The organism is Flavobacterium oncorhynchi, assembly GCF_002217355.1.
GTDB classification, from domain to species: domain Bacteria; phylum Bacteroidota; class Bacteroidia; order Flavobacteriales; family Flavobacteriaceae; genus Flavobacterium; species Flavobacterium oncorhynchi.
This window is the reverse complement of sequence record NZ_MUHA01000014.1, coordinates 1-57,671: the sequence shown is the minus strand read 5'-3', so window position 1 is coordinate 57,671 and position 57,671 is coordinate 1. Positions and strand designations below refer to the sequence as shown.

Here is a 57,671-nt window from a genome sequence, read left to right as displayed (position 1 = left end):
ATTGCCATTTGTGCCTCCAGGAGCATTAATAACTGTTTGTCCAAAATAACCAATGATAGTACTCTTATTTATGAAACGATACAACTGTCCGCTTGCCGGACGGTCAGTAATTGTATTTACAAAGACTTCTGAAGTTGCTGGATTTACACCTGAATTAGTGAGCCATAATTGAGCGGCCGTTTCACTGTATAAGTCTTCTTTACCAAAATAAATTCCAATAGCCGCACTACTACTAGGCATACTAATACCCTGATCATAGATGTACTCGACAGTGTTAGTCCCTTCATACATTTTTACTTGAAAACTTATCACATTGGCACCACTATTATAAGCCCACCTCCAGCTTTTCCATTCTGCCGTAAGAACTCGATTAGGTGCAACACCGCTCGTTTGATAGGAAAAAGTTCCTCCTACCCCGCTTAAATCTGCAGATAAGGGAGCCAAAACAAGAATGTTTCCTTTGGGCGCAACACTTAATCCCGCCATAATACCAGCCTTAAAAGTAATATGCCCATTTGAACTAGCATAAAAAGTAGTATGATCTTCGCGACCTGTGTTGAATGTAAAGCCTATAGGCAACGCAGTACTCACGGCTGAATCTGCAGATAAAGCTGTTACTTTTGTACCTCCTACTAAAGGTACAAATTCACTATTTTCAGCTTGAAATGTTAAATCACTTGTTATACGTGCTATCTGCTGTTCTTGAGCTTTAAGCTCAGCAGGAAACCATAGCAGCAAGGAAAAGAATATAAAAAAACAAAATCCAATTGTATTGCTTTTGTTAACATTTTGTATCATATAAAAAACTTTTAAATAATTCATACTTTGCTCATTATACCTAATCCTCTCTAGAATTATTTTATAATTCTCTAGCGTATTACGGATTAAAATATGGGCAAATTTACTGTGGCTGTGTTCTTTGAAACTGCCATCTAAAATCATAAAATCAATACATAAAGACACAACCCTTTATAAATTAAAGGCGTATCTAGATTTTTAATGCATTAAAAGTCAGCAGTATTTAATTATTACTGATGTATAAATATCCCGCTTTGTCTTTGTAGTCACCATTGTTGGTCTTGTATTTTAGAACATAAAAATAAGTTCCTGTTGGCAGCCCTTCATTTTTAGCTGTTGTAACTCTTCCATCAGATATTCCTCTAAACCAATTTCCATTGGCGCCATAATTTGTTGTCTCGAATACTTTTACTCCATAACGATTAAAGATCTGTACAGAGTTATCAGGGAAATTTTCCAGTCCTTCAATATTGAAATAATCATTTTTTCCGTCACCATTTGGCGAGATTGCGTTATAAACAATTACATCAGTTGTAGTAGAGGTTTTCACTTTTCCAAGTGTAAAAATTCCTGTTTTATTTATGGCTGCGGTAACCGTTTCATTTTGATTATCAACGGCAGATGCATAATGCACCCATTTTGATTGTGCAGCGTCCCAATTTACAATAGCCAGTGTATAATCAGAATCTTCTTTCGTTAATTCATCTGGCGTTGTATTGGTGTTCCATTTTAATGTTAAAGCCAAATCTATTACGGCTTGATTGCTTTCAACTTTCCAATATTCATTGGTGTTTATTAAGGTAATCAATTCCTCTTTTTGTGTATGAGGATGCAATTCGTTAGAATTTGCTAGAACATATTTACTTTTAAAGAAATCTTTAGATATGCTGTTTTGACTGAAGGCCGACGGTCTGAAATAACCTCCATCTCCTATAGGAAACTGAAATTCATTTTTCCCGACACACTCTACATATCCATCAACATAACTATCATCATTTGTATTTTTATGCGCTGCATTTGCTTCAAAAATGACTATTCCTCCGGAGTTGTTATTAGAAACTATTCCTTTGTAAAAATCAGAAACGCCATGAATACTAATTTCTGTCGACAATAAAAAAGCTGGCTGAACCATTCGATTTTCAAATCTTACATTATTGAATTCACTTAACTCGCTGCCTGAAATCGTCTGAGCTCCAGCCAAACCTTTAAAATTAGTTAACCCAGAAGCAGTTTTTGGACTAAAAGTTACCAATCCATCATTATTATAATTTGAATAAACAGTAAATTGTCCATCATTAATAAAATCTCCGGTAGACTTGTTATCAAAATCAGCTACTGTAGCAAAGTCTGTTCCTGACAAAATTGCTATTTCTCCTATATTTATGGTTTGTGCACTAAGTTTACCAATAGTAAAAAATAATGTTGCAGTAACTATTTTTAAAATAAATTTGGTCATACTTTTTAATTTAAAGTGTTAGTCTTAAACATGACAAATTATACTAAAAACGATATAAAACACCTCAGTTATTCTATTCATAAAAGAGGTGTTTTTTCTTTGTTTTAGTTTGTGCTCATAGGAGCTGCATTGCTTGAAGTTGTGTTTTCTTCGATTAGTTTTTCTAATCTTTCTAAACGTTCGTTCATTTTTGCAATCTCTTTGTCTTTTGCAATAATTGCATTGTTTTGCTCAATTATATGCAAGTAGATCTCTTCTGTTTTTTCCAATAATTGGATTGACAATTCAGACATGTTGAATGAATATCCTTCAGAAGTTCTTTCCAATTCGTTGATTGGAGTAATCCCTGGAAGGTGTTTATGCGTTTTAATATACTGCTCGATTTCAGCTAATCCCTTAAATTTATAATCTGCTTTAATGTCAGAGTATCCTTGGAAGTAATCTTCAAAAACGTAATCGGCATATGTACTATTAACTGTTGTAATAGAACCATTTATTCTCAGTTTTTCACCTGCCTTTCCAGATGGCGTATCAAACCCGATACCTACCCAGCCTTGTGTATAAATATTCTCCGTATTTGTAGTTGCTCCTGCTTTTGTCGTTGAACTAAACCAAGGCTCTTTTACGGCAGCACTCAAATTAATTGGCGTTACAGTCCCTTTCTCATCTTTGTAATCAAGTGTACCTGCTGCATTATTTACTACAAGTGACGTTAACGTTTGTGTATCACCAACTAAATCAACAAGTTTTATTACAGTAGCTTCACCCTTTTCTGCTTGATAGTTAAGTGTTTTCTCATCCTTATCGTAAGCAAGTGAAGTCAAAGTTTCGTTTCCTTTTACGATTTCATTGATGTTCACCACATGTGTTGCTCCTGAGGCATCTGTATAAGTAAACTCATTAGTCGTAGAATTGAACGATACTGTACCTTCTGACTTAGTAATAAAAGTTTTCAGAACATTTGTTACTTCAGGATTGTTTATAATTGTTTGGAAATTGTCTGCAACATCTCCTACCACATTAATAGTAATCGGTTCTGCATCTGTTTCATTTTTATAAGTATATATACCCTTGCCTTTGTTGACTATTTCTGTAATAGTTTCAGCGTCTCCAACTAAATCAACAAGATTAATTACGTTTGCGGCACCTTTTTCTGCCTGATAACTAAGTGTTTTCCCTGCGGCATCGTAAGTAAGTGAGGTCAGAGTTTCGTTTCCTTTTACGATTTCATTGATGTTCACCACATGTGTTGCTCCTGAGGCATCTGTATAAGTAAACTCATTAGTCGTAGAATTAAACGATACTGTACCCTCTGACTTAGTAATAAAAGTTTTCAGAACATTTGTTACTTCAGGATTGTTTATAATTGTTTGGAAATTGTCTGCAACATCTCCTACCACATTAATAGTAATCGGTTCTGCATCTGTTTCATTTTTATAAGTATATATACCCTTGCCTTTGTTGACTATTTCTGTAATAGTTTCAGCATCTCCTACTAAATCAACAAGATTAATTACGTTTGCGGCACCTTTTTCTGCCTGATAACTAAGTGTTTTCCCTGCGGCATCGTAAGTAAGTGAGGTCAGAGTTTCGTTTCCTTTTACGATTTCATTGATGTTCACCACATGTGTTGCTCCTGAGGCATCTGTATAAGTAAACTCATTAGTCGTAGAATTAAACGATACTGTACCCTCTGACTTAGTAATAAAAGTATTCAGAACATTTGTTACTTCAGGATTGTTTATAATTGTTTGGAAATTCTCTGCAACATCTCCTACTACATTAATAGTAATCGGTTCTGCATCTGTTTCATTTTTATAAGTATATACACCATTGCCTTTGTTGACTATTTCTGTAATAGTTTCAGCATCTCCAACTAAATCAACAAGTTTTATTACAGTAGCCTCACCCTTTTCTGCTTGATAGTTAAGTGTTTTCCCATCCTTATCGTAAGCAAGTGAAGTCAAAGTTTCGTTTCCTTTTACGATTTCATTGATATTCACTGTTTGTGTTGCACCAGATGCATCTGTATAAGTAAATTCGTTGGTCGTAGAATTGAACGATACTGTACCTTCTGACTTAGTAATAAAAGTATTCAGAACATTTGTTACTTCAGGATTGTTTATAATTGTTTGGAAATTCTCTGCAACATCTCCTACTACATTAATAGTAATCGGTTCTGCATTTGTTTCATTTTTATAAGTATATACACCATTGCCTTTGTTGACTATTTCTGTAATAGTTTCAGCATCTCCAACTAAATCAACAAGTTTTATTACAGTAGCCTCACCCTTTTCTGCTTGATAGTTAAGTGTTTTCCCATCCTTATCGTAAGCAAGTGAAGTCAAAGTTTCGTTTCCTTTTACGATTTCATTGATATTCACTGTTTGTGTTGCACCAGATGCATCTGTATAAGTAAATTCGTTGGTCGTAGAATTGAACGACACTGTACCTTCTGACTTAGTAATAAAAGTATTCAGAACATTTGTTACTTCAGGATTGTTTATAATTGTTTGGAAATTCTCTGCAACATCTCCTACTACATTAATAGTAATCGGTTCTGCATTTGTTTCATTTTTATAAGTATATACACCATTGCCTTTGTTGACTATTTCTGTAATTGTCTCAAAATTTTTTAAATCCAGCGGTTGATTAGCTCCTGAATCATCAACAAACACAAACTCTTTTGTTACTGCATTATAAATAACAGTTCCTTTGTTAGATTCTATTTCACCGGCAATAACAATTCTGTTCCATTTGTTATCATACCAATAGTAATATCCTGGTTTAATATCTGCAGCTGTAGCAGTATTAAATACTAATAAACTATTTACATTGCCATTTACAATTGTAGAAGCATCTGTAATGTTTTTTAATTGAATTCTAGGAATCAACACACCTTTATCATTAGCCACAACTTCTAATTGAGAAGAAGGATTTGGCATAGTAGTTCCTATACCAACCTGGGAGTAAGCTGAATAACTAGCTAAGACAAAAAATAATGGAAGTAATTTATTTTTCATAAGATTTAATAATTATGAGTTATCTTTTTATTTGCAATCTTTATTCTAAAATTTAAATCAGCTGACCTTTTCATGAACTGTTAAATTTTAAATTCTTGGCAAAATTATGTCCTAAGTATTGTTCAGAACTACCACATAAACTTTTAAAATCAATACAAAAAGTTACAAATCACGTAAACACATAAACAATTACACATCAATAAGTTAATCCAAAAAAAAGCTCCAAAAATCTAAAAACAAAACTGAAATATATCCAACAAAAAAGAGCTTGAACTTAATTAAAAGCCAAACTCTTTTTCTTACCAACTCTAAACTACCAAATCAAAATTTATCCGTTCTGTTCTTTTATTACAATAATAAATTCCGAACGTCTGTTAAGCTCGTGTTCCGTTTCTGAACATTGCACATCATTGCCGCACTTATTGATCAACTGCGATTCTCCATATCCATCTCCCCACACTCTATCTTGTGCAATTCCACCTTCCAAAACAATATAATCTACTGTTGTTTTTGCTCTGTTTTTAGAAAGTCTCATATTGTAATCATCCTTACCTCTGCTGTCTGTATGTGATTTTACCAGAATAGAAATACTCGGGCGGGTTTTTAATAAATTAATTACTTTGTCTAATTCTAATTTTGATGACTTTCGAAGCGTATATCCTCCATAATCAAAGTAAATAGGTTTTAGTTTTAGTTTCTCCGTAAGATTATCTCCTTCTTTAAGGGTTAATACCTTATTATCAACAACAACTTCGAGTTCATTAAATAGAACTGCCTGCATTTCTTTGGTTTCTCCTATTTTAATACCTTTTTCAACAATTTTTTCAGTTGTATAACCTTTCTTTTTAAACTCAAAAGTATAATTCTTTAGCGGCGCTAAATCCAATGAAAACTTTCCTGATTCGTCACTGTATATCGTTTTAACTTTTTCTTTCAAATCATTAAAAACGGTTACCTCAACTTCTTTCAATAGTTGACCAGATACACTATCTTTTACAGTTCCAGAATAAACTGGGTTTAATTTAAAAGGAAATGCTATCGGCTTTGTTTCTAAAAATGTATACAAATCGTCATCGCCGGTTCCACCTTTTCTATTAGAGGAGAAAAAACCTTTTTTAGAGTCAATGTCTATGCTATATGCAAAATCATCACTTGTAGAGTTTATCGGTTCGCCAACATTTGCTACTATATACTTACCTTCTTCATCTTTTACGGCCGCAAAAACATCTAAACCTCCTAAACCAGGATGCCCATCTGACGAGAAGTACAATACGCCGCTGTCATCTACAAAAGGAAAAGTTTCCCTGCCATAAGTATTTATTTCTTCTCCTAAAGAATCTGCTTTATTAGCAAAACCTCCGCCTTTTTTTCTGCTTATCACATATAAATCTGTATCGTTTGTTTTCTTTTTTCTGTTAGACACAAAGTATAACTCATCGTTATTAGCGCTCAAGGCAGGATGTGCAGAAGAAGTTCCTTCAACATTTACAGGAAATGGAAGTTCCTTAACATCTCCCCATTTATTGTTTATTTTTTGAGCTTGAAAGATTTTCAGGTTAGAAATTGCTTTTTTATTTTTTGCCTTATTTTTTATTTTGTCATAAACTACCAATCGAGTAAAGTACATTGTTAAGCCGTCTTTTGTAATTACTGGTGTACTTTGATGGTATTTTGAATTTACATCTCCTGGCATTTTTTTTGCATTATACAAACTTCCGTCTTCGTCAATTTGGGCTGTGTATAATTTAAGAAAAGCTTTTTCGCTCCAATTGTGTTTGCGTTTAAAAATACCTGAATCCTTAGCCGTAGCATAAATAACTTCTTTATACTTAGGCATTTTTCCTGAAGACAGGATCAGAAAATCATCATTTTTAAAATCAGCCTCTTTAGTGTTTACAATAAACTTTTCTTGATTTTTATCTTTCTTTTTCTCCTGAATTATAAACTCTCCTGTAGCTCCAAGTTTATTACCATCGTCACTTCGTCTTTTTTGAGCATTTTCTCTAATAATTCTGTCTTTATCCGACTTTTCTACCTGAACAATTTTAAGGTTTTGCTTGATTGCTTCTTCATTTGGAACTAACGCCGCTCCAAAGTCTGAAAATGGCGAATTTATCGATGCTTGTCTCAAATTATCGTATCGATCTGATTGTGCTGCAATGGCTTTTAAATAAGTAACTGGGTCCCATTTTTTTGCTTCCTCTTCTTTTCCTGCTTTCTTATAATAAGCACTCATTACTGCTAATCCATCTTCATGCTGATCATTTGCTCGAAGACATACAGAATATCTATAATAGTATTCTAGCGGAGCAGATGCAACATCTTCCATCATTTTGGTATACCATTGCAGTGCGCTGTAATAATCTGCATTAAAAAAATAAGTATCTCCTAAACGGGCATATATTTCTTTAGAATCATATCCTTTATTCACTAATTGCTCGTATAGCTTTCCTGCTTTTACAAATGAAAATTTTTCGTATTCTGCATTTGCTTTTGCCAGCTTTTTGTCTTGTGTTTGCTGCTTTTGCGAAAAACACACTGTATTACTCAAACAAAAAAGCAACACAAGTACTTTATGTATTTTTATTCTCATAATTAATTAAATTAGTTTTAGTTAGAAAAATCTCGGAGACATCATTCTCGATTTAGAACCGCCCAATACTTCAAATCTTAAAAAGATTTCATGCGATCCTGAATTGTAGTTTGCCAGTTTAGTTGTTTCGGCATCATAAGAATATCCAATAAACCAAGAATCTGAAACTTGGAATCCTGCAAGCGCACTTATTGATGCACTCCAGCGATAAGCAAGCCCTGCTGTAAATTTTTCATTGAATAGAAAATTTGCCGAAATATCTGTTTGTAATGGAGCTCCTTGTACTGCTTTGGTTAATACAGACGGCTTAAATTTTAGATTATAATCTAAATCAAAAACGTATCCTGCCATTAGGTAGTAATGCATACGCTCTTTTACGACAAAACTCTGCGATTCGTTTTTAGCAGATTTATCGTAATGACTGTTTTCTAACATATTCGGAATTGAAAGTCCAATATATGATCTATCAGAATGGAAATATACTCCTACTCCTATATTGGGAGAGAATTTGTTATCGACGTTATTTTGGAATCTTGGATCTGAAGGATCATAGATATTCAATTTTGTAAAATCAACATCTAACAAGTTTGCTGTTCCTTTTAATCCAAATGATAATTTATAAAAAGGAGAAGTATCTATAGAATAGGAAAGATCTACCGAAACATTATTTTCTGTCATTGGCCCAATTTTATCATTGATTACCGATAATCCTATTCCCATATTATGATTAATAGGTGAATTAACAGATAGTGTATTGGTAATTGGAGCACCTTCCAACCCTGCCCATTGTGTTCTATGTAATCCGAAAACACTTATTGTACCTCTAGAACCTGCATAAGCAGGATTGATGTTTATGGTGTTGTACATGTATTGGGTATATTGGGCGTCTTGCTGCCCAAACATAATGCTCGAATAACAACATAATATAGTTACTATAAATAAATTTATTTTTTTCATTTTACTCTTATTTTTAGAAATATGGGCAAAATTATAGCAACATCCTTTTTTGGTACTGCCACATAAATTCATAAAATCATCACAAAAAGGTTTACCATATAAACAACTACAAACCAGTTACATAAAAACATATTAAAAGTTTTTCTTTGTTTCTTTTTTAGTTTAAAACCTAAGTGACGCCTTATTAATTCTAAAATAAAAAACCCGACCACTTTACGCAATCGGGAAATCTAAAAAAAAAGCAATTAAATACATTACAACGTTTTACTTTTAAAAACGGAGCTGGGTATATCTCCATGATGTTTTCTATAAAGCGATGAAAAGTATGCTGTTTTATGATAGCCAAGTTCAAAAGCAATATCACTAATCGTTTTAAATTCGCCGCTTTTTAATAATTTCTTTGCGAGTACAAACTTTTCCTTCTTAAAAAAGGATACAGCACTCACACCAAATACATTTTCGTATAAGATTCTGTATTTTGAAATAGACATATTAGCAATTTCAGATAAAACCTTTACGCCTGGGAAAGGCGCCAAAAGATTAGACATTAAATATTCCTGTGTTTTCATTATTGCCTTTAAATCTTTCTCCAAAAACAATCCAGTGTTAGACATATCAATTTTTAATCGCTCTAAAAAGTAACCAAAAAGCTTAAAAGCTGTACTTTTTAGTAAAAATTCATAATTTGAATCGCTCATGCTTTGCTGCTTTAAATTATGAAGTTCTACTTTGCTTCTGCTGTCGATATGTCCATAGTAAAACATTTCTCTTTTTTTATTATCAAAAATGTTCTTGAAATCTTTTTCTAAAACTGCTCCGTGAAAATAATTTTTAATATATGTTTTTCGAATATACAATCGCAAAGAATAGGCTCTTTCTCCAACTTCTGAGACATAAGAACTTTGAAGACGGCTGTCTATAATAGCAAAACCTAATTTTGATTTATACCCTGTTTTATGTTTAATATTATCAATAAAATGTTTATTCAAATTGTCGCTCATATCATAATAAACAATCCAAAAATCTTCTTCAGAAGGCATTCTCGTTAAACGCATTGGCTCATTTAACGTTAAATCAACAATAAGCACAGAAACATCCGAAGAAAGCTCAATAAAGTACCCAGAACCCTTTACCTTTTTCTTCGGGAAATGAATTATTTTATTGTCGATTATTGTACAGCCTAAACCGTCAATAAAATCTTGCTTACCTTTTAATGTTAACGATGCGGTATGTTTAAATTCAGGTATTGTTAAATCCATAACTTCTATTACAGTAAACTTTGATATTCTTTTGGAAAAACCCCATACATCTGATGAAATCGTTTTGACAAATAAGAAACATTAGCATAATTTAATTTATGTGATACTTCATTAACTGTAAATTTTCCTGTTTCTAATAATTCTTTAGCTTTATTTAATTTATTATTATAAAAATAGGTTCCCGGATTTACACCCGAAATTTTCACAAACAGCTTTTTATATTTTGAAGGCGACATTCCAATTTGCTCTGCGAGAAAACTAATGCCGGGAAAAGGTCCGTCGATATTATTTTGCAGCATTGCTTTAGATGCGATGATGTTCTTTATGTCAACATTAAATGTTTTTTCAATAATGCTCTCTTTAGTTTCCAGCTGTTTTAAATAACTAGCTGTTAAACCATACACAAGTCCTTTAAAATATATTTCATACAAAGAATTGTCGTAGGCAATTTTTCTAAAATCATTAATTAAAATTAAACTCTCAATATTCATTCGATCCAAACGAAATGTTGCATTTCTTTTGTTGTCAAGAATATTGTCAATTGCCGTCGACGCAGTTTTGTTTATTTTAAAAAAATATTCCTTTATACTATCTTTATCGAATAAAATACAGATCACATATATTCGGGTTCCTTTTTTCACTATATAATCCATATCAACTCTAGAGTCAACAATAGATAAATTATGTTTTAATTTTCCTATCGAAGCTGCTTCTTCATTGAGCATAAAATCAACATCTAAATTGGTAAGGTAAAAATACAGTCCTATAAAATTGGTGTTTTTATTACGGTATTTTAATCGTGTCGTTTCTTTATAAGTGGTATCAATCAACATCGCTTTAATACCATCTTCAATAGGCAGAATAAAATGTGTTCCTTGATAAATTTCGTTATTTCCCTTAATAAAATTCCCTTCAATAGAACCTCCCATTGCTTTTGCAAGAACTTCTATCCAATTGTGCGATGTATTATAGTGATGTGTAATTGTTTTCAAAATAAAAACGAGACTTTAAATGTTTTACAAATACTGCTATTCGTTAATTCTTTTATATTTAAAAGTAAATTCCAGATTCGAGTATATAACTTCTGTTTTTCTTTAAAATAGAATCCTCTATAACCAGCTTTTCATAATTAGCAAAAGTTTCATGTTCTGCTGCAAACAAATCATATTGAAAAATCCTGTTTTCAAATACATTTTTGTAGAACAAATGTCTATTTACAATGTCTTGTTTATGTTCTGTAAGTGGTATTATTTTTACGCTCATCTTTTAGATTTAAAAAGCAGCACTGCCTTTATCATAACTCGTGACAAAATCAACACTTTCTTAAAATTATTAAACTACAGTTCTACTGAAAGTTGACTGCAAAAATAATAGGACCTCATCTTTTTGAACTACCACACATAACTATAAAATCAACATTATAAGCTACATATCGTATATTTTTTGTTGTTTTTAAAGCAAAAAAAAATCCCGATTTACAAGTTGTAATCGGGAAAATGATAGATTAAAATATTTAGTTTTGCTATTCTATTTACGAACTGTATTAGGCAAAACACCAAAATAATTTTTATAAATAGATGAGAAATAAGTGGTTTTATTATACCCTAACTCATAAGCAACATCGCTGATTAATTTAAAACTGCCGCTTTCTAATAGTTCTTTTGCGAGCAGCAGTTTTTCAATTTTAAAAAATAACGGCGGGCTCATTCCGAATATACTGCTGTATAAGGCTCTATATTTTGTAGGCGACATATTAGCAATATTAGCTAAGAATTCAATCCCTGGAAACGGAATTAAAAGATTGGATAATAAATGCTGCTGACTCAGCATAACTGCTTCAATATCTTTCTCTAAATGAGTTCCCATACTAGGCATCTTTGTATTCAATCTTTCTATTAAATATCCTAGTAAATTAAATGCTGCACCTTTTAATAAAAACTCATAATTAGGATTACCTATTTTTTGTTGTTTCAAGTCATTCAATACTACTTTACTTCTGCTGTCGATGTGACCGTAAAAGAACATTTTGTTTTTTTTATCATCAAAAACATCTTTAAAATCCTTTTCAAATTCAGTATCTTTAAAAAACGTTTTTAAATAAGATTTTCGAATAAACAATCTTAAGGTATAAAATCGTTCTCCCACTGTTGAGAGATAAGTACTTTTGATTTTATTATCTACAATTGCGAAACTTAATTTGGATTTATATCCTATTTTATGATTTACATCGTCGATTACATGCTTACTAACACTGTCGCTCAAATCATAATATACAATCCAGAAATCATCCTCAGAAGGAATACGTGTAAATCGAAGAGGTACATTCATAATTGAATCGACAATAACCACTGAAAAATCCGAGTTAATTTCTAAAAAACAGCTTGAACCGCTTGCGACTTCTTCTGGAAAATACATATTTTCATTAACAATTGTACATCCTAAATCATCAACAAATTTTTGCCGCCATTCAGGTGTTAAGTAATAAGTATGTGTAAATTCTGGAAGTACTTCGTTCATAACTATTTTTTATAATTGACTTTGATACTCTTTTGGAAAAATTCCATATTTACTGCTAAATCGTTTCGCAAAATAAGAAATATTGGCATAATTCAATTTATCAGAAACTTCACTAACCGTATATTGTCCCGTTTCTAATAATTCTTTAGCATGTTCTAACTTACTGTCTGAAAAAAAAGTTCCCGGACTAAATCCAGTAATTTTTGTAAATAGCTTTTTGTATTTAGATGGAGACATATGTACTTGTTCAGCCAAAAATTCTATACCCGGAAAAATTCCTTCAATAGACTTTAGCAATAAAGCTTTTGAAGCTATAATACTCTTTACATCATCTCCAATTACTTTACCGATAATGATTTTTTTCTCTAATAATTGATCTAGATAATCCCCAATTAAATTATAAACAAGTCCTCTAAAATAAAGTTCAAATAAGAAACTGTCATAGGATAGTTTTCTAAAATCATTTAATAAAATAGAACTCTCAGTACTCATTCTTCCCATACTGATAATTGTATTTTTTTCGGCATTAAAAACATCTTTGGATACGGTTTTAAGTCTAGGCACCTTATCCATATACTCTTTTAATGCTGTTTTATCCATAAAGATGCAAATAACATATGTGCCCGTTCCTTTGTTTACAGCATACTCTGTTTCTAAGGCACTATCTATTATTGTTAAATTATAATCAAACTTACCTACTACAGCAGTTTCCTTATCTAATATAAAATCTATATTATGATTAGTGATATAAAAATACAATCCTACAAATCTTTTTAAGTCATTTTTGTATTTTAACAACACCGTTTCTTTGTAGGAAACATCAATGAGCATTGCTGAAATCCTTTCTTCCATTACTAAAACGAAATGCGTACCAGTATAGGTTTCATTATCTCCCTTTATAAAGTTACCATCGACAGTTCCTCCCATAGCTTCTGCCACTACATCAATCCATTTGGTTTCAAGAGAATAGCAATGTTCAATGACTTTCATAGTAAAAAGATTTACTATAAAATTAATAAATTATTCAATAAAAAAACCAGTGAATTAACTTCACTGGTTTTCTTATTATTCTTTTTAAATCATCAATCAATTTTAAGATGACTAATAGAATTGATTTATTTTGTAATCCCAAACATCATTACCAGTCTATCATTAAGATAAAAATTCAAGGTTTGATCTGCTACATCAAAACGCAGGTCTTTATTGTTTAGGTAAGATAGTATTTTTTGTTCTGTTTTATTACCTTCTTCACCAATACAAGCCATAGCTGTAACGGCAACATTATTAAAAGAAACGTGATCGTCATTAGTTTCATAAGTTCCAGAGAAATTATTACAGCCTGTATTTCCGCTCACTTTCTTTTCAGCTGGGTTAAATTTAATAGAAGCTCTGCCGTAATCTTGTCCAACATTTTCAAGTGCTATTAATTTCCAATTGTTTTTACCAATAAAACTCCAAAGTTCATTTTGAGTTGGTATAGAAAACTCCATAACAATTTTGTTTTTTGAATTTTTGAACTGAACTTTATTGTTTTTCTTCACAATTTTGAACTTCTTATTTGTTATCGCTGCGCTGAAATCTTGTTCCAATTTCATGCTTTCAGGATCACAAGCCATTAAAGTTCCAAAAGGAGCAGCTGTTTTAATTTGATTTTTTGAAGATAGCTTTGTATACTTCACATTGAAGTTATTACAACCATTTTTACCGCTGATTGCTCCAGTTTCATTATTGATTGTGATAAATGCTTTGCCGCTGTTTATTTTTTTACCATTTAACTGCGTTAAAATCATTTTTGTATTGTAAATTCCTTTTTCCTTATTTACAGGCGTTTTCGAAATAATCTTTTCCAATTTATACAGATATGAAGAAGCATCAGCAGGAATAGGTTCTGGTCTTTTTGTTCTCGTAACCATTAGCTCATATCGATTTCCTTTTTCAAAATTAAAACCTTCAATATGACTATAAAAAAGCTGCCATTCTTTATCATTATCATACCTTACCTGAAGACATTCCATAGGACCAACACCTTGACATGGTACTTTATTTTCTTTCACAAACATTTTTAAACTTTCCTGACCGTATGTAAATGTTGATAATAATACTACCACAAAAACATACATACTTTTAAATCTTTTCATCATTTTAATTTTTTAGAATACCGATTAAGCATTCTGATTATTCATGTTTTTTTTGCAGGCATGAATTGTGCCATTTTAAAATACAGAATGCTTTTAACTTTTTTTTATCACCAATTAACCGTCCTTTTTCTTTAACAATCCAACTACTACATACTGATAATCAACTAATTTAATCAATTAGAACAATAATCTTACGTTCTGTTTTATTTAAGATTATTATAATAGTATTTTTACTCTTCTTTTGGCTTAAAACTGCCATCATCTGGATATTTGAGACTGTCTTTTATTTCTTCGACTCGTTTCGGATCAAATTTAGGAATCTGTAATTCACTGTTTTCTTTCCATTTTTTAACGGTTTCCGAAATTGCTGCTGCTTTTTCGCTTGACATAGGTGTATCTCGAGCCATATAAAGTGTTTGTGAAGGATAAGCTAAAGATGTTCCGCTTTGTTCTATTATATCCATCATTCGTAATAATATATCTTCTTGCACTTCTTGCGATATTTCAAAAGTTACTGCTTCTATGTATGCCGTAATTTCAACTTTCAAAGCATCGGCAGTAATACCTGTAAAACGCACTATCGGTGGTGAATTAAGCACTGCAGGATGTGCATACAGTAAAGATCTAAGTTCTACCAGTAAATAACGCATTTGATCAGGCGTGGTTTCCATCCTAAAAGTAAATATCGGGTTGAAGATAAAACGATCACGATGAGCATAGTTTTCTATTTTACTGGCTGATAACTGCCCATTAGGAATCGTTACAATTGTACGTGCAGAAGTACGAAGCGTAGTCGAACGCATTCCGATAGATTCTACTGTCCCTTTAATATCATCAACTCGACAATAATCTCCTACTCTCAAAGGCTGATCTGCAATAAGACTCACACTGCCTACAAAATTTTCTATTGTTTTTTGCGCTCCTAATGCCAATGCGATACCTCCAATACCTAATGCTGCAAGTCCGGCTGTAACATCTACACCAATAATACCAAGTATCGCAATAATACCTATAATAACGATGGCTACTTTTGTAGTACGACTTAAAAATAAAACAGCGGAAACGGCAGAAATACGACCGCTCCTGCTCATTCTGCTTCGTGTATACATACTTACAAAGTCAGTCATTCTCCAAAGCAGGATCAAGAAAGCAAGAATTCCAATTGTTAATATAATAATACTAAAACGCTGACGTACTACTATAGAAATTCCCATACGCTGTGTAAATGCGACAAATAAAATTACCGTAAGATACATATGAATTGGCAGTGAAAAAGCATCTATAACAGCGGTGCCTTTTTCGCTTGCTGCTTTTTTCCAAAATTTTTGCACCAAAAAACCAATTACAAAAACCAGTAATCTAGCAAACAAATAAGAAACTAAAGTCATGATTACTACTACTGCCCAATGTCCCACAGGAACATTTCCAAGTTTTCGCTCTTTTAAAACAGCAGGCAATACCCTGTCTAAAAAAGTTTTTTCTCCAGCAATATCTGCTGAAGCAATTGCTTCTACCGTTTCTGCAGAAAAAAGCCATAATGGCGGCTGGCTGTCATCCGATTGGTTTTCTAAATAAAGTTGTATTGCTGTTCTGTCTGTAGATATACTTCCCACAAGATCAACACCAGTTGCCAGATCATCATCTATACGCCCAATTTCTTTACTGCTGATAATGGAAGATGGCGAGAAAGTTCCACCCTGATCTAACAACTGCTGGAAAGTTTTTGCTATACGTATTCTTTCGGCAGTTTTGCGATAGGAACGTTTACTTAGCACCAGATATTGACTGGCACGTAAATAATTTTGGTCGCCAAGAGCTTTAATAAATCCGTTAACTGTTCCTTGAGGTGTTCTTCTTCCAAGTGAATCTTCTGGAGTTTTTGCAGGTTCTTCAGTTGGTGTTTTACTTGAACCTAATAATTGCGCTGTTGCAGTATTTGGTTTTAACAATACTATAAGAAACAAAAGAGAATAAGACAATAAACGCTTTACATCTATAATCATGCTTATATTTATTTTACCGATTTAAAATACTAAAAATAAGAAATATAGCAGATAAAAGGAATCTTTTTGATAAGAAAAAACAAAACTGCATCGCGATAATCAAGACTTAGAAAAATAAAGTTCAAAATAAATACTTTGAGTCTTATATCAAAATCATGATATACAAGGATATAAACATTTAGAAATGCATACGGTCATTAGATTCTAAATTCCATAAAAAAAGTCCTAATTCTCATTAGGACTTTTACAAATTGATCACATTGGATCAGGATAGTGATCTATTTGGTTTTTTCTTTCAAAAATTAACTTTATCGATTAATGAAAAAATGGCCGAAGTTAAATTTGGACACTCTTTTCAGAATCCAATTTATTTTGCATCAAACCATAGTTTTGTTGTAAGCAAATCTTTTCCTTGAGCAGATACTGCTGTTTGATAATTAGATCCGTTAAGCGACTGCTCTGTTCCCGGGTAAAAGAAACGAGACGGAATTTGTCCATCCAAAACTGTAGACGGCCCCGCTTTCAATACAGGATAATCCAGCCTTCTCCATTCTGTAAAAGCATCAAGACCTTGTCCGTAAAATGCAATCCATTTTTGTGTACCAATCGATTTAGCATAATTCGAAGCATCATACTTTACAGACGCTTGATTAAGATAATTAGAAATAGCTGTAGCATCTGTAATTCCAAATTGATTAAACGATGCTGTAATTGCATTTTTATAAAGCTGTTCCGCATCTCCAGAAATATAACCGCGCGCTGCAGCCTCTGCAAGATTAAACAATACTTCTGAATAAGATACAATTACGGCTGGCGATGATGAAGTCAAGAAGTAAGTTCCTGGTTTTGATGTCTTCGCAAAACCTTGACTATTGGCATCGCTATTAGTTAATCCATTGCCTGCTCCCACATATTTAACAACAGTTTTATCTGTTGGCAATTGCGCATAAACTGGTAAACGAGGATCTGATAACTCTGTTAATTTATCCACTAATGTTTTCGAAACACGAAAATCGTCACGAGTTTCAAACCAAGCAGAAGCTGGGTTTTGTTGAGGCGAGCTCGTATACGTAAATTTAAAAGTATCGTTATTACTGCTCAATACTCCAGCAGCATCTGTAGTTGCATCAATTGCAGCCTGTTTAGCCAGAGCTGGTTCTTTATCTGAAATTCTCAAGGCAATACGCAAACGAAGCGAATTTACCAGTTTTTTCCATTTTGAAATATCTCCTTTATAAGACAAGTCACCAGTCACAGTACCATTTGTTGCACTTAATAAAGACTGAGCTTGTTTTAAATCTTCAAGCAATCCTGTGTAGACTTCTTTTTGGGTGTTATAAGCAGGAGTTACCTTTAAACCCGCTTCTTTGTACGGAATACTTCCATAAGCGTCTGTCAACAATAAAAATGTCCATGAACGCAAGGTTAAAGCAATTCCTTTATAATTGGAATTTGCCTGTTGATCAGAAAAGTTCAAAATCGTATTCAAATCTGTAATCAAAGTAGCATATCCAGTATTCCATAAAGAAGTAAAAGAAGTATTAGACACATCATATCTGTCAGGCTCTGTATATTGAATTTTAGCCCAATGCTGTACAAATAACAAAGACGAGTTAAAGTTTGTATTATCGCCCCAATACAAGTCAGCTCCTTGTTTTAATGACCCAGTTAACAAATAAGGTGCTAAAGGAGTTTCCGTCGCATTTGGATTTTTATTAATATCATCCAAAGTATCGCTGCAAGACACGAACGTCAATGCAAATAGTGTTATATATGATAGTTTTTTAAGCATGATTTCGTGTTTTTAGAATTTAAGATTAACATTAAGACTGTAATTTCTTGTTGTTGGCAGAGCTAAACTCTCCAACCCTTGAGCATTTCCAGTATTGAAAGCCGTTTCAGGATCAATATTTGGTGCATCTTTATAGATAAAGAACAAGTTACGACCTACAGCAGTTATACTTGCAGCCTCCAATCCCAACTTCTTAACAAATGATTTATTTAAATTGTAAGCTAGTTTTACTTCTCTTAATTTTACAAAAGTTGAACTGTAGATATAGGCTTCACTAATATTGTATGATGCTTTGTAGTATTCCTGTGCACTAATCACTTGATTGTTAGCAGTTCCATCAGCATACACTCCCTTAAAGATCATTCCGTCATCATATACTGTCACTCCGCTTGGAGCAGTTCCGTCAGCAACTAGTGTTTTCGGATTTGCAGTGTTATTACTTGGATAATAGTAACTTAATCCGCCATTTTCCGCATCACGACCCGGAAGAGTTTGTGCTAATACACCTGTATAATTACCCGTTCTATTTGTACCTGAAAAAAGCTCACCGCCTACACTCGCATCAACAAGAAATGAAAATTCGATATTTTTGTAAGTCAATGTATTTGTCACACCTGCTAAATAGTCTGGAGTATAATGTCCTAATACTTTCTTTTGCGGATCAGCTTTTGGTAATCCGTTTGCTCCTACTACAATGTTTCCACTTGCATCACGCTGATATGCTGTACCGTAAAGTGCACCATAAGCCTGCCCAACAGATGCTAAAACATCAACACCTCCCGAAGTACCAATCGTATAATTCTGAATTTGTTTATCATAATCAAGAATCTCAACTTTGCTGATGTTCTTAGAATAATTGACACCTACATTCCATTTGAAATCTTGTGTTTGAATAGGACTTCCATCTAATTGAATCTCTATACCGCGATTGTTTATTTTTCCAGCATTGATTAATTGTGAATTATAACCGCTTGAAGCTGTTGTTTTTATTTCCAGAATCTGATCAAAACTATTCGTGTTATAATAAGCTACGTCAAAATGCAATCTGTTTTTCCAGAAAGAAGCTTCTAAACCAACTTCAGTTGAACGCGTTGTTTCTGGTTTCAAATTCTCATTCAGTTTTTTCTGTGAAGAAGTTTGAATAGGATTTCCGTCAAATGCAGTTTGAAAATTATAAACTGTAGACAATTGATACGGATCTGCATCATTACCAACTTCAGACCAGCCGCCGCGTAATTTTAAGAAATCAAGTGTATTGCTTTTTAAATTCAAAGCTTCAGACAACACTAAACTACCATTGATAGACGGATAAAAATACGAACGGTTGCTGCTTGGTAATGTTGATGACCAATCGTTACGAGCCGTAACATTTAAAAAAGCATAATTTTTATATCCGAATTGTGCCGAAGCATATGCACTATACACTCTTAATTTTGATAATGTATTGTATGATGTTAACGGATCTCTTGAATTATTTAATGTATATAAATCAGGAACCGCTAAACGTGGCGCTTTTTGATAATTGTTTGCATCGCTGTGGTTACGAATATTGAATCCCGCAAGAGCATCCAAACTAAAATCTTCACTCAGTTTTTTAGTATACGTAAAGATACCTTCAGTATTACTTTCACTTACGGTGTAAGCATCTTCGGCATACGATCCAAAAGGAGTTCCATTTGTACCATACTTAATCGTGTATTTTCTACGATCATTATAATAATCAACTCCTGTACGGAATTTAAAATTAAGTCCGTCTGCAAGTTTTGCATCTAAATGAATATCTCCTATTAAACGATTACGTTGTTGGCTAGTCGTATTGTAATAAGCATTCCAATATGGATTACTATAATAGCTGTTGTTCCAATTTACGTCTCTATTATTTCTAAGCTGATTAATATCAACCTGACGTCCGAACCAAAGAAACTGCAGCATTACACCAGCTGCACGACCTCCCGATGGTCCACCTGGTAAAGCAGGAGCATCTGTAACAATATAATTTCCTGTTACTCCTATTTTTACATTTTTAGATATTTGATAATTCGTGTTAATCGTAAAGTTCGTTTTATTTACTTCACTATTTGGCACCGTACCATTTTGTTTCTGATTGTTTATTCCTAAACGAAAATCTGATTTATCATCTGATCTGGCAACAGAAATACTATTATCAAAAGTAAGTCCCGTGTTAAAAAAGTCTCTCACATTATCAGGATTAGCTACAAAAGGAACTGCCTGACCATTAGAGTAAAATTGAGGAATAAGACGTCCGTCTAATTTAGGCCCCCAGCTTTCATCAACACCATCGTTAATACCGCCTCCTTTACCATCTACGTAACTAAATCTTCCGTTTGAACCTTGTCCAAATGAATTTTGAAAACTAGGCAAACTAGCAACTTGCGAAATTGTTATACCCGAGCTAACACTTATCCCAAGTCCTTTTTGACTTTTTCCAGATTTTGTAGTAATAAGAACAACACCGTGCGCAGCACGAGAACCATAAAGTGCTGCAGCGTTAGGTCCTTTTAATACTGTCAATGTCTCAATATCCTGAGGATTTAAATCTGAAATTGCATTTTTAAAATCACGAGTTGCACCTCCAGAGTTCAATTGTGAGTTATCTACAGGAACACCATCTACCACAAACAAAGGCTGATTATTTCCTGCGATAGAAGTTTCTCCACGAATAATAATACGTGAAGATCCCATGTCTCCTTGAGAATTTGTAATACGTACACCTGCCAATTTTCCAGCAAGACTGTTCAAAAAGTTCGTTTCTTTTGTATCCGCTATATCCTTGTTCTTAAGTGACTGTGTAGTATAGCCTAAAGATTTCTTTTCTTTTGTAATTCCTAGTGCGGTAACTACTACTTCTGATAACACATTTTGTTCTTCAGTAAGATCAATTGTAACTGAATTTTGATTAACTACAACTTCCTTTTTTTTATACCCCAAATAGCTAACTATTAAAGTATAAGGAAACTTTTGCCCTGTTTGGAAGAAAAATTTTCCATCTAAATCTGTTACAACTCCATGCGTAGTGCCTTTAATGTTTATTGACGCACCAATAATTGGTTCTTTTGTAATAGCATCGATTACTGTTCCTTCGAGTTTAGATTGAATTAGAGGTTTTGTCTCTTGCGCATTAATCCCAATGGAAATCAACAAAATACACAACCATGTATATCTATTTAATATTTTTTTCATTACTTTGTTTTAGTTTAATAAATAAGGTGAGTCGAAAACGGATTTACTCCATTATCGCTTTCCTTTTAAGAGATGAACAATTTCTTTAAGCTTCGCCATTTCTGCTGCAACAGAAATGGTTTTTTATTTGCTGCACATTCGCTTTTTCATTTTTTTTATTTTGGATTACTATTATTTGAACTGATTTCACAAGAACTCGGCCCTAAAACTAAGGCTGTATCTTGATTAAAAAATTGGTATGAATTTGAGATTGAAGAATTGTTATCCGTGATAACCTGTAAAACATATATGTTTATTGGTTCTCTGCATATTCAAAAATGAAAATATTTGATAATCTTTAATCTTTGGGTGCCTCTTGCATTTTAAACTCTACTAATTTGATAGAACAAAAGTATATTTTAAAATAATAAACCCAAAATTTTAATTGCTTTTTTTACAAAAGAAATGTTAACTCTTTCAATCAACATTATTTAATCACCTAAATACAAACCTTTTAAGATATTTTACATTTACTTACCCAGTGTAAGATTTTTTTTAAATCAACAGTCAGAAATTAGAAATAACAGCTTTTTTTAAAGAAAACATTAAAACAAAAAAAAATACTAGAACAAAAAAAACCTCCAAAATGATCATTTTGGAGGTTCAGTATTTCTACGATTTTAATTGGGAGTTATGTCTTAGCAAAAAAAGAATGAGATAAAACTCATCATAGAGAATATAAAAATCAAAACCGAAAAATCTAACTCAAAAAAAAATCCAAATCCCAATTTTACATTGGAATTTGGATTTTATATTTTGAAATTTTATAAATCTTAGTCTAAAACAAAACTTACACTGACATTTGCTGTAACTTCGATTTCTCCAATTGCTAGAGTTTCGTTTGAAGCACCTGTAGAATCCATAGCTTCTGCTGATTTCATTGCTGCATACATTGGTCTTGGGTAATACACCTGAGAGTTATCAGAGATTGTAAAAGCTTTACCCACTTTTTGTCCCAAAACAGAAACATAATCTTCTGCTTTTGCTTTAGCGTCTTTCATCGCTAATTTACGAGCTTCTGATTGAAGTTGTACTAATTTAGAAGTTTCAAAAGAAACTTTATCTAAACGGTTAATCCCCTGCTGAACTAAACCTTCCATTAATTCATCATATTTTGATAAATCTTTCAATACAATTTCAACAGTTTGTGTTGCATTATAGCTGGTTTTCTTCTTCTCGTAGTCGTATTGCGGGTTTAACGCCACTTGCTTTGTTTTGAAATCAGCTGTTGGCACATTCATTTTTTTGATGAACTTTAAAACAGCATCCATTTTTTCGTCATTTTGCTTTTTGACATCTTTAGCATTATTCCCTTTTGTTTCAACTGTAGCTGAAATACAAACCTGATCAGGCGCTACTTTTACTTTTCCTTCACCATTTACATTGATTTGAGGAATCTGTTTTGTTTCTTGAGCGTAAGACATAGTCATAAACATGATTGTTAAAAATAATACTACTTTCTTCATTTTTGTTATATTTAAGTTATTTGAAATTGGTCTTTCAAAAGTTGTGCCAGTCCTTATAACTTGCCCATTTTTGCCATACCAAAAAGTATCAAAATAGGAATTGCCAATAAAATAACCATTAAACTATGATCTACAATTAATGAAGGTTCTTTTATCAATGTAATTACATAACCGCCTATAGCACCGCCAAAATGCGCTGTATGTCCGATATTGTCATTTTTGGCGCGCATTCCATAAATCGAATACAATAAATATAAAATTCCAAAAAGATATGCCGGCATTGGTATGACAAAAAATATTCCGAGCATCATGTCTGGCTGCAATAAAATCGCCGAATACAAAACTCCCGTAACTGCACCCGAAGCTCCTACGGCTCGATAATTATAATCGTTTTTATGAAACAACATCGTAAGCAGACTGCCAAAAATTAAACTTCCAAAATACACTAAAACAAAAGAAAAGGTTCCAAGCCATTGTAAAACAACCGGCGCAAAAAACCAAAGTGTAAGCATATTAAAAATTAAATGCATCATATCGACATGCAAAAAACCAGATGACAACATTCGTATCTGCTCTCCTGCTCTAATACTTCCAACATGAAATTCGTATTTTCTAAAAAAAGAAAGATCATTAAATCCTTTATAGCTAATTAGTACATTGGCTACTATAATTCCAATCAAAATGGTATTCATAAACAATATTTAATATGAAATGTAAATATAGTCATTCTCATAGATAACTCCGTCACAAACCAAAATATCGGTGGTTATTCATTTTTAAATTATATTTGTAAAAAAATATTACATGCAATTTATCGTTTATATACTGGCCTATCCTTTACTTTGGCTTATCTCTATACTTCCATTTCGATTATTTTATCTACTTTCAGATTGTATCTACTTTTTGATATACTATGTTGTAGGTTACAGACGAAAAGTGGTTAAAGAAAATTTAGCGCTTACTTTGCCTCATTTGAGCGATGAAGAGCGAAAAAAAATCGAGAAAAAATTCTATCAGCATATGTGTGATATGTTCCTCGAAATGATTAAAACGATGAGTATTTCTCCTGAAGAAATGGAAAAAAGATTCAAAGTGACTAATCTTGATTTGGTACAAGAATATGCCGAAAAAGGCAAAAGTGTTATTCTAGTAGCTTCTCATTATGCCAGCTACGAATGGCTTTTGACTATTAATCGTAAAATTGCTTTTCAAGGCGTTGCGGTTTATAAAAAAGTAGCCAATCCTTATTTTGATAAATTGGTGCGAAAAATACGTTCTAAATACGATACAGAATTAGTTGAAACCAAAAAAGCAATTCCAACGATGGCGCAAAATCAGCGTGACGGAATTTTAAGTATGTATGGTTTAGCAAGTGATCAATCGCCAAAATTAGACCGAATTTTTCATTCGATGAAATTTATGGGAATTGAAGTTCCTGTGCATACCGGTGCCGAAATGCTGGCTAAAAAATATGATTTGAGTGTGGTTTTTGTAAAAGTAAATAAAATAGCAAGAGGCTATTATGAAGCTACTTTTGTATCATTGGCAGATAATCCAAACGACTACGAAAACTTCGAAATTACCGAAAAGTATTTGAAAGAAGTTGAAAAACAAATATATGAAGCTCCAGAATATTATTTATGGACACATAAAAGATGGAAACACAGAATTGAGAAATAATTCTAAATACATTTCAAATTAAAGCATAAAAAACACCTCTTTCTAAATGAATAAAAGAGGTGTTTTTTTATTTATACTCCGAAATTAAATTCCAGCAATTTCTTTTATTTCATCAATAATTCGAAGAGCCAAAACATCAGCTTCTTTTTGTGAAGGTGCTTCAGTATAAATTCGGATAATTGGTTCTGTATTCGATTTTCTTAAATGGACCCATTCAGTTGCAAAATCAATCTTTACACCGTCGATTGTAGAAATATCTTCATTTTTATATTTCTCAGTCATAGCAGTCAAAATAGCATCAACATCGATTTGCGGTGTTAATTCGATTTTGTTTTTACTCATATAATATTCCGGATATGAAGCTCTCAATGCCGAAACAGTCATTTTTTTGTTTGCCAAATGAGTTAAGAACAAAGCAACTCCTACCAAACTATCTCTTCCGTAATGCAATTCAGGATAAATAATTCCGCCATTACCTTCGCCGCCAATAATTGCGTTATTTTTTTTCATCAATTCAACCACATTCACTTCACCTACAGCACTTGCTTCATAGTTTCCGTTGTGTGCTTTTGTTACATCGCGTAAAGCTCGAGATGATGACATATTTGAAACTGTATTTCCAGGTGTTTTACTCAAAACATAATCAGCACAAGCTACCAAAGTATATTCTTCACCAAACATTTCTCCGTCTTCGCTGATAAAAGCTAAACGATCAACATCAGGATCTACAACAACTCCTAAATGCGCTTTTTCTTTTACCACCAATTCTGAAATATCAGTCAAATGTTCTTTTAAAGGCTCCGGATTATGAGGAAAATGTCCGTTTGGTTCGCAGTATAATTTTACTACTTCAACTCCCATTAATTCTAATAGTTTTGGAATAATAATTCCTCCAGATGAATTTACTCCATCAACAACTACTTTAAATTTTGCCGCTTTTACAGCTTCAACATCAACCAAAGGCAAATTTAAAACCTCGTCAATATGAATATCCATATAAGCATCATTTGGTGTAATCTCTCCTAAATTATCAACATCCGAAAAATCGAAAGCTTCAGCTTCAGCAATTTCAAGAATTTTAGCTCCTTCTGCTCCGCTTAAAAATTCTCCTTTTTCATTCAACAATTTTAAAGCATTCCATTGCTTTGGATTATGAGAAGCTGTTAAAATAATTCCACCATCAGCTTTTTCAAGCGGTACTGCCACTTCAACAGTTGGCGTTGTCGAAAGACCAAGATCAATTACATTGATTCCTAAACCTATTAAAGTGTTTACAACAAGATTATGAATCATTGGTCCAGAAATTCTGGCATCGCGACCAATTACAACGGTTAATTTTTCTTTTGAAGTATTGTTTTTTAGAAAAGTACCGTATGCCGATGCAAATTTTACTGCATCAACAGGAGTCAGGTTATCTCCTACTTTTCCTCCAATTGTTCCTCGTATTCCTGAAATAGATTTTATTAAAGTCATTTTTCTGCGTTATGGTTATTTTATTACAAATATAGAAAAGTTACTAAGCTTCTAAGTTGCCAAGATGCTAAGATTTTTAAATACTATAAAATTTTAGTAAAATAACATCTCATTTTAATAGGAATCGCAAATGTTGTAAGTTCTTAAGAAGTCGAGATTCCTTAAGTGCTGTAACCATTTCATAAAATGCCAGACAATTTTATAACAAAATCATTTAAAAAAGTTTTTATACTTTTACAAGAGCGAACTTAGCACTTTAGAACCTTAGCACCTCACAAAAATGAATTTCCTAGCCCATATATATCTTTCTGGTGAAAATGATTTAATCAAAATTGGCAATTTTATGGCCGACGGCATTCGTGGGAAACAATTTGAACATTTCCCTGAAGATGTTCAAAAAGGAATACTGCTGCATAGATTCATTGATACTTACACCGATTCGCACGATACGTTCAGACAAAGTACTAAACGACTTCATGAAAAATACCATCATTATTCAGGAGTAATTGTTGATATTATGTACGATCATTTTTTAGCTAAAAATTGGGAAAAATACTCTGATGAAAAACTCGATCATTTCATTAATCGTTTTTACAGATCATTGCACGAAAATTATCCAATTCTTACTGAAAAAACACAGAACTTAATGCCAACAATGATTCGGGAAAATTGGCTTTGGAGTTATCAAACTATAGATGGTATTCAGTATATTTTAACGCAAATGGATCGAAGATCAAAAAATCAGTCCAAAATGCAATTTGCCAGCCAGGAACTCAAAGAATTCTATCCAGAATTTGAACGCGAATTCGATCTTTTCTTTAAAGATGTACAAGCGCAATCTAAACAAAAATTACTTTCATTATAAAATCAAATTGATCTTATAAAAACTCTTATTTAATCATGAAAAAAATCACCTTTATATTATATTTTATTTCCATTTGCAGTTTTGCGCAAACTTCAAAACAAACTGGATTGGTTGTATCTAAAGCTATGGTAGTTTCTGCTCGCGAAGAAGCTTCTAAAATTGGCGCTGCAATTATGAAAAAAGGAGGAAACGCTTTTGATGCTATGGCCGCAACAGAACTTGCATTGGCAGTTGCATACCCATATGCAGGAAATATTGGCGGAGGTGGTTTTATGGTTTACCGCAAAGCAAATGGCGAAGTGGGAAGCTTAGATTATCGCGAAAAAGCACCGCTTGCGGCAACAAAAGATATGTTTCTAGACAAAGATGGAAATGTTATAAAAGGCAAAAGTACCGAAACCGCATTAGCAATTGGTGTCCCTGGAACTGTTGCAGGAGTATTTGCTGTGCATAAAAAACTAGGTTCTCTGCCTATCTCTGAAATTTTAAAGCCTGTAATTGCTTTAGCCGAAAGAGGTGTCGTAGTAACTCAAAAACAACAAAAACAACTTGAAACTTACCATGATGCCATTGTAAAAGCAAATGGTCCAAATACGCTTATGGCGAAAGAATTTAAAGAAAAAGACACCATCAAATATCCTGCGCTTGCTAATACTTTAAAACGAATTCTAAAAAATGGAAAAGATGAGTTCTATAAAGGAAAAACGGCTCAAATATTAGTAGATTATATTCAAAAAAACGGCGGTATTATCACGCTTAAAGATTTAGCAAGTTATGAAGCTAAATGGAGAAAACCATTGCAGTTTAATTACAAAGAATTAAAAATTACTTCAATGTCACCGCCAAGCAGCGGCGGAATTTGTCTGGCTCAAATTATGAAAATGATCGCTCCTTATGATTTGTCAAAAATGGGACACAATTCCGAGCAGGCAATTCAAGTCATTGTAGAAGCCGAAAGAAGAGCTTATGCGGATAGAAGTCAATTTTTAGGAGATCCTGATTTTGTTAAAATACCAGTAAAAGAACTTTTGGCTGATTCGTATTTAAAAGAACGTATGTCGACTTTTAGTTTTGATAAAGCCAGTTTATCATCAGAAATAAGAGAAGGCGAAATTAAGTACAGCGAAAGCACCGAAACGACACATTACTCTATTATAGATCAATTTGGAAATGCTGTTGCTGCAACTACAACCATAAACGATGCCTTTGGATCAAAATACTATTGCGATGAATTAGGCTTTTTCTTAAATAATGAAATGGATGATTTTAGTGCAAAACCTGGATCTCCAAATATGTTTGGATTGGTAGGAAATGATGCCAACAGTATTGCACCACAAAAACGAATGCTGAGTTCAATGACTCCAACTATCGTTGAGAAAAACGGAAAATTATTTATGGTTGTAGGTACACCAGGCGGTTCTACTATTATAACTTCGGTACTGCAAACTATTTTAAATGTCTACGAATTTGGTTTAGGTATGCAGGAAGCCGTAAATGCACCTCGTTTTCACCATCAATGGCTTCCAGATATTATTACTTTTGAACCTCATACTTTCAGCACAAATACATTTGAAAAATTAACTGCCAAAGGTTATTTAATTAATGAAAAAACAACTCCTGTAATTGGCAAGGTTGATGCTATTTTGGTTTTACCAAATAAAAAACTTGAAGGAGGCGCCGATTTTAGAGGAGATGATAAAGCCGCTGGTTTTTAGTCTGAAAAAGATTTAAGCAGAAAGATTACGCAAATTTGAATGTTTAAAACTAAATTTGCACCTCACCTGAAATTTTAAAAAAAATAATGATAAAAAGACTTTTTCGAAGACTAGAAAGTATAATTGCTTTGTCGCAATCTGTTATGACACCAAAGCAGTTCATTTTTTTATCAAGTGTTTTGGTAGGTATTTCATGTGCATTTGCTGTAATTGTTTTAAAGACATTTGCTCACAGTGTTTTTTCGTTTGCAACATACATCAACGGAACTTTAAAACTGAGTTTCATCAATAGTATCCTGCCTATAATTGGTATTTTATTAACCGTTTTTGTGATTAACAAAGTTCTAAATGGAACTATCCAAAAAGGAACATCACAAATTTTATACGCGGTTGCCAAAAAAGCAAGTATTATCCCGAAAAAACAAATGTATGCTCAAATTATTACAAGCTCGTTAACAGTTGGTTTAGGAGGTTCTGCGGGTTTAGAAAGCCCAATTGTTGTAACTGGTGCTGCTTTTGGTTCTAATTATGCTCAAAATTATAAATTAGCTTATAAAGACCGAACTTTACTTATTGGCTGTGGCGTTGCCGCGGGAATTGCAGCAGCGTTTAACGCCCCAATTGCAGGAGTTCTTTTTGCTATTGAAGTTTTATTGGTAGATGTAAGTATTTCGGCCTTTACGCCTATTATGATTTCGGCTGCTACTGGAGCTTTAGTTTCTGCAATTGTATTAGATGAGAGCATTTTATTATCTTTTAAAAAGCAAGAAACATTCGACTTTCATAACATTCCCTTTTATATCATTTTAGGATTATTAACCGGTTTTATGGCTGTTTATTATTCTCGAAATTTCCAAAAAATAGAGCATTATTTTGCCGAATTAAAAATTGGACCTTATAAAAAAGCATTAATAGGTTCCTCAATTTTAGCACTTTTAATCTTTATTTTTCCAACCCTATTTGGTGAAGGTTATGAGAGCATCAAAACATTATCTGAAACTGATCCAGGAAAACTATTAGACAATACTTTGTTCGAGAGTTTTAGAAACAATCAATGGGTTTTTCTTTTGTTTGTGGGCTGCACCATGATGGTAAAAGTATTCGCTTCTGGACTCACGATTGGAAGCGGCGGTAATGGAGGAAACTTTGCACCTTCATTATTCTTAGGTTCTTATTTAGGATATTTCTTTTCAAAATTTGTAAGTTTAATTGGTTTATCGCATTTACCAATCAGCAACTTTACAATGGTTGGAATGGCTGGTATTTTGAGTGGTTTATTTCATGCGCCATTAACTGCAATTTTCTTGATTGCCGAGATAACTGGAGGTTACGGCCTAATGATTCCGCTTATGATTGTTTCCTCTATTAGTTTTGCTATTTCTAAACGTTTCGAAAAATATTCGCTCGACGTAAAAAATTTAGCAAAAAAAGGACATGCCTTTACCAGCAACAAAGATTCTAACATCCTTTCGACTTTAGACATTGATTCTATTATACAATGCGATTATTTAACCGTACATCCTGAAGACCATTTAAGTAAATTAGTGGATCTAATTTCACATTCAAATCAAGTCGTTTTTGCAGTTGTGAATAATGAAAAAGAACTCGTGGGAATTGTGCATTTTAATGACATTCGCGAAATTATATTTAATGCATATCGTGTAAAATACACTTTGATTAAAGATGTGATGAAAACACCAGCCGCAACAATTTCATCGTACGACAGCATGGAAATTGTAATGAGTAAATTCGAAAAATCAAAATCAGCATTTTTACCCGTTTTACGAAATGACAAATACTTTGGCTTTATTTCCAAATCTATAGCACTTGAAGCTTATAGAACAAAATTAAGATCTATGACTATAGAATAAGCTTGAATTAATTCTAACCCTGTATTTTTTTTTCTTTCCAAAAATAATAAACCAAATACCACCAAATATCTATTATGAAAATCAAAGCTATTATTGTTGATGATGATTTAGATTCCAGAAAATTAATTCAAGGTTTTTGTACTAATTTATTTTCTGATAAAATTGAAATTTTAGATTTATGCGACTCAGTCGATAATGCGATTCTTTCGATAGAAAAAAACAAACCCGATTTAGTTTTCCTTGACATTGAAATGCCTGAAAAAGATGGTTTTGAACTTATTGAACATTTCGACAAAATTGACTTTGAAGTAGTTTTTGTAACCGGACATTCCAACCATTTAACACAAGCTATAGAAGCTAGTGCCTTAAATTATTTGATGAAGCCTATTAATCAGCTTAACATAAAATCTATTATCGATAATTATGAAAGCAAAAGAGCATTTCCTACCAATATAAACAGAACTCACATTTTAAAAAATAACGTACGTAACATTGATAACACTCTTGTTTTCTCAAATCTAAAAGGATTTTCAGCAACATTAGTTGCAGATATTATCTATTGCGAATCCTCTAATAGTGAAGGAAAATGCAAAATAGTAACTACATCAGATACTATTACTGTATCTAAAAAAATAAAACAAATGCAGGAATCACTTCCTGAACAAGAGTTTTTAAAAGTAAGCAGCAGTTATATTATCAATAGAAATTTTTTTAAATCTTTTGAAACAAAAGAATCAAAGTTGACCTTAAAAAATGGCTTCACGATCAAAGTTTCAGAAGAGTATTTTAACAAAAAAACACTAATGAATGCTATTCAAAAATAACTACTCTCTTTGGTTTTTATTTTTATTCCTTTCATTATCCCAGGCACAACAAAAACCTTCAAAAAATTATACTACAACAGATGGATTGCCTAACAATGCAGTTCGTTCCTTATTTATCGACAAGGAATCAAACTTGTGGGTAGGAACAGAAAATGGAATTTCAAAATTAGAAAATGGCAGTTTTACCAATCTGGTTTTTCCAAAAAACATTAGCAATTACAGTTGTTGGGATATTACGCAAGATGCTAAAGATAATATGTGGTTTGCCAGTTATGCAGGCGGTGTTTATACTTTCAATGGCAAAAAATACACTGCAATTAATCAGAAAAAAGGTTTAGCCAGTGATCGGGCGCGAAAACTTTTTGCCTACAAAAATAAAATCTTTGTTGGAACAGAATTAGGCGTTTCCATAATTGACATCAATACAAATCAAATTGTAAATCCTAAAGGAATTGAACCTCATTTTGGTGTTTTTATAGTCAGCGATTTCTTTGTTTATAAAAATGAAGTCTATTTTTCAGCTATAAACGAAGGTCTGTTTAAAATTAGTTACTCTAAAGGTATTCCAGCTATAAAAAAAATCAGCAGTTATCGATTTTCCTATAGTTTAGGCTTTTATGACAACATCATTTTTAGCGGAAACAAAGGTTTTTTAGACCGTTTTAGAATCAAGGACTCTCTTTCAAATAAAATCTCCTCAGAACCTTTTGGAAAATCAATTGTTTGGGATTTTGCAAAAGACAAAAGAAATATTCTTTATGCAGCCGCTTGGGGTATTTTTGATTTAAGCGGAGGGCTTTACAAAGTTGAAAATAACCAAATGGAGGGTATTTCAGAACAATATGGAATTGATTCTAAAAACTTGTTGAACGTTGTCTACAACACAAAAAAAGACATTCTATATGTTGGTTCAAAAGACAAAGGAATTTATGAAGTTCGCTTAGATAATACTATTAATTACGATTCTTTTAGCAACAAAGCTATTGTTGATCTCGAAAAATGGAATGACCAAAAAGTAATTCTTCATCAGGACGGAATTTCATTTTTGGATCATAAAAACCAAATTACAAAAACAATTAATTTAACTGATTTTAAAAATTTTGAAGTTAGTTACATCAAAAATTCCATTCATAAATTACCAACTCACAAAGATGGATTTTACGAATTAAACTATGAAACTCCAGCTTCTAAAATTGAATTTTATGAGATTGTAAAACAGCTTAATTCCTTGTGGATTACAAGCAATATTGGCATTTTTGAAATTAATTTAGAAAAGGAAATAAAAAACTACCTGCCGATTCACACTTATAAAATTGGTTTTACCAATGAAAATAAATTTATTGAAACAATTCCGTATGGCGGTGTTCGTGTCTATGATAATGTGTATCAACTCAAAGCAAAACATTTTTCTGAATTTGATGTAAATACACCTGTTGATATTGTTGGAATAGTAAATACAGAAAACAGTACTTTTTTGATTTCTGTTTTTAAAGGATTGTTTAAATACGAAAACAATGCATTTTATTCGCTTTTAAATAAAAATATATGGACAGAAAGTAAGCTAAAGTTTATAACCAAAAACAAAAAAGGAAACTTGATTGCTGCATCAGAATTTGGTGCAATATCAGTATTAGATGTTTCGAAATCATTTAGGGTTTTAAAAATGATTCCAAAAAGTAAAATCATCGGAAATACTATTACTTTTTTAGAATCATATGAAGATTACATTTTTATTGGAACAGAAAAAGGAATAAATATCTACAAGGACAATATTATTCAACTATTTGACAAAGAACAAGGTTTGAATGATTGCACTGTGACAAGTTCATTAATTTTTGACGACCAATTGTGGCTGGGAACAGAAAAAGGCTTTTATAAGCTCGATTTAAAAAAACTTACCCAAACTCAGGAAACAGTTTCAAAAATTGACATCAGAGCCATCAGCATTAATTCATTACCAATAAAAAAGTCAAATTTTACTTGGTTTACTTATACTTCAAATCAATTAATTTGTGATTACAAACACAATACTTTTTCGATTGATTTTGTACCAAAAGGCCATTCATTTCCAAATAAATTAAAATTCAGGTACCGATTAAAAGATTCCAATCAATGGAGTCCTTATTCTGCCAAACCAACTATTTTTTTATCCTATTTACCTAATGATACTTACAATCTTGAAATTCAGGTTTCAGATTTAAATGCTGGAAAAGAAACCACTTTCAAAGTTTTGACTATCATTGTAAATCCACCATTTTGGAAAACCTGGTGGTTTTATACTTTGATACTTATAATTCTATCGACGGCAATATTTTTTGTTATTTTAAGAATCAAAAAACAAACCCAACAAAAAGCATTAACCGAAAATTTAATTGCAAAAGCAAAACTTGAGGCATTATTAAGCCAAATGAATCCTCATTTTACATTCAATGCTTTAAATACAATTCAGCGATTTGTTTTTAGTAAAGATGCTTACAATTCCACCATTTACATAAGTGAATTTGCCAATTTAATGAGGCAGACATTAAACAATTCCTCAAAGCAAACTATTACAATAGAAAACGAAATAGAATATCTAAAAACTTATATTTCAATTGAAAATAAGCGTTTTGAAAACAGAATCAAATACTATATAACTGTTGATGAAAACATTGACATATATACAACTGTAATTCCAACTATGTTTTTACAACCTTTTGTCGAAAATATTTTCAAGCATGCCTTTAATGGAAATCATTTAAATCCTGAATTCAAAATTGCCTTTTTATTACTAGACAAAAATCAATTAGAAATCATAATATCCGATAACGGACATGGCAATAAAAAGGCTTCTAAAACGCACGTTTCAAGAGGAATTACGATAGCAAAAGAACGTATTGAGATTTTACAGCCAAAAAATGCAAATCCAATCGATATTAATTTTTCAGAAAACGGTACAACTGTTAAAATCAATTTGTTCATTTAATGACAATTTGGATATAAAATCCCTATTTTATGGCCTAGAAACACCGCATTATAGATGTGGTGTTTTTTGTTTATAAAGATGTTTTTAGTTTTGGTCTATAACCCAAAAAACCAAATTAATATGCCTAATTTTTATTGTGAATACTGCGGGTCAAAAAGTTCAAGCCTCTCAACTTTAACGGGAAATTCTTGTTCCCGTCATCCTCTTGGTTCCGGAAAAGGAAAACACAAACTTTATGAAGGATCTGAAAAAGTAAAATACAATTGCAAATACTGCGGTACTTCATCTTCTTCGATTTCAACTTTAACTGGAAATTCCTGCGCCAGACATCCAAATGGGAGTGGAAAAGAAAAACATGCACCAGCTTTGTAAATTAATCTTAACTATATAAACAAAAAAAAATGAGTTGGGGAACAACAGACCAAAAAGGAGAATTGGCAAAAATGGGACTTGAAGCCGGAATAGATTTTTTCAAATCAATGACTGCAGATAGTCAAAGATTAAAAGATGAAGCAAAAGAAAACATTAAAAATATTAGTGATGACGAATTAAAGAAAATACTAGAAATAAATGAAGAATATGTAACAAGAGTAAATAATTTACTTTACGATACTGAATTAGGTTGTAAATTTAAAAAAACAGAAGAAATCTTTTTAATGATTGTCGAGATTATAATGTTAGATCTTGAATTTGATTATCAAGAAACAATTTCAAATTTCACAAAAGCAATTGACACGGAAGAGTTCATAAATTCTCACAAGTTATCTCTAGAAAAAAGAGAAAACAGATTGAATGAAGAATATCAAAAAGAATTAAAAGAATACGAAATTGAGATGACCGAATACAGAAAAGAAATGGAACAGTACAAATCAAAAAACTTCTTCTCGAAAATTTTTGCTGAAGAACCACTTGAACCTTTTGCACCAGAAAAAAGAAAATAATCACAAACTAATCCAATTATTAAAGCGTTAAAATGACAAGATTAAAAAAAGTAATTTACAAAGCTATTTTTTTGTATTGCAAACATTGTGGAGAATGGGAATGGAATTGCCATTGTGAAAATAATGATTAATTTAATAGAATTATAAAGCGCTAGTTTACACTGGCGTTTTTTTGTTACTAATTGCAACATAAAGTTTTGCAGTCTAGTACAAAAAGAACGAATCAAAGTGGTAACTTTGCGTTTTGCTCAAAATTATGCTAGATAAAGACAACACTATTGAAGTTCTTGGTGCAAGAGTTCATAATCTAAAAAATATCGATATTTCTATTCCGCGTGAAAAACTTGTTGTTATAACAGGCCTTTCTGGTTCGGGAAAATCTTCTTTGGCATTTGATACCATTTATGCCGAAGGACAACGTCGTTATGTCGAAACTTTTTCGGCTTATGCCCGTCAATTTCTTGGTGGATTAGAACGCCCAGATGTAGATAAAATTGACGGACTTTCGCCAGTTATTGCAATTGAACAAAAAACAACCAGTAAAAGTCCGCGTTCAACCGTTGGGACTATTACTGAAATATACGATTTTCTTAGACTTCTTTATGCTCGTGGTGCTGACGCATACAGTTACAACACTGGCGAGAAAATGGTTTCTTATTCTGATGAACAAATTAAAGACTTGATTATTCAGGATTTTAACGGAAAACGAATCAATATTCTCGCACCAATTATTAGAGCTAGAAAAGGACATTATGCTGAATTATTCCAGCAAATTACCAAACAAGGATTCTTGAAAGTTCGTGTAAATGGCGAAGTGCAAGATTTAGTTTCTGGAATGAAATTAGATCGTTACAAAACGCACGATATTGAAATTGTTGTAGACAGAATGGTTATCGAAAATACGGAAGACAATCAGAAACGATTAGCTGAAAGTATTAATACTGCCATGCATCATGGCGAAAACGTATTGATGATCTTAGATCAAGATTCTAATGAAGTTCGTTATTTCAGCAGGAATTTAATGTGTCCGACAACAGGAATTTCCTATCAAAATCCAGAACCGAATTTATTTTCATTTAACTCTCCAAAAGGTGCTTGTCCGCATTGTAACGGATTGGGGACTGTTCATGAAATCAACGTTAAAAAGATTATTCCAAATCCGAAATTATCTATTAAAAGCGGTGGTTTTGCTCCGCTTGGCGAATATAAATCTTCTTGGATCTTTAAACAATTAGAAACCATCGGAGAAAAATTTGGATTTAAAATCACCGATCCAATCGAAAAAATTCCTGAAGAAGCTATGACAATGATTCTTTATGGCGGAAAAGATAAATTTACAATAAACTCAAAAGACCTTGGCGTTACGCGAGATTATAAAATTGATTTTGAAGGAATTTCAAACTTCATAAAAAATCAATATGACGAAAGCGCAACGACCAGCATAAAACGTTGGGCAAAAGATTTTATGGACGAAATAAACTGTCCAGTTTGCGAAGGCTCACGTTTAAAAAAAGAAGCACAGTTTTTTAGAGTCAATGAAAAAAATATTACAGAATTATGTAATATGGACATTTCTGATTTAACGGCTTGGTTTCAAGACTTAAACAGTCATTTATCTGAAAAACAGCTTTTAATAGCTTCTGAAGTTGTCAAAGAAATCAAAGATCGTTTAAACTTCTTGATGAATGTTGGTTTAAATTATTTGGCTTTAAGCCGAAGTTCAAAATCACTTTCAGGCGGTGAAGCACAGCGTATTCGATTAGCAACACAAATTGGTTCACAATTGGTTGGCGTTTTATATATTTTGGACGAACCAAGTATTGGTTTACACCAAAGAGACAATGAAAAACTGATCAAATCTCTAGAACAATTACGCGATATTGGAAACTCCGTTATTGTAGTAGAACATGATAAAGACATGATCGAAACCGCTGATTATGTTATTGATATTGGTCCTAAAGCAGGAAAATACGGCGGCGAAATCATCAGCATAGGAACTCCGAAAGAAACTTTGGCTTCTAACACTATTACTGCTCAATATTTGAATGGTAAAATGAAACTAGAAATTCCGAAAAAACGTCGCGAAGGAAACGGAAAGTTTTTAAAACTGACTGGAGCTACAGGAAATAACCTAAAAAATGTTTCGATAGAAATACCTTTAGGTCAATTAACTTGCGTTACAGGAGTTTCAGGAAGCGGAAAATCGACTTTAATAAATGAGACGCTTTATCCTATTTTGAACGCTTATTATTTTAATGGCGTAAAAAAACCACAACCTTATAAAAAGATTGAAGGCTTAGAACATATTGATAAAGTTATCGATATTGACCAAAGTCCGATTGGAAGAACGCCGCGTTCAAATCCAGCCACTTACACTGAGGTTTTTACAGAAATCAGAAACTTGTTTACTATGACTTCTGAAAGTATGATACGTGGTTACAAAGCAGGACGTTTTAGCTTTAACGTAAAAGGCGGACGTTGTGAAACCTGCGAAGGTTCTGGTGTAAGAACTATCGAAATGAACTTTTTACCAGATGTTTATGTAGAATGCGAAACTTGCCAAGGTAAACGTTTTAATAGAGAAACTCTTGAAATCAGATATAAAGGAAAATCTATTTCGGATATTTTGGATATGACAGTTGATGAAGCCGTTCCGTTCTTTGAAAACATTCCGAAGATTTACAGAAAAGTGAAAACAATTCAAGATGTTGGTTTAGGATATATCACACTTGGACAGCAAAGCACAACGCTTTCAGGCGGTGAAGCACAACGTATTAAATTAGCTGGAGAACTATCTAAAAAAGATACCGGAAATACTTTTTATATTCTAGACGAACCTACAACTGGTTTACACTTTGAAGATATTCGTGTTTTGATGGACGTTATCAATAAATTGGTCGATAAAGGAAATACGATTCTAGTAATCGAACACAATATGGACGTTATTAAACTTGCAGATTACATTATTGATATTGGTCCTGAAGGAGGAAAAGGCGGCGGGCAATTAGTAGCTAAAGGAACTCCAGAAGAAGTGGCAAAAAATAAAAAAAGTTATACGGCTAAGTTTTTGAAAAAAGAGTTAGAGTAAAAAATGAATCTTTGTCAAAGTTTGAAACTTTGACAAAGATTCTTACTATTGTTATATTTTAATACTAATTATTTTATATTTTAGTTTTAAAAACATAGAATATGAAATCAATTTTATTATTCATTGCAATAATATTATTCTCATCCACTGGCACTTCACAAACAAAAAAAGACAGTCTTAACAAAGTTGTTCGTGAACGAATCAATAATATTCAACAAACACAAACTGATAATCCTTATTTCACAAAACAAGAAATTGAAGAGGAATATGCAAATGAAAATAATATATTTCAAGCTTTAGCGAAACCCAGTGAAAATAGTGATTTAGCGAATTACTTTAAGATTTACTTAGAATCTAACCTTTTAAAGAAGATTGATTTCTCTACAATTAAATCTTCTTACTTATTCAAAAACATTTCAAATAGTAAATTTAACTATACCATTCGATTAACTTTTGAAATAAATAAAAAAAAGAAACCCACTAATTTTCACATCAATACAGGAAATAAAGAATTAGATAGAAAAGTTATTGAAGTTTTTAAAAAATATCCTTTAGATAAATTAGCACTTTCAGAAGCAGACAAGCATGGAAAAATCAGTATTCAACTATTTGCCAAAGAAAATAAAAATATCATAATAAAAGCAAACACGTTCCTTGTCGTTGACCAATTACCGATTGCAAAAGGCTGCGAAAATCTTCAAACAAACTGGGAAATCAATAACTGTTTGTATGAAAAACTAAACGAATATATTATACAGAATATTTCACTTAAAACCATTAGTGAACAGAATCTGAGAGGCGAAATCATTTTTAGTCCACGATTTTCTATTAATCCTGAAGGAAAGATTGTTAAAGCTAATTGTATAGCTCCAAACAGCATTATAAAAAATGAGATTGATCGCCTAGTATCGTCATTTGATCAAATATTGACTCCAGGAACTAGAAACAACGAACCCAAAAATACGTATTGCAACACTTACAGAACGCTAACCATTAAAGATTTGAATTAAAAGCAGCAATCAATAAACTCTTTTTTACTTTTCAGTTGTTTCACGCTTAAAGTTCATATAATTTTAATTCTTTGATAATGAACTAAAAACAAAAAATCAATATTTTTATTATACTTGATTTAGATTATAAACTTCCATTTTTGTAACAATTCTAAAAAAAAGAGTTAATTTAGTAACCGCTTTTTTTCAAAATTTCAAGTATTTGAAGAAAGATGTTCCAATTAAACTAACTGTTTATTTGAAACCAACTGCCCTAGCCCTGATGGGAGCGGCATCTCCCAATTTAGAAAAACAAGGCTTTTTAGCCGTAGTTTTTGTTTATCGGGAATATAGCGGACAGCAGGAGCGAGCTCCTTCCTTTGCCCGTGCAAAAAAACAAATAGAATAATAAATTAAAATACCTAAAATGAGATTAGAAGATTTTGATAATGATGAGGACAAAGTAATTCAAGACCGTTTAAAACAAAAAACGTGGAATGAAATTAGAACAAATGACAGCTGGGCGATTTTTAAAATCATGGCCGAATTTGTAAACGGTTACGAAAGCATGGGACGTATTGGTCCGTGCGTATCTATTTTTGGTTCTGCGAGAACAAAACCAGATGACAAATATTATTTATTGGCTGAGAAAATTGCTTATAAAATCAGTAAGGCCGGTTATGGCGTAATTACAGGCGGAGGACCTGGAATTATGGAAGCCGGAAACAAAGGCGCGCATTTAGGCGGCGGAACTTCGGTTGGTTTAAACATCGAATTGCCTTTTGAGCAGCATTTTAACCCGTATATCGACCACGACAAAAACCTGAATTTCGACTATTTCTTTGTGAGAAAAGTTATGTTCGTAAAATATTCACAAGGTTTTGTGGTTATGCCGGGAGGTTTTGGAACTTTGGATGAAATGTTTGAAGCAATTACCTTAATTCAGACTAAAAAAATTGGAAAGTTCCCAATTATTCTAGTTGGAGTTGAATTTTGGTCTGGTTTGATCGACTGGGTAAAAACTGTTTTGGTTGAAAAAATGCATACTGTAAGCCCTGAAGATTTGAACTTATTTAAAATCGTAGACACTGAAGATGAAGTTGTTGACGTTTTAGATAAATTCTACAAGAAATACGATTTGAGTCCAAACTTCTAATGTTTGAATTCTATATTATTATAAAAAAGAGAAGCTGTTTTTTAAAACAGCTTTTTTTATGCTATTTTTACATAAAACCAAAATAACAGAACACACGTACATTAAAGATACAGTCCAAAATTTTACGCCAAATTCTTGAAATCATTATCTAAAATTATAATCCTTATTTTTGTTTTATTCAGTTCAGTAAAACAATACGGCCAACATCAATCTAAGATGGAAGTTGCGGTAAATCTTGAACTTAAAACACTAAATATCAAGCAGGATATTACGTATCGCAATACTTCTAACGATACTTTAGTTTCGATAGTTTTGAATGACTGGAACAATGCATTTTCAGACAAAAACACTCCGCTTGCCAAACGTTTTTCGGATGAATTTTATAGAGGTTTTCACGTGGCTAAAACAACAGAAAGGGGAAATACAACCATTTTAAACCTGACTGATACTGATTTTATGGCGCTTGAATGGGAACGAACCGCAAAGAATCCTGATTTTATTGTGGTCAGATTAAACCGAAAGCTGCGTCCAGGAGAACAAATTGATCTTCATATTACCTATATTGCTAAAATTCCGAGCGACAAATTTACACATTACGGTTTTGATCAAAATGGCGGAATGAACTTAAAAAACTGGTTCCTAAGCCCTGCTCGATTTGAAAATCATCGTTTTACAAAATATAATAATTTCAACCTCGATGACATCGCAAATGCCGTTACAGATTATCAAGTTGAGATAAAAGTACCTGCCAACTACTCGATTACTACCGATTTAAATTCGATTTCAAAAGATGCTTCAAATCCTCTATTCAGTACGTATTCGTATTCTGGAAATAATAGAATAGATTTTAATTTAATAATCGAAAAACAAAATAATTTTAAAAGTTACAGCAATGGTTCTTTGGAAGTTCTTTCAGATTTAAGCAATAAAAAAATCAGCGAAACTCAAAAAGCAATTGTAATCAATAGAGTTACTGCTTTTGCTAACGAGTTCATCGGGAAATATCCACATGAAAAAATCACTGTTTCGCAGGCTGATTACAATCGAAATCCGTTTTACGGACTCAATCAGCTTCCTTCCTTTATAAGTCCGTTTACAGATGAGTTTATGTTCGAAATTACTTTTTTCAAAACATACCTCAACAATTATCTAAAAAACAGTCTTCGTCTTGATCCTAGAAAAGACAACTGGATTTTTGATGGAATTCAGATTTACGCCATGATAAAATACATGGAAGAGAATCATTTGGATCAAAAAATGCTGGGCAAGCTTTCTAAAATGAAACTCTTTAACAGCTACAACATCACCAATTTAACTTTTAATGAGCAATACAGCTATTATTATATGCTGATGGCTCGTAAAAATCTGGATCAACCTCTTGGAGATCCCAAAAACACTTTAATAAAGTTTAACGAACAAATTGCGAGTAAATACAGAGCTGGTCTAAGTTTAAGTTATTTAGATGATTATTTAAACCATAATATTGTACCAGAAAGCGTACAGGAATTTTACAATCTGAATAAACAAGAACAAACTAACCGATATGATTTTGAAAAAATACTAATTAATAAAAGCCCTAAAAAAATCGATTGGTTTTTTAAAACAATTATCGATTCTCGTGATATAATTGATTACAAATTTTCGAGTGTTTCTAGAACAGCAGACAGCATCGCTTTTTCGGTTAAAAACAGAACTGGCATTTATGCTCCAATTCCTATTTTTGGACTTAAGAAGAATGAAGTTGTTTTTAAACAATGGATTGAACCTCTAGAAAATGATTCTGTTTATCATTTTGATCGTAAAAATGCAGACAAAATCGTTATAAACTACGACAATGAAGTTCCTGAGTTTAACCAGAGAAACAACTGGAAGTCGTTAAAAACGCTTGCCATTACCAATCGTCCGATAAAATTTAATTTTGCAAAAGATCTGGAAGATCCTTACTACAATCAGATCTTATATATACCTACGCTATCGTACAACTTATACGATGGTTTTACGCCCGGAATGCGTTTTCATAATAAAACCATTCTGGACAAACCGTTTACATTTGATATTACTCCTGCCTATTCAATTAAAGCCGGAACTCTCTCAGGATCATCAGCTTTTGTTTGGAGCGAAAATTATCGTCACAGCACCTTGTACAATATTCGTTATTCCATTAGTCAAAACTATTATCATTACGCACCAGACGCCACTTATTTGCGTTTGAATCCAATGGTTCAATTTAGAATTCGTGAAGAAAATTTTAGAGATAATAGAAAACAACTCTTTATGTTTAGACAAGTAATTGTAAATCGAGAAGCGAGTACTTACATTACAGACAATTCTAAACCAAACTACTCTATTTTTAATGCTAGATATTCTAATACAAAAACAGAACTGATTAATCATTTTAGTTATATGAATGATATTCAGTTTTCAGGAGATTTTGGAAAACTTTCCGGAGAGGTAGAATACAGACGTTTATTTGAAAACAATCATAAATTAAATTTAAGGTTATACGCGGGAACTTTCCTTTACAACACAACAAATTCAGATTATTTTAGTTTTGGTTTAGACAGACCTACAGATTATCTTTTTGACTATAACTTTTTCGGAAGATCAGAAACCACAGGATTTTTCAGTCAGCAGTATGTTATGGCCGAAGGAGGTTTTAAGTCTAAACTTGCCCCCGCATATGCTAACCAATGGATGACAACTCTAAATGCCAGCTATGCAATCTGGAATTGGATTGAAGTTTATGGTGATATAGGTTTGTTGAAAAACAAACATCAAAGCGAATATTTTGCTTATGACAGCGGTATTCGGTTAAATTTAGTTCCAGACTATTTTGAATTATATTTCCCAGTTTATTCTAATAATGGCTGGGAAATCACCCAAAATAAATACAATGAAAAAATTCGATTCATAATTACCTTCTCGCCAAAAACATTAGTTAATCTTTTCACCCGAAAATGGTTTTAATTGAATTAATTTTAAACAAAAACATAAATAATTATCATTAAAATAACGAAAACAATAAAAATAACATAAATAAAATACGTAGTTTTTTGAATTTAAATACAAATAATTAAATTATATTTATTTTAAAGAATTATGATTATTAATTGTTTTTAAGTAATTTCGCAGTCTCAACATGACCCACAAGATTATGATAAAAGAAAAAAGCAATACTACTTTAACGTTTGAAGATTTCAAAACTGAAGTATTGAACGACTACAGAATTGCAGTTACAAGTCGTGAATGTAGCCTTTTAGGTCGTAAGGAAGTTTTAACAGGAAAAGCCAAATTTGGAATTTTTGGCGACGGAAAAGAAGTACCGCAGCTAGCAATGGCAAAAGCCTTTAAAAATGGAGATTTCCGTTCTGGTTATTACCGCGATCAAACTTTTATGATGGCCATTGGAGAATTAACTCCACAACAGTTTTTTGCTGGTTTATATGGTCATACTGATTTAAATTTTGATCCAATGTCTGCAGGAAGACAAATGGGCGGACATTTTGTTACGCACAGTTTAAATGAAGACGGATCTTGGAAAAACCTGACTAAACAAAAAAACTCAAGCTCAGACATATCACCTACAGCTGGACAAATGCCAAGATTATTGGGATTAGCGCAAGCTTCAAAAATTTACAGAAACGTTGACGGTATTACTATCAAAGACAATTTCTCGGTAAATGGAAATGAAGTAGCTTGGGGAACTATTGGAAATGCAAGTACATCTGAAGGTTTATTTTTTGAAACCATAAATGCTGCAGGAGTATTACAAGTTCCTATGGTAATGAGTGTTTGGGATGATGAATATGGTATTTCTGTTCATGCAAGACATCAAACTACAAAAGAAAACATCTCTGAAATCTTAAAAGGATATCAACGTGATGAAGATTCTAAAGGATATGAAATTTTTAGAGTAAAAGGCTGGGATTATGCTGAATTAGTTTCTACATACGAAAGAGCCGGCGCTATTGCTCGTGAAGAACATATTCCAGTTTTAATTCACGTTAACGAATTAACTCAGCCACAAGGACACTCTACATCAGGTTCTCATGAACGTTATAAAAATAGTGAACGATTAGCTTGGGAAAGAGATTTCGATTGTATTCGTCAGATGCGTTTATGGATGATTGCGATCAATATTGCATCTCCAGAAGAACTAGCAGAAATTGATTTTGAATTGAAAAAAGAAGTTCTAGAAGCCAAAAAAGAAGCTTGGAATTCTTTCATCAACCCAATTATTGAAGATCAAAAAAATCTTTTGGCTTTATTGGAACAAATTGCAGAAGCAAGTATCAACCATAAAGACAGAATTAAAAAATACATTTCAGAATTAAGTGCAATAAAAGCACCTCTAAAAAAGGAAATTTTAGTTTTTGCCAGAAAGATTCTTCGCTTTGTTGAAGTACCAAACAGCAAAATGCTTTTATCAAACTGGATTACTAATTATATCGCAGTTACTCAAGAAAAATTCAGCAGTAATTTACATTCTGAATCTGAGCAAAATGTATATTCAGTAAAAAAAGTTTTACCTGAATATGGAGAAAATGCAAAACCAGATTCTGACGGCCGAATGATTCTACGTGATAATTTCGACGCATTATTCTCTAAATATCCAGAAACTTTGATTTTTGGTGAAGATGTTGGAAACATCGGTGATGTTAACCAAGGTCTTGAAGGAATGCAGGAAAAATACGGAGAACTTCGTGTTGCCGATGTCGGAATTCGCGAAGCTACTATCCTTGGACAAGGAATTGGTATGGCTTTAAGAGGTTTACGTCCAATTGCTGAAATTCAGTATTTAGATTATCTATTATATGCTATACAAATCATGAGTGATGATTTGGCTACATTACAATATAGAACGGTTGGAAAACAAAAAGCACCATTAATCATCAGAACCCGCGGACATCGTTTAGAAGGTATCTGGCATTCTGGTTCTCCTATGGGAATGATTATTAATGCGATTCGTGGAATTCACGTTTTAGTTCCAAGAGACATGACTCAAGCTGCAGGATTCTACAATACTCTTTTAGAGTGCGACGAACCAGCTTTAGTAATTGAGTGTCTTAATGGTTACCGTTTAAAAGAAAAAACACCTTTAAATTTTGGTGAATTCAAAACTCCTATTGGTGTTGTTGAAACACTAAAAGAAGGTTCTGATATTACTTTAGTTTCTTACGGATCAACTTTAAGGTTGGTACAACAAGTTGCAACAGAATTATTAGACTTAGGAATTGACTGTGAAGTAATTGACATTCAATCTTTACTTCCGTTTGATATAAACAAAGACATTGTAAAAAGTATCGCTAAAACAAACCGTCTATTAATAATCGACGAAGATGTTCCAGGCGGAGCTTCAGCTTTTATCCTGCAACAAATTTTAGAAGAGCAAGACGCTTACAATTATCTTGACAGCAAACCACAAACACTTGCGGCAAAAGCACACAGACCTGCTTACGGAACTGATGGCGATTATTTCTCTAAACCTTCTGCCGAAGATATTTTTGAGAAAGTATACAGCATGATGAACGAAGTTAATCCTTCTAAATATCCTAGTTTATACTAAGAATTTTAGAATGTTTTAGATAAAAAAAAGCTCCAAGTATTTGGAGCTTTTTTTGTTTTAAACAAAGTAACCATAAAGTTTGTCATTTCGACGTAAGGAGAAATCGCACTTGTAAATCGATAAAGATATTCTTTATTCAAAGTAACCGCCGAGTATGTCATTTCGACGAAGGAGAAATCTTCACAAGCAGCTCAACAAAGATTGGAGATTAACTGTATGGAGTTTCTTACGAAGATTTCTCCTTCGTCGAAATGACAAAAAACGCGCATATTAAATTATTAAAATCCGTTTTTAATCTTCGCTTTCGCAAAAACAAATCTGTTTAATCAGAGTTCAAACTAAGGGTAATTAAATATCACGCAACATCGCTCTGGCTCTTTCTAAATCTTCTGCCGTATCTATCCCAATTCCAACATGTGTTGTTTCAACCATTTTAATGCGTTTTCCGAATTCTAAATAGCGTAATTGCTCCAACTTCTCAGAAGCTTCTAAAGATTTCATAGGAAGACTGTAAAAGTCTAGTAACGCTTGCTTTCTAAATGCGTAAATTCCGATATGCTGAAAATAACGAACTCCAACATCTTTATCTCTTGGGTACGGAATTACTGATCTAGAAAAATACAATGCAAATTGCGATTGATCTACCACCACTTTTACATTATTTGAGTTATTGATTTCATCTTCATCTGTAATTTCACGCATTAACGAAGCCAAATCAATTTTCTTATCAGCATCATTTTTAAATACAGACAAAACCTGCTCTAATGGCGCAGCTTCTGTAAAAGGCTCATCACCTTGTACATTTACAACAATATCGACATCTAGATTGGCAACAGCTTCTGCAATTCGGTCACTTCCAGACTCATGTTCTTTGATGCTCATAATTGCTTTTCCGCCATGAGAAACGATTTCATCAAATATCAAATCAGAATCAGTTACCACAAAAACATCATCAAACAGCTTTGTCGAAACTGCAGCTTCATAGGTTCTTAAAATTACTGTTTTACCTCCTAAATCCTGCATAAGCTTTGCAGGAAAACGTGTCGAAGCATATCGTGCCGGAATTACCGCTATTATTTTCATTGTAAATCTTTTTTATGTAAAACAAATGTAACTATTCAAACCTAAGATAAAAAACATAATCACCACAGATCGTTATAAAACTGACTGCCAATGTTTTAAAAAATAAAGTATATTTATCCGAAAAAAAAGTATGAGAAAATCCTCCATTCTGGTTCTGTTTTTATTGAATTTAACTTTTATTAATTCGGCTTTAAGCCAAAAAAATAATGCTGTTCCATTAAACGCATTTGCAAATCACATTTTTGACGGCAATGGTTATCAGCCGCCGACAACTTTAAAATGGAAATTTAAAACCGAAGGTAAAATCTTCTCCTCGCCCATTACCAAAAGCGGCATTGTTTATATCGGCAGCGAAGATGGCAATTTATATGCAATTGAAGAAAAATCTGGAAATCTAAAATGGAAATTCAAAACAGATGGCGCTATTCACAGCTCACCAAGTATTTTTGAAGATACTGTTTTCTTTGGAAGTTTTGACGGCAATTATTACGCGGTAAATACTAAAACAGGAAAACAAATTTGGAAATTTAAAACAGGCGGAGAACACTGGATGGGAGAAAAAGGCGGAGGAGGAATGAAACCTGAAACACAATACATGGATGACTTATGGAGTTTTTACCTATCATCACCAGTCGTATATCAAAATAAAAAAACAGCTCAAGTAATTTTTGGAAGCAGCGACGGAAACGTCTATTCGCTTAATACGAAAACCGGAGATGTAAACTGGAAATTTAAAACTAATGGTCCCGTTCATGGAACTCCTGTTATAGATAAAAACAAAATCTTCATTGGCGGCTGGGATGCTGTTTTATATGCTCTGAATGCCGAAACAGGAAAAGAAATATGGCGTTTTGCAACTTCTACGAAAATAGGCTTTAAAGGAATACAATCATCTGTAACGGTTTCTGACGGAAAAGTATATTTTGGAGCACGTGATCCTCACTTTTTTTCACTTGATGCCGAAACAGGAAAATTAATCTGGAAATACGATGCTGAAAATTCTTGGATTCTAAGCACTGCTGTCATTACAAATGGAACTATTTATGTAGGAACTTCTGATACCTATGTTTTATTGGCACTTGACGCAAAAACCGGCGCTGAAAAATACCGATTCAAGACAAATGGCTATGTTTATAACTCGCCTGTAATAGCAGGAAATACGATTTATTTTGGTGATTTCACTGGAAATTTCTTCTCACTGGATTTACTTTCTGACGGAAAAAAATCAAATACTATAAGCACTGATAATCGTAAACAATACGCCAATTCTATTTTGAAAAATGATCTTTTAGATTTTGGATATGCTGGTCAAAACGAAGATTTGTCTTATTATGATAACAACAAAAAAGTAATGGATCAGTTTTACAAATTAGGTTCAATCCTTTCTTCTCCTTTTGTAAATAATAACACTATTTATTTTGGGAGCGCTGATGGATATTTATATGCTTATAATTTAGAAAAATAGACTACTTTGTAACCTGATCTGCGAAACGCATTTTACCGCAAAGCACGCAAAGTTGTTTTATTCGCAAGGTTATATCAAACACAAAAGTTCGCAAAGCTATATTGATAAAGCTTTGCGAACTTTTACACTTTATAAGCGTAATCCCAAACAAAATAACTTTGCGTGCTTTGCGGTAAAATTTCTACACAATTTTTAAATAATTTTAACTGAGGTCATACTCAATGAACCTGCCAAAAGTTTATCATTAAACAAACTCAGTTCTTCTGATTTTTCTTTTAATCCTAAAGTGTATAACAAAGGTAAATAATGTTCTGGCGTTGGAACTGCCAATTGAACAGCTTTGTTCATTTTTTCGAAATCTATTAACGGCTGAAAATTCCCATCTAATAAATAATTATTTACCGTTTCTCGAGCTTCAATTGCCCAATCGTAACCGTAATTATCTTTATCAAAGTTTCTAAAATCTACCATTCTAAGATTATGTACAATATTACCGCTTCCTATAATTAAAACTCCTTTACGACGCAGTGATTGTAGTTTTTGCGCCAATTCAAAATGAAATTGACCTGATTTAGTGTAATCAATACTCAACTGAATTACGGGAACATTCGCTTCTGGATATAAGTGCTTTATTACACTCCAAGCGCCGTGATCTAACCCCCAATGTTCATCTAAATCTACCTCAATAGGATCTAAAATCCTTTTAGTTTCTAATGCTAATTCAGGGCTTCCTTTTGCTGGATATTGTACATCAAATAATGCTTGCGGAAAACCTCCAAAATCATGAATCGTTCTTGGCATTTGCATCGAAGTAACTTTGGTTCCTTTAGTAAACCAATGTGCCGAAACACATAAAATAGCATTGGGCTGCGGTAATGTCTTAGCCAAGTTGCGAAAACCCGTCACAAACTGATTTTCTTCAATTGCATTCATAGGACTTCCATGTCCTAAAAATAAAACCGGCATTTTATCAGTATTCGAAAACGTTGATGAAATCGAATGTAAGTCGTTTAGTGTTGTCATCTTTTAAAATATTACAAACACAAATTACACAGATTTACACTAATCTTTGTCTAAAAAAATTCGTGCTAATTTGTGAAATTAGTGTTTTTATTCCTCAAAACTCTCGTCTTTAAATCCTATCAAATATAACTTATTTTTGGCACGTGTCATAGCGGTATAGAGCCATCTTATGTAATCACGGTCGATGCCATTTGGCAAATAGGGCTGTTCTATAAAAACCGTATTCCATTGTCCTCCCTGTGATTTATGACACGTTATAGCGTAAGAAAATTTTACCTGCAAAGCATTGAAATATTCGTTTTCTTTTACTCTTTGAAATCTCTTATACTTAGTCGTTTCATCTTCGTAATCTTTCATCACCTCTTCATACAAACGATTCGATTCTTCATAAGTCAATGACGGAGATTCACTTTTTATAGTATCCAAAAGCAACACCGTTTCAAAAGGCTTTTGATCTGGATAATCGACCATTCTTATTTTTACCCTTGCAAAAGTAAATCCGTACAGTTCCTTGATTCCAAACATTTCCAGAACCTCAATAATATCACCATTCGCAATAAATCCAGCTTCATCTGTTTCTTTAAGCCAGAAATAATTATTCTTAACTACCATCAAAAAATCACCTACAGAAAGTTCACTTTCTTTAAACAAAATCCGGGTTCGAATTTGTTCATTGTATTGATTGGCTCTTTTATTAGATCGCACAATAAAAGCAGTATCTTCAATACTATAATTGCTATATGCGGTATTTATTGCATCTTGAATATCATAACCATCTGTAAGACGCACGATATCCTTAAACTTTTTTACATTGAATCTAAACTCTGTAATAAAACTTTCCTTCAACAACTCACGTAATTCAGTTGCGTTGAACAAAATTCCCGAGCTTTCTTCCTGACGCATTACCTCATCTAGTTCAATATGCTCAATTTCTTTATCGTAATGTATTCCAAGTGTTTGAATATCTAACGCTGGACTTATATCTAAATTTACTGGCGGAAGCTGTGCTGTATCTCCTAAAAGAATCATTTTGCAATTCGTACCAGAATAAACATAATTAATCAAATCATCCAAAAGCGAACCGCTGTCTAAAGTACTGTCTGAAATCATCGAAGCCTCATCGACTATAAAAACCGTATTTTTATGCTTGTTGAGTTGTTTTGTAAAAGCAACTCCTCCGCCCGATGACTTTTTAGGAAAATATATTTTTTTATGAATCGTAAAAGCTGGCGTGTTCGAATAATTAGCAATTACTTTTGCCGCGCGTCCAGTTGGTGCAAGCAAAACAAACTTTTTATTAATATCTCCAAGATTATTTACAATAGTCGAAATCACCGTTGTTTTTCCGGTTCCCGCATATCCTTTTAGTACAAAAATGGTATCGTTAACTGGTTCGGTTAAAAAAATAGCTATTTTTTGAAAAAAAATATCCTGTTTGTATGTCGGTGCAAATGGAAATCTTTTTTGTAAAATGCCGTAAAACAATGCTGAATTCATAGAGAAAATTTGAAATACAAAGGTCGCTTTTTTTAATGGCAATGGCAATAATTTGAAACCATATAAGCAATGTAAGTAAACTTAAGATTACGCAAACATCTTAACCTTTTATTGTAGACATTACTCAAATGATCTTTAAAATTAAAACAAACATACTCTAAGCTCAAATCTTGATCTCACTTATATGATAAAGAAAACTTAACCTTACTTTAAAATGTTTTTGAAATTGTTTTTTGAAATTGCAATTATAATTGTTCCTTTTTAATTTGTAAGTTTGTAGTCGCCTTAAATTCTTTCTTGTAAAACAGGTAACGAATTGTAAATCAATATGTCATTACAAAACACTAACATTATTTCCAAAAATTATAAAAAACTTTCGATTCAGGTTTCACTGAATGGATTTTCATTTTGCTGTTTTGATACTTTAAATAATACCATTACTTCATTTAACGAAGTTCAATTTGATACTACTCAAAAACAAAATAAAATCGAGGACTTATTTTCAGCTTCATTTAAAAATTATCCTGAATTAAAAGAAACCTACGACGATATTCTAGTCATTCACAACAATAATCTTTCGACTTTTGTACCAACTGCTTTATTTGATGAAAATTATCTAGGCAGTTACTTACAGTACAGTACAAAAGTATTTGAATCTGATTTTTTTACTTTCGATAAAATCTCAAATTACGAAATGAACTCGGTTTATATCCCGTACATAAATATCAATAATTTTCTAATTGATAATGTAGGGTCTTTTGAGTACAAACACGTAAATAGTATTCTAGTCGAAAAAATTCTTGAAGGTTCAAGAAATAATGATGAGAAAAAAATGGTGGTAAACTTTAATCCAAATCATTTTGAGATTATCGTAGTTCAAAATCAAAAACTATTATTATTTAACTCTTTTGAATATCAAACTCCAGAAGATTTTATTTATTACTTGCTTTTTACAGCTGAACAAACCAATTTAAATCCGGAGATTTTTCAACTGGAATTGTTAGGCACAATAAACCAAAACGATCCATTTTATGCGATTGCATACAAATATATTCGTAATGTATCTTTCTTAGACGTGAGTGCATTACAAGAAAAAAACAATTATACAACTGCTCAGAATCAAAAACATTATATCTTATTTCAATCATGAGAATTATTTCAGGAAAATACAAAGGACGCCGCATTTTTCCGCCAAAAAACCTTCCTGTAAGACCTACGACTGATATGAGTAAAGAAGCATTATTTAATGTTTTGAATAATCATTTTAGTTTTGACGGCTTAAAGGTTTTAGATTTATTTTCGGGAACCGGAAATATCAGCTACGAATTTGCATCACGCGGAAGCGCACCAATTACCTCTATTGATGGTGATTTTGGATGCGTCAAATTTATTAAACAAGTTTCATCAGAATACGATTTTGACATTGCTGCTACCAAAAGCGATGTTTTTAAATTTCTGGAGAACTGCAAAACATCATACGATATTATTTTTGCCGATCCTCCTTATGGATTAGATCAAAACACTTTTGAAAAAATTGTTTTAACGGTTTTCGAAAGAGATTTGCTTCACGACGATGGCATGATGATTATCGAACATTCTAAATACACTAAACTAGATCATTTAAGTAATTTTTCATTTCAAAAAAGTTACGGAGGTTCGTTCTTTAGTTTCTTCGAATTAAATTCAACAGATGACGATGAGGAATTACCGGGTGATACTCCAATAAAAATTACGGAAGAAGACGAAGGATAGCTTTCCTTTTACAATATAAAAGCCTTGAAGTTTCAAGGCTTTTTCTTTTTAAAGCTGGAATTAAATCCAAAGTAATTATTAAACTGTTTTTTAAAAAATGCTGTTTCAGAAATATTGGTTCTAAAGCTGTCTTTTTTACTAAATTTTCTTGTAATCAAAATCACAAATCTTCCTTCGGCTTTGTATTTTGCAGATGGATTTTGAATTTTAACATTGACTTAAGCCAAAGCATTCAAATCATTCATTCCTGCTTTTTGATTGCCAATATAAATCAGCGGACTTCCTTTGCCCACAACCGTAATATTTTCTTTATCTGGACTCACTAAAAAGGTTGGTTATTTCGCCGGCAAATCGCCTGTATTTGGAATTGAATTGTAAATAGAATTCGCAACGTCAACTTTTATATTTCCGTTCGAGTTTGTAAAAATCTTTTTATTCTGATTGATAACAACTTCGTTTAATTGATTTGAAATCGAGTCTTTTGGAATTTCATTTTGTGCATTTGCAATAAACGAAAGAACAAAAAGTAAAAGTGCTAAAAGGAGTTTTAATGGCATAAAAAGTTTTTTTGTTTTGAGATGATGCAAAAATGCTTCTAAAAAAGAGTTGCGAAGGTTAATTGAAGGTTAATGCGGAGTTAATGTCTGGAATATCTTGTAAAAGCACTATTTTTGAAATGAATTTTTACGTTTATGAAACAAAGAATCAATTTATTAATAACACTTTCAGTTGTCGCATTACTTGTTTTGTCGACCGTACAATGTTATTTGGTAAAAACTGCTTACGATTATAAAGTGGCTCAGTTTCATACGCAGATTAAGAATGAAATTGCAGCAATTACAAATAATTACAGCGATATTGACGCCGCTTTAGTTTCTAAAAAAGAAGCGCTTTACAAGAATTTATCGGAACAATATATTAAAGGCAAAAAATCTAAAATTGATATTAAAAAAGGCATTCTAGAAAGCGAGTCTAATGATGCGTTAACGCAAAAAATTCGACAAAAATTCGAAAGAGATTTACCCAATTTCAAAATTGACTTTGCTATTGTTCTAAACAAATTTATTCTTTACAAAAACGCTAAAAAAAGAGATACAGTTTTCTCTGAAAAGCCTTTTATACAAAATAAATTATACGGAAACCTAAATTCGCTGAATAACGCTTTTTTAGTTCGAAATTATGTTAGAACTACAAACGGAATTTTTAAAAATCAAGACTATAAATTACTTACCGAAGATTCAATGTATGTTTCGGTTATCGATTGGGAATTGATTATTTTAAAACGAATGACTTTTATTCTTGCCTTGTCATTATTATCAATTCTTACACTCATTTCGCTTTTTGTAATCGCACTTAAAGCTTTAATTAAGCAAAAAAAGGTAAGTGATGTAAAAACAGATTTTATCAATAATATCACACATGAGCTTAAAACTCCTTTGGCAACATTGGGCATTTCGACCAAAATTTTAGAGCAGAAAAGCATTCGTGACAACGACGAAAATTTCAATTCAATTGTCAATACAATTTCACGTCAGAACAATCGTCTTCAAAGTTTGATTGATCAAGTTATGGCAAATTCTTTGGCCGAAAATGAAATCGAACTGCAAAAGGAAAAAATTGAAACTGAAAATTTCCTGCAGATAATTGTTGATGATTTTAAAATTGCCTTTCCAAAAATCAATCTTAAAACTGATTTCCAAACTCAGAAAACGATTTTAGTTCTGGATAAATTTCATTTAACAACCGCTTTTTTAAATGTTTTAGAAAATGCCGTAAAATATGGATCGAACACAATTACAGTGAAAACAAAAATTATAGAAAATCAGTTTTCTATATGTTTTGAAGATGACGGAATTGGAATTGCAAAAAACAAACAATCACTTCTTTTTGATAAATTTTATCGTGTAGAACAAGGAAATCTTCACAATACAAAAGGTTTGGGTCTAGGATTATATTATGTTGATCAAATCGTAAAAGCGCATCAGGGTTCTGTTAACGTTATTAGCGATTTAGGAAAAGGAACTCAGTTTACTATTTTATTAAAAGTTTAATTACCTTATTTTGAAAAAATTACTTTTGGCTGAAGACGATTTTGACTTTGCAGCAATTTTAAAACAATATTTAGAGCTTCATCAATTTGAAGTAACCTGGGCAGAAAATGGAGAAATAGCTTTAGATCACTTTAAAAACCAGACTTTCGATATTTGTATTTTGGATGTCATGATGCCCAAATTGGACGGATTTTCATTGGCCGAAAAAATGATTACAATCAATCCCGAAACTCCATTTATTTTTCTAACAGCAAGAAAGCTGCAAGAAGACAAAATCATTGGATTAAAACTAGGTGCCGACGATTATATAGCGAAACCTTTTGAAGTCGACGAACTGGTTCTGCGTTTGCAGAATATACTAAAGAGAATCGAACAAAAGAGAAGTTTAGACGGAAATAATACAATTGTAATAGGTTCATATATTTTTGATAACGAGCGTTTAACTCTAAATAATAGAAATCACGTTCAGCAGCTCACAGAGAAAGAAGCTTCGCTTATTGAATATTTGTATCTGAACCATAATCAGTTATTAAAAAGAGAACAAATTTTAATGTCTGTTTGGAAAAAAGACGATTATTTCTCGGGACGCAGTATGGATGTTTTTATCAGCAGGCTTAGAAAGTATTTTAATTCAGATCCAAAAATCAGCATTGAAAGTGTTCGAAGTATTGGTTTAGAATTTAAGATAGAAAAACCTTGACGAATCAAGGTTTTTCTATTTTAAACGAGCTTTATTTTCCAATTACCCAGCCCAAAGTAAAATTTATAATTGGAACAAATTCGGTATCATATTCATCAAAATTCACTCCTGGTCCAGCATTAAATTCTAGATTAAACCTTCCTTTATAAGTACGCTGTAATCCCCAAAGGGCGCCAAGTGTAAACGAAGAAGAAGCTTCTCTATAGTCATTATTTGTAGATATCGAACCAAAACTGTAAACTGCATTTGCTGCTAAATAATTTCCTGAATTTCTTGCTGTTCTTTTTCCTTTTTCTGCTCTTTTTTCAAGATTATAATAATGACGAAACTGTTCATTAATATTAGGATAAATTGCAAAATTGGAATTGCTTGAATTAGCTTGAAACCCTAAACCTAAACTTGCTTCAGAATATAAGGTATTTTTAGAACCGAAACCGTGCTCATAAACAAATCCAGGCAGTAATAAATTTATTTTAAATTGATGTTTTACTACTGCAATTGGTGCATCGTCTTGCGCATTGATCACGTTTATAAAAAGAACAGAAAGTAATAGAAATAGGTAGTTTTTCTTCATTGGTTGTTTTTAAATTGGTTTCGACAAAAATAATATTAAAAACATACTACAACTTAAAAAAGTAAATTATTTTCTTACAGATAATCGCAAAAATTATTTAATTAAAACTGCGGCAATCTTTTCATAAACTGGTGTTTTTACACCGTACTTTCTTCCTTCATTCACAACAAATTGTGTAAGCGAAACTGCTTCGGTATTTTTGCCTGCTAGTAAATCTCTATGCATAGATGATGTTGCTTCTTTGGGAGACTTCTCTAATTTTATGATGGTTTGCGCAACGATATCTTCAGGCAGTTTTAACCCTTTTGCCTGCGCCACATCTTCGATTTCATGGAGCAGTTCAATATAAATTACTTTAGATTCTAAATGATGCAATATTTCGCCAATATTCTGATTTAAATAAGAAGTTACAGAGGCTAATGCCGAAATAAAAATAAACTTCTCCCAAACTGTTTCTTCAATATTTGCAACCAAGTAACTTTCTATTTTTGCTTTTTTGAAGATGTTTTGTAACTCTTCTAATTTTGAAAATGGTGCGGTTTTAGAACCAAAAAATAACTTTTCGTAAAAGCCAATTTTTCGAATTGTTCCTGGTGAAAAGATCATCGAAATAATGTATACACAACCTTGTAAAACTTCGTTTTCGGGAAATATTTTTTGGATTCTTTCCTGTGCATCAACACCATTGTATAAAGGTAAAATCACTGTTTCATTCTTAACCGTTTTTTTCAAAGACGATAAACTTTCTTCAATATCATAAGTTTTAGTTGCACAAATTAAATAGTCTAATTCGCCTATTTCGTCAGGATTATTAGAAACTATACTAGGAAAAACAATTGTTTCAGAATCATCGGTTACAATTTTTAATCCGTTTTCGGCAATCGCTCTTTGAGTTTCGCCTCGCGCAATAAAAATCACTTCAACATCATCTGACTTATAATACGCATTTGCTAAAAGTCCGCCAAAATAGCCGCCAACACCGCCAAGTCCTAAAATTCCAATTCTTTTCATAATCTTTTTTTTATCACTAATTACACCAATTATCACGCGTAATTTTGTTATTTCGAGAAACGAGAAATCATACAAAAAACTCCGTGACAAGAGTCTCCAATCTTTGTATAATTACAAGTGTGATTTCTCGTTTCTCGAAA

At 32.4% G+C, this 57,671-nt stretch carries 42 protein-coding genes (1 of these 42 running past the window's edge); 19 read left to right on the top strand and 23 right to left on the bottom strand.

Translation table 11 applies throughout. The features are described from left to right. The 16 genes from B0A75_RS11475 to B0A75_RS11400 form a co-directional block, all read right to left on the bottom strand. Positions 1 to 798: the 5' end (the start) of a hypothetical protein gene (locus B0A75_RS11475; RefSeq protein WP_123872360.1), read on the bottom strand. Its footprint begins 1,290 nt before the window's first position; the window shows 798 of its 2,088 coding nt (coding positions 1-798); the start codon lies at positions 796 to 798; its stop codon lies off the left edge, out of view. A 223-nt stretch (positions 799 to 1,021) separates the two neighbouring features. After that, entirely contained in the window at positions 1,022 to 2,254 is a 1,233-nt protein-coding gene (locus tag B0A75_RS11470; protein ID WP_089054415.1) for a gliding motility-associated C-terminal domain-containing protein, read from the bottom strand. A gap of 104 nt (positions 2,255 to 2,358) precedes the next feature. Next, the gene (locus tag B0A75_RS11465) at positions 2,359 to 5,277 is read right to left on the bottom strand and encodes a hypothetical protein (protein WP_089054414.1); all 2,919 of its coding nucleotides are present in this window, start codon (positions 5,275 to 5,277) and stop codon (positions 2,359 to 2,361) included. A 328-nt stretch (positions 5,278 to 5,605) separates the two neighbouring features. Further along, positions 5,606 to 7,870, bottom strand: coding sequence for an OmpA family protein (locus tag B0A75_RS11460; RefSeq protein WP_089054413.1), 2,265 nt, complete (start codon positions 7,868 to 7,870; stop codon positions 5,606 to 5,608). A gap of 21 nt (positions 7,871 to 7,891) precedes the next feature. Next, complete coding sequence (locus tag B0A75_RS11455; RefSeq protein ID WP_089054412.1) at positions 7,892 to 8,827, bottom strand: PorP/SprF family type IX secretion system membrane protein; 936 nt, start codon at positions 8,825 to 8,827, stop codon at positions 7,892 to 7,894. 254 nt (positions 8,828 to 9,081) lie between these two features. Beyond that, complete coding sequence (locus B0A75_RS11450) at positions 9,082 to 10,086, bottom strand: helix-turn-helix domain-containing protein (protein WP_089054411.1); 1,005 nt, start codon at positions 10,084 to 10,086, stop codon at positions 9,082 to 9,084. 8 nt (positions 10,087 to 10,094) lie between these two features. After that, on the bottom strand, positions 10,095 to 11,078 hold the full coding sequence (locus B0A75_RS11445) for a helix-turn-helix transcriptional regulator (RefSeq protein ID WP_089054410.1): 984 nt from the start codon (positions 11,076 to 11,078) through the stop codon (positions 10,095 to 10,097). Between the two features lie 58 nt (positions 11,079 to 11,136). After that, positions 11,137 to 11,349, bottom strand: a complete 213-nt coding sequence (locus B0A75_RS11440) for a hypothetical protein (RefSeq protein ID WP_089054409.1) — start codon at positions 11,347 to 11,349, stop codon at positions 11,137 to 11,139. 264 nt (positions 11,350 to 11,613) lie between these two features. Continuing rightward, a complete protein-coding gene (locus B0A75_RS11435) occupies positions 11,614 to 12,603 on the bottom strand; it encodes a helix-turn-helix domain-containing protein (protein ID WP_089054408.1) in 990 nt (329 codons plus the stop codon). 9 nt (positions 12,604 to 12,612) lie between these two features. Continuing rightward, positions 12,613 to 13,593 carry a helix-turn-helix domain-containing protein gene (locus tag B0A75_RS11430; RefSeq protein ID WP_089054407.1) on the bottom strand — a complete coding sequence of 327 codons (981 nt, stop codon included), beginning with the start codon at positions 13,591 to 13,593 and terminating at the stop codon, positions 12,613 to 12,615. 125 nt (positions 13,594 to 13,718) lie between these two features. After that, positions 13,719 to 14,744, bottom strand: a complete 1,026-nt coding sequence (locus tag B0A75_RS11425) for an META domain-containing protein (RefSeq protein ID WP_244284387.1) — start codon at positions 14,742 to 14,744, stop codon at positions 13,719 to 13,721. Between the two features lie 227 nt (positions 14,745 to 14,971). Next, positions 14,972 to 16,744 carry a mechanosensitive ion channel family protein gene (locus B0A75_RS11420; protein ID WP_089054405.1) on the bottom strand — a complete coding sequence of 591 codons (1,773 nt, stop codon included), beginning with the start codon at positions 16,742 to 16,744 and terminating at the stop codon, positions 14,972 to 14,974. Positions 16,745 to 17,111: 367 nt separating this feature from the next. Then, a complete protein-coding gene (locus B0A75_RS11415; RefSeq protein ID WP_089054404.1) occupies positions 17,112 to 18,536 on the bottom strand; it encodes a SusD/RagB family nutrient-binding outer membrane lipoprotein in 1,425 nt (474 codons plus the stop codon). 12 nt (positions 18,537 to 18,548) lie between these two features. Then, complete coding sequence (locus B0A75_RS11410; protein ID WP_089054403.1) at positions 18,549 to 21,737, bottom strand: SusC/RagA family TonB-linked outer membrane protein; 3,189 nt, start codon at positions 21,735 to 21,737, stop codon at positions 18,549 to 18,551. Positions 21,738 to 22,549: 812 nt separating this feature from the next. Then, complete coding sequence (locus B0A75_RS11405; RefSeq protein WP_089054402.1) at positions 22,550 to 23,242, bottom strand: SIMPL domain-containing protein; 693 nt, start codon at positions 23,240 to 23,242, stop codon at positions 22,550 to 22,552. A 53-nt stretch (positions 23,243 to 23,295) separates the two neighbouring features. Next, a complete protein-coding gene (locus tag B0A75_RS11400) occupies positions 23,296 to 23,934 on the bottom strand; it encodes a rhomboid family intramembrane serine protease (protein ID WP_089054401.1) in 639 nt (212 codons plus the stop codon). 112 nt (positions 23,935 to 24,046) lie between these two features. On the opposite strand from B0A75_RS11400, the gene B0A75_RS11395 reads away from it, so the two are divergent. Then, complete coding sequence (locus B0A75_RS11395; protein ID WP_089054400.1) at positions 24,047 to 24,922, top strand: lysophospholipid acyltransferase family protein; 876 nt, start codon at positions 24,047 to 24,049, stop codon at positions 24,920 to 24,922. Positions 24,923 to 25,006: 84 nt separating this feature from the next. On the opposite strand, the gene glmM is transcribed toward B0A75_RS11395, so the two are convergent. Beyond that, positions 25,007 to 26,395 (bottom strand): phosphoglucosamine mutase, encoded by a 1,389-nt coding sequence (gene glmM, locus B0A75_RS11390; RefSeq protein WP_089054399.1) that lies wholly within the window; start codon positions 26,393 to 26,395, stop codon positions 25,007 to 25,009. A 280-nt stretch (positions 26,396 to 26,675) separates the two neighbouring features. On the opposite strand from glmM, the gene B0A75_RS11385 reads away from it, so the two are divergent. The 13 genes from B0A75_RS11385 (at position 26,676) to B0A75_RS11325 (ending at position 46,375) form a co-directional block, all read left to right on the top strand. After that, positions 26,676 to 27,260, top strand: a complete 585-nt coding sequence (locus tag B0A75_RS11385) for an acyl carrier protein phosphodiesterase (protein WP_089054398.1) — start codon at positions 26,676 to 26,678, stop codon at positions 27,258 to 27,260. Positions 27,261 to 27,295: 35 nt separating this feature from the next. Continuing rightward, positions 27,296 to 28,975 carry a gamma-glutamyltransferase gene (gene ggt, locus B0A75_RS11380; protein ID WP_089054397.1) on the top strand — a complete coding sequence of 560 codons (1,680 nt, stop codon included), beginning with the start codon at positions 27,296 to 27,298 and terminating at the stop codon, positions 28,973 to 28,975. An 86-nt stretch (positions 28,976 to 29,061) separates the two neighbouring features. Next, positions 29,062 to 30,846 carry a chloride channel protein gene (locus B0A75_RS11375; protein ID WP_089054396.1) on the top strand — a complete coding sequence of 595 codons (1,785 nt, stop codon included), beginning with the start codon at positions 29,062 to 29,064 and terminating at the stop codon, positions 30,844 to 30,846. A 74-nt stretch (positions 30,847 to 30,920) separates the two neighbouring features. Continuing rightward, a complete protein-coding gene (locus B0A75_RS11370) occupies positions 30,921 to 31,670 on the top strand; it encodes a LytR/AlgR family response regulator transcription factor (protein ID WP_089054395.1) in 750 nt (249 codons plus the stop codon). After that, positions 31,654 to 34,635, top strand: a complete 2,982-nt coding sequence (locus tag B0A75_RS11365) for a sensor histidine kinase (RefSeq protein ID WP_089054394.1) — start codon at positions 31,654 to 31,656, stop codon at positions 34,633 to 34,635. Before B0A75_RS11370 ends, B0A75_RS11365 begins: the two co-directional genes overlap by 17 nt. A 120-nt stretch (positions 34,636 to 34,755) precedes the next feature. After that, positions 34,756 to 35,007, top strand: a complete 252-nt coding sequence (locus tag B0A75_RS11360) for a hypothetical protein (RefSeq protein ID WP_089054424.1) — start codon at positions 34,756 to 34,758, stop codon at positions 35,005 to 35,007. A 29-nt stretch (positions 35,008 to 35,036) separates the two neighbouring features. Then, entirely contained in the window at positions 35,037 to 35,576 is a 540-nt protein-coding gene (locus tag B0A75_RS11355; RefSeq protein WP_089054393.1) for a hypothetical protein, read from the top strand. A 256-nt stretch (positions 35,577 to 35,832) separates the two neighbouring features. Next, the gene (gene uvrA, locus B0A75_RS11350) at positions 35,833 to 38,664 is read left to right on the top strand and encodes an excinuclease ABC subunit UvrA (RefSeq protein ID WP_089054392.1); all 2,832 of its coding nucleotides are present in this window, start codon (positions 35,833 to 35,835) and stop codon (positions 38,662 to 38,664) included. A 101-nt stretch (positions 38,665 to 38,765) separates the two neighbouring features. Further along, positions 38,766 to 39,674 carry a hypothetical protein gene (locus B0A75_RS11345; protein WP_089054391.1) on the top strand — a complete coding sequence of 303 codons (909 nt, stop codon included), beginning with the start codon at positions 38,766 to 38,768 and terminating at the stop codon, positions 39,672 to 39,674. A 202-nt stretch (positions 39,675 to 39,876) separates the two neighbouring features. Next, positions 39,877 to 40,062: a hypothetical protein gene (locus B0A75_RS11340; RefSeq protein WP_089054390.1), complete on the top strand. Its 186-nt coding sequence runs from the start codon at positions 39,877 to 39,879 to the stop codon at positions 40,060 to 40,062. A gap of 18 nt (positions 40,063 to 40,080) precedes the next feature. After that, on the top strand, positions 40,081 to 40,809 hold the full coding sequence (locus B0A75_RS11335) for an LOG family protein (RefSeq protein WP_089054389.1): 729 nt from the start codon (positions 40,081 to 40,083) through the stop codon (positions 40,807 to 40,809). Positions 40,810 to 41,025: 216 nt separating this feature from the next. Continuing rightward, positions 41,026 to 43,776 (top strand): gluzincin family metallopeptidase, encoded by a 2,751-nt coding sequence (locus tag B0A75_RS11330; protein ID WP_089054388.1) that lies wholly within the window; start codon positions 41,026 to 41,028, stop codon positions 43,774 to 43,776. A 187-nt stretch (positions 43,777 to 43,963) separates the two neighbouring features. Beyond that, positions 43,964 to 46,375, top strand: a complete 2,412-nt coding sequence (locus B0A75_RS11325; protein ID WP_089054387.1) for an alpha-ketoacid dehydrogenase subunit alpha/beta — start codon at positions 43,964 to 43,966, stop codon at positions 46,373 to 46,375. Positions 46,376 to 46,723: 348 nt separating this feature from the next. Here the strand turns inward: B0A75_RS11325 and kdsB are convergent, their stop codons facing one another. Further along, positions 46,724 to 47,458 (bottom strand): 3-deoxy-manno-octulosonate cytidylyltransferase, encoded by a 735-nt coding sequence (gene kdsB / locus B0A75_RS11320; RefSeq protein ID WP_089054386.1) that lies wholly within the window; start codon positions 47,456 to 47,458, stop codon positions 46,724 to 46,726. Positions 47,459 to 47,588: 130 nt separating this feature from the next. Here kdsB and B0A75_RS11315 point away from each other — a divergent pair, with 130 nt between their 5' ends. After that, a complete protein-coding gene (locus tag B0A75_RS11315) occupies positions 47,589 to 48,923 on the top strand; it encodes a beta-alanine-activating enzyme beta-propeller domain-containing protein (protein WP_089054385.1) in 1,335 nt (444 codons plus the stop codon). A gap of 192 nt (positions 48,924 to 49,115) precedes the next feature. Here the strand turns inward: B0A75_RS11315 and ygiD are convergent, their stop codons facing one another. Then, positions 49,116 to 49,946, bottom strand: coding sequence for a 4,5-DOPA-extradiol-dioxygenase (ygiD, locus tag B0A75_RS11310; RefSeq protein ID WP_089054384.1), 831 nt, complete (start codon positions 49,944 to 49,946; stop codon positions 49,116 to 49,118). 87 nt (positions 49,947 to 50,033) lie between these two features. Further along, positions 50,034 to 51,443 carry an ATP-dependent DNA helicase gene (locus B0A75_RS11305; protein WP_089054383.1) on the bottom strand — a complete coding sequence of 470 codons (1,410 nt, stop codon included), beginning with the start codon at positions 51,441 to 51,443 and terminating at the stop codon, positions 50,034 to 50,036. A gap of 328 nt (positions 51,444 to 51,771) precedes the next feature. On the opposite strand from B0A75_RS11305, the gene B0A75_RS11300 reads away from it, so the two are divergent. Then, positions 51,772 to 52,593: a DUF3822 family protein gene (locus tag B0A75_RS11300; protein ID WP_089054382.1), complete on the top strand. Its 822-nt coding sequence runs from the start codon at positions 51,772 to 51,774 to the stop codon at positions 52,591 to 52,593. Further along, positions 52,590 to 53,195 carry an RsmD family RNA methyltransferase gene (locus B0A75_RS11295; protein WP_089054381.1) on the top strand — a complete coding sequence of 202 codons (606 nt, stop codon included), beginning with the start codon at positions 52,590 to 52,592 and terminating at the stop codon, positions 53,193 to 53,195. The genes B0A75_RS11300 and B0A75_RS11295 overlap by 4 nt, the downstream gene beginning before the upstream one ends. Before the next feature lie 335 nt (positions 53,196 to 53,530). Here the strand turns inward: B0A75_RS11295 and B0A75_RS20700 are convergent, their stop codons facing one another. Continuing rightward, entirely contained in the window at positions 53,531 to 53,752 is a 222-nt protein-coding gene (locus B0A75_RS20700; protein WP_244284386.1) for a hypothetical protein, read from the bottom strand. A gap of 135 nt (positions 53,753 to 53,887) precedes the next feature. Here B0A75_RS20700 and B0A75_RS11285 point away from each other — a divergent pair, with 135 nt between their 5' ends. Beyond that, entirely contained in the window at positions 53,888 to 55,246 is a 1,359-nt protein-coding gene (locus B0A75_RS11285; RefSeq protein ID WP_089054380.1) for a sensor histidine kinase, read from the top strand. A 10-nt stretch (positions 55,247 to 55,256) separates the two neighbouring features. Further along, complete coding sequence (locus tag B0A75_RS11280; RefSeq protein ID WP_089054379.1) at positions 55,257 to 55,946, top strand: response regulator transcription factor; 690 nt, start codon at positions 55,257 to 55,259, stop codon at positions 55,944 to 55,946. Positions 55,947 to 55,977: 31 nt separating this feature from the next. On the opposite strand, the gene B0A75_RS11275 is transcribed toward B0A75_RS11280, so the two are convergent. Together B0A75_RS11275 and B0A75_RS11270 are read right to left on the bottom strand one after the other, a co-directional pair. After that, a complete protein-coding gene (locus B0A75_RS11275; RefSeq protein WP_089054378.1) occupies positions 55,978 to 56,520 on the bottom strand; it encodes a hypothetical protein in 543 nt (180 codons plus the stop codon). A 93-nt stretch (positions 56,521 to 56,613) separates the two neighbouring features. Then, positions 56,614 to 57,531, bottom strand: coding sequence for a ketopantoate reductase family protein (locus B0A75_RS11270; RefSeq protein ID WP_244284385.1), 918 nt, complete (start codon positions 57,529 to 57,531; stop codon positions 56,614 to 56,616). Positions 57,532 to 57,671 lie beyond the last annotated feature (140 nt).

Coding starts and splice junctions, on each gene's coding strand:
- B0A75_RS11295 (WP_089054381.1), top strand. CDS start 52,590: ATGAGAATTATTTCAGGAAAATACAAAGGACGCCGCATTTTTCCGCCA.
- B0A75_RS11460 (WP_089054413.1), bottom strand. CDS start 7,870: ATGAGAATAAAAATACATAAAGTACTTGTGTTGCTTTTTTGTTTGAGT.
- kdsB (WP_089054386.1), bottom strand. CDS start 47,458: ATGAAAATAATAGCGGTAATTCCGGCACGATATGCTTCGACACGTTTT.
- B0A75_RS11300 (WP_089054382.1), top strand. CDS start 51,772: ATGTCATTACAAAACACTAACATTATTTCCAAAAATTATAAAAAACTT.
- B0A75_RS11395 (WP_089054400.1), top strand. CDS start 24,047: ATGCAATTTATCGTTTATATACTGGCCTATCCTTTACTTTGGCTTATC.
- B0A75_RS20700 (WP_244284386.1), bottom strand. CDS start 53,752: ATGCCATTAAAACTCCTTTTAGCACTTTTACTTTTTGTTCTTTCGTTT.
- B0A75_RS11285 (WP_089054380.1), top strand. CDS start 53,888: ATGAAACAAAGAATCAATTTATTAATAACACTTTCAGTTGTCGCATTA.
- B0A75_RS11345 (WP_089054391.1), top strand. CDS start 38,766: ATGAAATCAATTTTATTATTCATTGCAATAATATTATTCTCATCCACT.
- B0A75_RS11440 (WP_089054409.1), bottom strand. CDS start 11,349: ATGAGCGTAAAAATAATACCACTTACAGAACATAAACAAGACATTGTA.
- B0A75_RS11270 (WP_244284385.1), bottom strand. CDS start 57,531: ATGAAAAGAATTGGAATTTTAGGACTTGGCGGTGTTGGCGGCTATTTT.
- B0A75_RS11375 (WP_089054396.1), top strand. CDS start 29,062: ATGATAAAAAGACTTTTTCGAAGACTAGAAAGTATAATTGCTTTGTCG.
- B0A75_RS11400 (WP_089054401.1), bottom strand. CDS start 23,934: ATGAATACCATTTTGATTGGAATTATAGTAGCCAATGTACTAATTAGC.
- B0A75_RS11430 (WP_089054407.1), bottom strand. CDS start 13,593: ATGAAAGTCATTGAACATTGCTATTCTCTTGAAACCAAATGGATTGAT.
- B0A75_RS11425 (WP_244284387.1), bottom strand. CDS start 14,744: ATGATGAAAAGATTTAAAAGTATGTATGTTTTTGTGGTAGTATTATTA.
- B0A75_RS11315 (WP_089054385.1), top strand. CDS start 47,589: ATGAGAAAATCCTCCATTCTGGTTCTGTTTTTATTGAATTTAACTTTT.
- B0A75_RS11370 (WP_089054395.1), top strand. CDS start 30,921: ATGAAAATCAAAGCTATTATTGTTGATGATGATTTAGATTCCAGAAAA.
- B0A75_RS11325 (WP_089054387.1), top strand. CDS start 43,964: ATGATAAAAGAAAAAAGCAATACTACTTTAACGTTTGAAGATTTCAAA.
- B0A75_RS11450 (WP_089054411.1), bottom strand. CDS start 10,086: ATGGATTTAACAATACCTGAATTTAAACATACCGCATCGTTAACATTA.
- B0A75_RS11405 (WP_089054402.1), bottom strand. CDS start 23,242: ATGAAGAAAGTAGTATTATTTTTAACAATCATGTTTATGACTATGTCT.
- B0A75_RS11455 (WP_089054412.1), bottom strand. CDS start 8,827: ATGAAAAAAATAAATTTATTTATAGTAACTATATTATGTTGTTATTCG.
- B0A75_RS11365 (WP_089054394.1), top strand. CDS start 31,654: ATGCTATTCAAAAATAACTACTCTCTTTGGTTTTTATTTTTATTCCTT.
- B0A75_RS11275 (WP_089054378.1), bottom strand. CDS start 56,520: ATGAAGAAAAACTACCTATTTCTATTACTTTCTGTTCTTTTTATAAAC.
- B0A75_RS11385 (WP_089054398.1), top strand. CDS start 26,676: ATGAATTTCCTAGCCCATATATATCTTTCTGGTGAAAATGATTTAATC.
- B0A75_RS11335 (WP_089054389.1), top strand. CDS start 40,081: ATGAGATTAGAAGATTTTGATAATGATGAGGACAAAGTAATTCAAGAC.
- B0A75_RS11305 (WP_089054383.1), bottom strand. CDS start 51,443: ATGAATTCAGCATTGTTTTACGGCATTTTACAAAAAAGATTTCCATTT.
- ggt (WP_089054397.1), top strand. CDS start 27,296: ATGAAAAAAATCACCTTTATATTATATTTTATTTCCATTTGCAGTTTT.
- B0A75_RS11330 (WP_089054388.1), top strand. CDS start 41,026: ATGGAAGTTGCGGTAAATCTTGAACTTAAAACACTAAATATCAAGCAG.
- B0A75_RS11415 (WP_089054404.1), bottom strand. CDS start 18,536: ATGCTTAAAAAACTATCATATATAACACTATTTGCATTGACGTTCGTG.
- ygiD (WP_089054384.1), bottom strand. CDS start 49,946: ATGACAACACTAAACGACTTACATTCGATTTCATCAACGTTTTCGAAT.
- B0A75_RS11470 (WP_089054415.1), bottom strand. CDS start 2,254: ATGACCAAATTTATTTTAAAAATAGTTACTGCAACATTATTTTTTACT.
- B0A75_RS11360 (WP_089054424.1), top strand. CDS start 34,756: ATGCCTAATTTTTATTGTGAATACTGCGGGTCAAAAAGTTCAAGCCTC.
- uvrA (WP_089054392.1), top strand. CDS start 35,833: ATGCTAGATAAAGACAACACTATTGAAGTTCTTGGTGCAAGAGTTCAT.
- glmM (WP_089054399.1), bottom strand. CDS start 26,395: ATGACTTTAATAAAATCTATTTCAGGAATACGAGGAACAATTGGAGGA.
- B0A75_RS11420 (WP_089054405.1), bottom strand. CDS start 16,744: ATGATTATAGATGTAAAGCGTTTATTGTCTTATTCTCTTTTGTTTCTT.
- B0A75_RS11355 (WP_089054393.1), top strand. CDS start 35,037: ATGAGTTGGGGAACAACAGACCAAAAAGGAGAATTGGCAAAAATGGGA.
- B0A75_RS11435 (WP_089054408.1), bottom strand. CDS start 12,603: ATGAACGAAGTACTTCCAGAATTTACACATACTTATTACTTAACACCT.
- B0A75_RS11465 (WP_089054414.1), bottom strand. CDS start 5,277: ATGAAAAATAAATTACTTCCATTATTTTTTGTCTTAGCTAGTTATTCA.
- B0A75_RS11410 (WP_089054403.1), bottom strand. CDS start 21,737: ATGAAAAAAATATTAAATAGATATACATGGTTGTGTATTTTGTTGATT.